The organism is Streptomyces marokkonensis (assembly GCF_039539045.1).
GTDB lineage: Bacteria > Actinomycetota > Actinomycetes > Streptomycetales > Streptomycetaceae > Streptomyces > Streptomyces marokkonensis.
This window is the reverse complement of sequence record NZ_BAABCQ010000019.1, coordinates 1-55,112: the sequence shown is the minus strand read 5'-3', so window position 1 is coordinate 55,112 and position 55,112 is coordinate 1. Positions and strand designations below refer to the sequence as shown.

At 71.2% G+C, this 55,112-nt stretch carries 52 protein-coding genes and 2 pseudogenes; 13 read left to right on the top strand and 41 right to left on the bottom strand.

Translation table 11 applies throughout. The features are described from left to right. Positions 1 to 206 precede the first annotated feature (206 nt). Together ABEA26_RS07330 and ABEA26_RS07325 are read left to right on the top strand one after the other, a co-directional pair. A complete protein-coding gene (locus tag ABEA26_RS07330) occupies positions 207 to 1,532 on the top strand; it encodes an RNA-guided endonuclease InsQ/TnpB family protein (RefSeq protein WP_345590312.1) in 1,326 nt (441 codons plus the stop codon). Further along, positions 1,523 to 1,912, top strand: a pseudogene (locus ABEA26_RS07325) (NAD-dependent epimerase/dehydratase family protein); the annotation flags it as partial. The gene ABEA26_RS07330 and the pseudogene ABEA26_RS07325, both read left to right, overlap by 10 nt. 9 nt (positions 1,913 to 1,921) lie before the next feature. Here the strand turns inward: ABEA26_RS07325 and ABEA26_RS07320 are convergent. Further along, positions 1,922 to 2,941 carry an aldo/keto reductase gene (locus ABEA26_RS07320; RefSeq protein ID WP_345590311.1) on the bottom strand — a complete coding sequence of 340 codons (1,020 nt, stop codon included), beginning with the start codon at positions 2,939 to 2,941 and terminating at the stop codon, positions 1,922 to 1,924. A gap of 236 nt (positions 2,942 to 3,177) precedes the next feature. On the opposite strand from ABEA26_RS07320, the gene ABEA26_RS07315 reads away from it, so the two are divergent. From ABEA26_RS07315 to ABEA26_RS07305, 3 genes are read left to right on the top strand one after another with little or no spacing between them, the layout of a single operon-like run. Then, entirely contained in the window at positions 3,178 to 3,777 is a 600-nt protein-coding gene (locus ABEA26_RS07315; RefSeq protein ID WP_345590310.1) for a TetR/AcrR family transcriptional regulator, read from the top strand. A 52-nt stretch (positions 3,778 to 3,829) separates the two neighbouring features. Further along, positions 3,830 to 4,387, top strand: a complete 558-nt coding sequence (locus tag ABEA26_RS07310; RefSeq protein WP_345590308.1) for a hypothetical protein — start codon at positions 3,830 to 3,832, stop codon at positions 4,385 to 4,387. Further along, on the top strand, positions 4,384 to 4,920 hold the full coding sequence (locus tag ABEA26_RS07305; RefSeq protein ID WP_345590306.1) for a hypothetical protein: 537 nt from the start codon (positions 4,384 to 4,386) through the stop codon (positions 4,918 to 4,920). Before ABEA26_RS07310 ends, ABEA26_RS07305 begins: the two co-directional genes overlap by 4 nt. Positions 4,921 to 4,928: 8 nt before the next feature. Here ABEA26_RS07305 and ABEA26_RS07300 read toward each other — a convergent pair. Continuing rightward, positions 4,929 to 5,126: pseudogene (locus ABEA26_RS07300) on the bottom strand (2-phosphosulfolactate phosphatase); the annotation flags it as partial. Between the two features lie 162 nt (positions 5,127 to 5,288). On the opposite strand from ABEA26_RS07300, the gene ABEA26_RS07295 reads away from it, so the two are divergent. Then, entirely contained in the window at positions 5,289 to 5,951 is a 663-nt protein-coding gene (locus tag ABEA26_RS07295) for a hypothetical protein (protein WP_345590304.1), read from the top strand. Positions 5,952 to 6,319: 368 nt separating this feature from the next. Further along, positions 6,320 to 6,832: a peptide-methionine (S)-S-oxide reductase MsrA gene (gene msrA, locus ABEA26_RS07290; RefSeq protein ID WP_345590302.1), complete on the top strand. Its 513-nt coding sequence runs from the start codon at positions 6,320 to 6,322 to the stop codon at positions 6,830 to 6,832. 75 nt (positions 6,833 to 6,907) lie between these two features. On the opposite strand, the gene ABEA26_RS07285 is transcribed toward msrA, so the two are convergent. After that, complete coding sequence (locus ABEA26_RS07285; protein WP_345590300.1) at positions 6,908 to 8,026, bottom strand: hypothetical protein; 1,119 nt, start codon at positions 8,024 to 8,026, stop codon at positions 6,908 to 6,910. A 97-nt stretch (positions 8,027 to 8,123) separates the two neighbouring features. On the opposite strand from ABEA26_RS07285, the gene ABEA26_RS07280 reads away from it, so the two are divergent. Beyond that, a complete protein-coding gene (locus ABEA26_RS07280; RefSeq protein WP_345590298.1) occupies positions 8,124 to 9,278 on the top strand; it encodes a cystathionine gamma-synthase in 1,155 nt (384 codons plus the stop codon). 16 nt (positions 9,279 to 9,294) lie between these two features. Here ABEA26_RS07280 and ABEA26_RS07275 read toward each other — a convergent pair whose 3' ends face one another. The 3 genes from ABEA26_RS07275 to ABEA26_RS07265 all read right to left on the bottom strand — a co-directional run bounded on the left by ABEA26_RS07275 (position 9,295) and on the right by ABEA26_RS07265 (position 10,829). Continuing rightward, positions 9,295 to 9,552 (bottom strand): hypothetical protein, encoded by a 258-nt coding sequence (locus tag ABEA26_RS07275; protein ID WP_345590296.1) that lies wholly within the window; start codon positions 9,550 to 9,552, stop codon positions 9,295 to 9,297. Positions 9,553 to 9,634: 82 nt separating this feature from the next. Continuing rightward, complete coding sequence (locus ABEA26_RS07270; RefSeq protein ID WP_345590294.1) at positions 9,635 to 10,210, bottom strand: sigma factor-like helix-turn-helix DNA-binding protein; 576 nt, start codon at positions 10,208 to 10,210, stop codon at positions 9,635 to 9,637. A gap of 109 nt (positions 10,211 to 10,319) precedes the next feature. Continuing rightward, positions 10,320 to 10,829 carry a MarR family winged helix-turn-helix transcriptional regulator gene (locus ABEA26_RS07265; RefSeq protein ID WP_345590292.1) on the bottom strand — a complete coding sequence of 170 codons (510 nt, stop codon included), beginning with the start codon at positions 10,827 to 10,829 and terminating at the stop codon, positions 10,320 to 10,322. A gap of 162 nt (positions 10,830 to 10,991) precedes the next feature. On the opposite strand from ABEA26_RS07265, the gene ilvA reads away from it, so the two are divergent. From ilvA to ABEA26_RS07250, 3 genes are all read left to right on the top strand, one after another. After that, positions 10,992 to 12,221, top strand: a complete 1,230-nt coding sequence (gene ilvA, locus ABEA26_RS07260) for a threonine ammonia-lyase (protein WP_345590290.1) — start codon at positions 10,992 to 10,994, stop codon at positions 12,219 to 12,221. Positions 12,222 to 12,396: 175 nt separating this feature from the next. After that, positions 12,397 to 13,419 (top strand): ATP-binding cassette domain-containing protein, encoded by a 1,023-nt coding sequence (locus ABEA26_RS07255; protein ID WP_345590288.1) that lies wholly within the window; start codon positions 12,397 to 12,399, stop codon positions 13,417 to 13,419. Then, entirely contained in the window at positions 13,416 to 14,273 is an 858-nt protein-coding gene (locus tag ABEA26_RS07250) for an ABC transporter permease (RefSeq protein WP_345590286.1), read from the top strand. The genes ABEA26_RS07255 and ABEA26_RS07250 overlap by 4 nt, the downstream gene beginning before the upstream one ends. Before the next feature lie 156 nt (positions 14,274 to 14,429). Here ABEA26_RS07250 and greA read toward each other — a convergent pair whose 3' ends face one another. Both greA and ABEA26_RS07240 read right to left on the bottom strand, forming a co-directional pair. Continuing rightward, on the bottom strand, positions 14,430 to 14,927 hold the full coding sequence (gene greA, locus ABEA26_RS07245; RefSeq protein WP_055418146.1) for a transcription elongation factor GreA: 498 nt from the start codon (positions 14,925 to 14,927) through the stop codon (positions 14,430 to 14,432). Between the two features lie 180 nt (positions 14,928 to 15,107). Next, on the bottom strand, positions 15,108 to 15,506 hold the full coding sequence (locus ABEA26_RS07240) for a DUF4307 domain-containing protein (RefSeq protein ID WP_345590285.1): 399 nt from the start codon (positions 15,504 to 15,506) through the stop codon (positions 15,108 to 15,110). Positions 15,507 to 15,684: 178 nt separating this feature from the next. On the opposite strand from ABEA26_RS07240, the gene mca reads away from it, so the two are divergent. Beyond that, entirely contained in the window at positions 15,685 to 16,566 is an 882-nt protein-coding gene (gene mca / locus ABEA26_RS07235) for a mycothiol conjugate amidase Mca (protein WP_345590284.1), read from the top strand. Continuing rightward, on the top strand, positions 16,559 to 16,804 hold the full coding sequence (locus ABEA26_RS07230; protein ID WP_345590282.1) for a hypothetical protein: 246 nt from the start codon (positions 16,559 to 16,561) through the stop codon (positions 16,802 to 16,804). The genes mca and ABEA26_RS07230 overlap by 8 nt, the downstream gene beginning before the upstream one ends. Before the next feature lie 141 nt (positions 16,805 to 16,945). On the opposite strand, the gene ABEA26_RS07225 is transcribed toward ABEA26_RS07230, so the two are convergent. The 33 genes from ABEA26_RS07225 to ABEA26_RS07065 all read right to left on the bottom strand — a co-directional run bounded on the left by ABEA26_RS07225 (position 16,946) and on the right by ABEA26_RS07065 (position 54,666). Further along, positions 16,946 to 20,176, bottom strand: coding sequence for a tetratricopeptide repeat protein (locus tag ABEA26_RS07225; RefSeq protein ID WP_345590280.1), 3,231 nt, complete (start codon positions 20,174 to 20,176; stop codon positions 16,946 to 16,948). A gap of 218 nt (positions 20,177 to 20,394) precedes the next feature. After that, positions 20,395 to 21,144: a hypothetical protein gene (locus ABEA26_RS07220; RefSeq protein ID WP_345590278.1), complete on the bottom strand. Its 750-nt coding sequence runs from the start codon at positions 21,142 to 21,144 to the stop codon at positions 20,395 to 20,397. Between the two features lie 186 nt (positions 21,145 to 21,330). Continuing rightward, complete coding sequence (locus ABEA26_RS07215; RefSeq protein WP_345590276.1) at positions 21,331 to 21,918, bottom strand: hypothetical protein; 588 nt, start codon at positions 21,916 to 21,918, stop codon at positions 21,331 to 21,333. A 46-nt stretch (positions 21,919 to 21,964) separates the two neighbouring features. Continuing rightward, complete coding sequence (locus ABEA26_RS07210) at positions 21,965 to 22,549, bottom strand: hypothetical protein (RefSeq protein WP_345590275.1); 585 nt, start codon at positions 22,547 to 22,549, stop codon at positions 21,965 to 21,967. A gap of 107 nt (positions 22,550 to 22,656) precedes the next feature. Further along, the gene (locus tag ABEA26_RS07205) at positions 22,657 to 23,247 is read right to left on the bottom strand and encodes a hypothetical protein (RefSeq protein ID WP_345590274.1); all 591 of its coding nucleotides are present in this window, start codon (positions 23,245 to 23,247) and stop codon (positions 22,657 to 22,659) included. Further along, entirely contained in the window at positions 23,240 to 23,758 is a 519-nt protein-coding gene (locus tag ABEA26_RS07200) for a SigE family RNA polymerase sigma factor (RefSeq protein ID WP_345590272.1), read from the bottom strand. The genes ABEA26_RS07205 and ABEA26_RS07200 overlap by 8 nt, the downstream gene beginning before the upstream one ends. 180 nt (positions 23,759 to 23,938) lie before the next feature. Further along, complete coding sequence (locus ABEA26_RS07195; RefSeq protein ID WP_345590271.1) at positions 23,939 to 24,562, bottom strand: GyrI-like domain-containing protein; 624 nt, start codon at positions 24,560 to 24,562, stop codon at positions 23,939 to 23,941. A gap of 220 nt (positions 24,563 to 24,782) precedes the next feature. Beyond that, the gene (locus tag ABEA26_RS07190) at positions 24,783 to 26,570 is read right to left on the bottom strand and encodes a carbamoyltransferase family protein (protein ID WP_345590269.1); all 1,788 of its coding nucleotides are present in this window, start codon (positions 26,568 to 26,570) and stop codon (positions 24,783 to 24,785) included. Between the two features lie 79 nt (positions 26,571 to 26,649). After that, entirely contained in the window at positions 26,650 to 27,039 is a 390-nt protein-coding gene (locus ABEA26_RS07185; protein WP_345590267.1) for a pentapeptide repeat-containing protein, read from the bottom strand. Then, positions 27,039 to 28,088 carry a BtrH N-terminal domain-containing protein gene (locus ABEA26_RS07180; protein WP_345590266.1) on the bottom strand — a complete coding sequence of 350 codons (1,050 nt, stop codon included), beginning with the start codon at positions 28,086 to 28,088 and terminating at the stop codon, positions 27,039 to 27,041. The genes ABEA26_RS07185 and ABEA26_RS07180 overlap by 1 nt, the downstream gene beginning before the upstream one ends. Then, complete coding sequence (locus ABEA26_RS07175) at positions 28,085 to 28,840, bottom strand: DNA alkylation repair protein (protein ID WP_345590265.1); 756 nt, start codon at positions 28,838 to 28,840, stop codon at positions 28,085 to 28,087. Before ABEA26_RS07175 ends, ABEA26_RS07180 begins: the two co-directional genes overlap by 4 nt. Continuing rightward, complete coding sequence (locus ABEA26_RS07170) at positions 28,837 to 30,333, bottom strand: B12-binding domain-containing radical SAM protein (protein ID WP_345590263.1); 1,497 nt, start codon at positions 30,331 to 30,333, stop codon at positions 28,837 to 28,839. The genes ABEA26_RS07175 and ABEA26_RS07170 overlap by 4 nt, the downstream gene beginning before the upstream one ends. 9 nt (positions 30,334 to 30,342) lie before the next feature. Continuing rightward, entirely contained in the window at positions 30,343 to 31,233 is an 891-nt protein-coding gene (locus ABEA26_RS07165; protein ID WP_345590261.1) for a carbon-nitrogen hydrolase family protein, read from the bottom strand. Beyond that, positions 31,233 to 31,937: a class I SAM-dependent methyltransferase gene (locus tag ABEA26_RS07160; protein WP_345590259.1), complete on the bottom strand. Its 705-nt coding sequence runs from the start codon at positions 31,935 to 31,937 to the stop codon at positions 31,233 to 31,235. Before ABEA26_RS07160 ends, ABEA26_RS07165 begins: the two co-directional genes overlap by 1 nt. Then, entirely contained in the window at positions 31,927 to 33,300 is a 1,374-nt protein-coding gene (locus ABEA26_RS07155) for a coproporphyrinogen-III oxidase family protein (RefSeq protein WP_345590258.1), read from the bottom strand. The genes ABEA26_RS07160 and ABEA26_RS07155 overlap by 11 nt, the downstream gene beginning before the upstream one ends. Next, on the bottom strand, positions 33,297 to 34,271 hold the full coding sequence (locus tag ABEA26_RS07150; RefSeq protein WP_345590256.1) for an ABC transporter ATP-binding protein: 975 nt from the start codon (positions 34,269 to 34,271) through the stop codon (positions 33,297 to 33,299). Before ABEA26_RS07150 ends, ABEA26_RS07155 begins: the two co-directional genes overlap by 4 nt. Next, the gene (locus tag ABEA26_RS07145; protein WP_345590254.1) at positions 34,264 to 35,082 is read right to left on the bottom strand and encodes an ABC transporter permease; all 819 of its coding nucleotides are present in this window, start codon (positions 35,080 to 35,082) and stop codon (positions 34,264 to 34,266) included. Before ABEA26_RS07145 ends, ABEA26_RS07150 begins: the two co-directional genes overlap by 8 nt. Next, positions 35,079 to 35,930: a carbon-nitrogen hydrolase family protein gene (locus ABEA26_RS07140; RefSeq protein WP_345590252.1), complete on the bottom strand. Its 852-nt coding sequence runs from the start codon at positions 35,928 to 35,930 to the stop codon at positions 35,079 to 35,081. The genes ABEA26_RS07145 and ABEA26_RS07140 overlap by 4 nt, the downstream gene beginning before the upstream one ends. Continuing rightward, a complete protein-coding gene (gene mfnA / locus ABEA26_RS07135; protein WP_345590250.1) occupies positions 35,927 to 37,099 on the bottom strand; it encodes a tyrosine decarboxylase MfnA in 1,173 nt (390 codons plus the stop codon). Before mfnA ends, ABEA26_RS07140 begins: the two co-directional genes overlap by 4 nt. 1 nt (position 37,100) lies before the next feature. Then, a complete protein-coding gene (locus ABEA26_RS07130) occupies positions 37,101 to 37,922 on the bottom strand; it encodes a carbon-nitrogen hydrolase family protein (RefSeq protein WP_345590248.1) in 822 nt (273 codons plus the stop codon). 2 nt (positions 37,923 to 37,924) lie between these two features. Continuing rightward, complete coding sequence (locus tag ABEA26_RS07125; RefSeq protein ID WP_345590247.1) at positions 37,925 to 38,860, bottom strand: carbon-nitrogen hydrolase family protein; 936 nt, start codon at positions 38,858 to 38,860, stop codon at positions 37,925 to 37,927. Then, on the bottom strand, positions 38,860 to 40,044 hold the full coding sequence (locus ABEA26_RS07120) for a phenylacetate--CoA ligase family protein (RefSeq protein WP_345590245.1): 1,185 nt from the start codon (positions 40,042 to 40,044) through the stop codon (positions 38,860 to 38,862). Before ABEA26_RS07120 ends, ABEA26_RS07125 begins: the two co-directional genes overlap by 1 nt. Beyond that, positions 40,041 to 43,082: a flavin reductase gene (locus tag ABEA26_RS07115; RefSeq protein ID WP_345590243.1), complete on the bottom strand. Its 3,042-nt coding sequence runs from the start codon at positions 43,080 to 43,082 to the stop codon at positions 40,041 to 40,043. Before ABEA26_RS07115 ends, ABEA26_RS07120 begins: the two co-directional genes overlap by 4 nt. Then, positions 43,079 to 44,602, bottom strand: a complete 1,524-nt coding sequence (locus ABEA26_RS07110) for a 4-hydroxyphenylacetate 3-hydroxylase N-terminal domain-containing protein (protein WP_345590241.1) — start codon at positions 44,600 to 44,602, stop codon at positions 43,079 to 43,081. The genes ABEA26_RS07115 and ABEA26_RS07110 overlap by 4 nt, the downstream gene beginning before the upstream one ends. Positions 44,603 to 44,613: 11 nt before the next feature. Next, on the bottom strand, positions 44,614 to 46,119 hold the full coding sequence (locus tag ABEA26_RS07105; RefSeq protein WP_345590240.1) for a hypothetical protein: 1,506 nt from the start codon (positions 46,117 to 46,119) through the stop codon (positions 44,614 to 44,616). A 5-nt stretch (positions 46,120 to 46,124) separates the two neighbouring features. Continuing rightward, positions 46,125 to 46,370, bottom strand: a complete 246-nt coding sequence (locus ABEA26_RS07100) for a ferredoxin (RefSeq protein WP_345590238.1) — start codon at positions 46,368 to 46,370, stop codon at positions 46,125 to 46,127. Next, a complete protein-coding gene (locus tag ABEA26_RS07095; protein WP_345590236.1) occupies positions 46,367 to 47,737 on the bottom strand; it encodes a phenylacetate--CoA ligase family protein in 1,371 nt (456 codons plus the stop codon). The genes ABEA26_RS07100 and ABEA26_RS07095 overlap by 4 nt, the downstream gene beginning before the upstream one ends. Next, positions 47,734 to 48,708, bottom strand: coding sequence for a BtrH N-terminal domain-containing protein (locus ABEA26_RS07090; RefSeq protein WP_345590235.1), 975 nt, complete (start codon positions 48,706 to 48,708; stop codon positions 47,734 to 47,736). The genes ABEA26_RS07095 and ABEA26_RS07090 overlap by 4 nt, the downstream gene beginning before the upstream one ends. Further along, positions 48,708 to 49,427: a hypothetical protein gene (locus tag ABEA26_RS07085; RefSeq protein WP_345590233.1), complete on the bottom strand. Its 720-nt coding sequence runs from the start codon at positions 49,425 to 49,427 to the stop codon at positions 48,708 to 48,710. Before ABEA26_RS07085 ends, ABEA26_RS07090 begins: the two co-directional genes overlap by 1 nt. Beyond that, positions 49,424 to 50,110 carry a class I SAM-dependent methyltransferase gene (locus tag ABEA26_RS07080; protein ID WP_345590232.1) on the bottom strand — a complete coding sequence of 229 codons (687 nt, stop codon included), beginning with the start codon at positions 50,108 to 50,110 and terminating at the stop codon, positions 49,424 to 49,426. The genes ABEA26_RS07085 and ABEA26_RS07080 overlap by 4 nt, the downstream gene beginning before the upstream one ends. Further along, the gene (locus tag ABEA26_RS07075; protein ID WP_345590230.1) at positions 50,088 to 52,274 is read right to left on the bottom strand and encodes a molybdopterin-containing oxidoreductase family protein; all 2,187 of its coding nucleotides are present in this window, start codon (positions 52,272 to 52,274) and stop codon (positions 50,088 to 50,090) included. The genes ABEA26_RS07080 and ABEA26_RS07075 overlap by 23 nt, the downstream gene beginning before the upstream one ends. 5 nt (positions 52,275 to 52,279) lie before the next feature. Then, positions 52,280 to 53,347 (bottom strand): BtrH N-terminal domain-containing protein, encoded by a 1,068-nt coding sequence (locus ABEA26_RS07070; RefSeq protein WP_345590228.1) that lies wholly within the window; start codon positions 53,345 to 53,347, stop codon positions 52,280 to 52,282. Next, positions 53,344 to 54,666: a TrpB-like pyridoxal phosphate-dependent enzyme gene (locus ABEA26_RS07065; RefSeq protein WP_345590226.1), complete on the bottom strand. Its 1,323-nt coding sequence runs from the start codon at positions 54,664 to 54,666 to the stop codon at positions 53,344 to 53,346. The genes ABEA26_RS07070 and ABEA26_RS07065 overlap by 4 nt, the downstream gene beginning before the upstream one ends. Positions 54,667 to 55,112: the final 446 nt, after the last annotated feature.

Sequence of the window (55,112 nt, the reverse complement as noted above, 5' to 3'; positions counted from 1 at the left end):
GAAGCCGAATCGCCGCCAGGGCGATTCGGTGTCTCGGCAGGCGTGGCGGTGAGGCCGGTCTCGAGCAGGGACAGCAGCTCGGAGTTGATCAACCGGCGGCCCGTGGCGGCCTGAGTACTCAGCCGCTCGTCAGGTCTTCGGGCACGCAGACGTGCATTTCATTGATTTTCGTCATGTTGGCCTGTTTGCGCCATTATGGTGATGGCATGTCACGTTTCCGGATGTACCCGACGGCCGCGCAGGCTGAGCAGATGCTCACGCACTGCGCGCACGCCCGGTACGTCTGGAACCTGGCCGTGGAGCAGCATGCGCACTGGCGCAGGTGGCGCAGGTCCGCGCCTGGTTTCGCGGAGCAGTGCCGTCAGCTCACCGAGGCCCGGCGGGAGTGCGAGTGGCTGGCGGCGGGGAACGCGGATGTGCAGCAGCAGGCGCTCAGGGACTTCGCGAAGGCCAGGAGCGCCCGTTTCACCTCGGGGTTCGGTGAGCCGACCTGGCGCAGGAAGTTCCAGCATGAGGGCTTCCGCGTCATCGGTACCGACCGTGTCCCCGAGTGCCATGAGGACGGCACGCCGAAGCTGAACGCGAAGACCGGCAGGCAGGTCATGGGCCGCTGTGTGGTCGTGCGGAAGCTGAACCGGCGGTGGGCGCGGGTGAAGGTCCCCGGCTGCGGATGGGTCCGCTTCCGCCTCAGCGTCAAGGGCAAAGGTGCGGTCCTGCCCGACGCGAAGACGTTCCGGGTCACGCTGAGGAACGGCCAGTGGCATGTGGCGTTCGCCGTCGTCCCCGAGCCGGTCGAGGCTCCGGACACGGGCGAGGTCATCGGCATCGACCGGGGCGTTACCATCACCGCCGCCCTCTCGGACGGGCGCAAGCTGAACTGCCCGCAGCTCACCGTCAGGGAACGAGCCCGGATCCGCAAACACGAACGACGCGCCGCCAGGGCGAAGAAGGGCAGTCCGAAGAAGGCGGCCGAGTACGCGAAGGCCGCCAAACTCAAGGCCGGAGACGCCAACCGGCGCAAGGACTGGTGCGAGAAGACCAGCACCATGCTCGCCCGCACCTACCGGCTGGTGCGGTTCGAGAAGCTGAACATCAAGAACATGACCCGCTCTGCGAAAGGGACCGTGGAGCAGCCGGGCAGGCAGGTCCGGCAGAAGGCCGGACTGAACCGGGGCGTACTCGCCCAGGGCTGGGGCCTGCTGCGGCAGCGCACCGGGCACAAGGCCCCCGGCCGGGTCGAGGACGTTCCCGCCCCCTACACCTCCCTGCGGTGCAGCGCCTGCGGATGGATCGAGAAGAAGTCACGCAAGAGCCAAGCTGACTTCGAGTGCGTATCCTGCGGCTTCACCTGCAACGCGGACACCAACGCAGCAGCCAACGTCGCGGTAGGACAGGGCGGGATCCCCCGCCCCCGGCGCCCAGCCGGTACCGGAGGGGCGACAACGGCCACCAGCCGTTCGAACGCCCGTGAACCTCAACCCACCTGGGTTGGAATCCCCCTCTTTCAAGAGGGGGAGGATGTCAAGAGCTGACCCTGACGATGATCGAGAAGATGGCCAAACTGCCGGTCCTCCCCGTCCCGGGCGGACTGCGCCTCCAGCCGGTCGACTCCCGCGAGGTCGCCGCCCGCCTGGCCGAACTGACCCTCGCGGCTCCCGCCGGCCGGGTCCCCGACATGACCGGTCCCGAGGTCCACGACCTGGCCGCCCTGGCCCGCCCGTATCTCACCCTGCACGCCCGGCACCGGCGCCCGCACCTGCCGGTCCGTATCCCGGGCAAGGCGGGCCGCGCCTACCGCGCGGCGGCGAACCTCACACTGGAGGGGGCGCGGACGGGCCGGCGGACGTGGGAGGAGTTCCTGACGGAGCGGACCGAACGGCGGACGGTGACGGCTGCCGCGCCCCGCGCGTGAGCCCGGCGTTCAGCGGCGCCGCAGCGACGCGTCCAGCAGCGCGGGCGGGGTGTCGAACTTCTCGTGCGCGGCCAGGTCGGTCCCGGGAGCGACGATCGCGTCGATCGCGTCCAGGACATCGGCGGACAGCACGGTGTCGGCGGCGGCGAGCTGCGAGCGCAGGTGGTCCAGGGTGCGAGGGCCGATGAGCGCGCTGGTCACGGCGGGGTGCGCGGTCACGAAGCCGAGCGCCAGCTGGATCATGGTCAGGCCGGCCCCGTCGGCGACCTCGGCCAGCCGCTCGACGGCGTCCAGCCTGGCCCGGTTGGCGGGCAGGGAGGTGTCGAAGCGCTCCGGCATGAACGCCGAGCGGTGCGTGGCGATCTCCCGGCCCGCGCGGACCGCTCCGGACAGCCAGCCCGAGGCCAGCGGGCTCCACGCCAGCACACCGAGCCCGTACCGCTCGGTCACGGGCAGTACGTCGGTCTCGATGCCCCGCTGCAGGATCGAGTAGCTGGGCTGCTCGGTGACGTATCGGCCCAGGTGATGCTCGCGGGCGGCCCACTGGGCCTCCACGATGCGGTACGCGGGGAAGGTGGAGGAGCCGAAGTAGCGGATCTTTCCGGCGCGTTGCAGGTCGGTCAGCGCCGCGAGCGTCTCCTCGTCGCTGGTGGCAGGGTCCCAGCGGTGGATCTGGTAGAGGTCGACGTGGTCGACACCGAGGCGGCGCAGGCTGTTGTCCAGTTCGGTGACCAGCCAGCGGCGCGAGGCGCCCCGGTGGTTGCGCTCCTCGCCCATGGGCATGCCCGCCTTGGTGGCCAGCACGATGTCGTTGCGGCGGCCGGCGATGGCCTTGCCGACCATCTCCTCCGACTCGCCGGCGCCGTACATGTCGGCCGTGTCGATGAGGTTGACCCCGGCCTCCAGGGCCGCGTCGACGAGGGCGGTGGCCTCGTCCTGGGTGGTGCGTCCGATGCTGCCGAAGTTCATGGCGCCGAGCGCGAGGGAGCTGACCTGTACGCCGGTGCGGCCGAGGGTGCGGTACTGCATGTCGGTGTTCCTCCGGTGTGGTGAGGCGGGGTGCTGCCGCGACGAACGGCATGGCGAGGGGATACGGCGCGGTGCGACCCGTGTTCTGGCAGGGCCATGCCAATGCCGTCCGGCAGGGCTTGGTGACCGGCTCCGCGCTCTGGCATCATGACCAAGCGGGACCCTGTCCCGTTTGATGGTGACGACGATACGGAACAGTGTCCCGTCTAGCAAGCCCGGGTGGCGGAGGAAACGACGTGGTGCAGGAACAGGACGGCGACGAGAGCGCGGAGCACGCGGCCCGGCCCAAGCGGGCGGACGCCCGGCGCAACCAGAAGACCCTGCTCGACGCGGCCGCCGCGGCCTTCGTCGCGTCCGGCGTGGAAGCGCCGGTACGGGACATCGCGGCCCGGGCCGGCGTCGGAACGGCCACCATCTACCGCCACTTCCCGACGCGGGCGGACCTCATCATCGGCGTCTACCGGCACCAGGTGGAGTCCTGCGCCGAGGCCGGCCCGGCGCTCCTGGTGAGCAGCCCGACCCCGTACGCCGCACTGGGCGGGTGGATCGACCTCTTCGTCGACTTCCTGGTCACCAAGCACGGACTCGCCGCCGTCCTGCAGTCCGACAACGCCGGCTTCGAGACGCTGCACGCGTACTTCCTCGACCGCCTCGTGCCCGTGTGCGCCCAGCTCCTCGACGCCGCGACCGCCTCCGGCGAGATCCGGTCCGACCTGTCCGCCCTCGAACTCATGCGCGGCGTCGGCAACCTCTGCATCGGCGCGGAGAACGACCCCCGCTACGACGTGCGCCGCCTGGTCGAACTCCTCGTCGCGGGGCTGCGCCGGCAGGACTGACCGGGCGGGCCGGCGCCCCTCGACTGTCAGTGGTGGCGGCTAGATTCCGGGCATGAAGAGTTGGATCGACAGTCGGCTCGGGAACGCGTATCCGGGCCATGAGGTGAACCTCGTCTTCGTCCGCGGACTGACCGCCGACGCCGTCGCCGAAGGGCTCGCCGGGCTGCGCCGTCAGGTGCTGGAGACGGGTTCGGCCGGCGGGTGGACCTGGGCGATGCACGACTCCTTCGCCCCGGAGGCCAACGACTTCGACACGGCGGACTACCGGCCGCTGTGCGAGGGTGACGGCGAGGCGGTGGTGTTCATGGTGGAGCCGTGCAGCGCCAAGGCCCACTCGCCCGACTTCACCTACTACCGGGACGGTCGGTGCGTTCTGCACTTCAGCTTCGAGGATGTGGGCCAGCGGGTGGGGGACAACCCCGACCACCTGTCCGCCGAGCTGCTGGAAGCCGGCCTGATAGGCCCGGACGCGTACTGCGAGCTGGAGGACGAGGACGACGGGCACGACTGCTCCGAACATCTCGCTGACCAGGACGACCGCTTGGTGCGGGCGATAGCGGCCGCCTTCGGCCTGCCGTCGCCGCCGCTGGCCGCGGAGGTGGTGGGATGAACCGGCTGCCTCCGGACACGTTCGCCACCTTCTGCCGGGGCATGGACACCGGCCTGCTCCAGCGGATCCTGACGGATTCGAGGCGACCGGCACGGGCAGTGGGCGAGGGCGCCGGCTGGGGGTGGGTGCTGCAGGACGCCGGAGCGGCGCCGTACGGGCAGGGAGCGGAGGAGCTGGCCAGGGACATCACCGGCTACCGCTTCGTGGAGCTGGTGGGAGACCGGGCGGAGACCGTGTTCCTGGCGTCCACCCCGGCGTGTGAGTGCCCGCACGGCCAGAACTACATGGTCCCGCACTGCCCCGAGCACCCGTTCCAGTTCGCCTACCACCGCGGCGGCTTCGAGCAGTTGTACTTCAACCTGGGCGCCCGCAGGGAGTCGCGCCGGGGAGGCGCGATGCCGGACCTCCTGCTCCGGGAGTTCCTGGAGGCGGGCGTGGTGGGCAGGGAACCCCCGGAGCCGGGCTTCAACGAGGACGGAGCGGTCACGATGCGGCTCATCAGCCGCCACTTCGGCCTTCCCGCGCTGCCGTGACAGGGAGTTCACGAAGGCGCGGCGCACGGCCGTAGGACCATGAGCGAGCCTTCCGGGGTCGCCGCCATGGCGAAGGGGAACCGGACGACCTCCAGGCAGAGCGCGACGTCGTCAGGGTGTACCCCTTGGCGCACGCCCTCGGTCAACTCGGCGGCGGCGCGCGACCCGGCGGCGCGGCGGAGGAACCCGGCGGCATCCGTCCCGGCCTCGATGGTTTTCCGGGTGGCGTCGGTCCAGCCGGTGGGCCTCGCGCAGGCGTGCAACACCCGTTGCCCCTGGAGCTGCCCCCGTGGGCCTTCCCTTCTGCTCCGGTGATTCAGAGCCTGGAACGTCGGGACGGGTGGGTGCAGGGAGACGGGGGAGCGGGCATGAGGGACAGGCGCGATGGTTCCGCGCGGGCTCCGGAGGCGGCGACACGCACCAGCCCACTGGTCCGGGGCGGCGAAGCCCGTCCCGATGACGCCCACGGACACCGGTACTCCGGTTCCGCCGACCGGTTCTCTCCCGCGGCGGTCCAGAGGCTGCAGGGCACCGCCGGGAACGCGGCCGTTTCCATGGCGATGGCACACCACCCGCGCACCTCGGTCGTGCAGCGGAAACCCGCGAAGTCCCAGCGAGAGGAAAAGAAGCGGGCGAGGAAGGCCGAGAACCAGCGGAACCAGCTGAACGAACCGCGCGACGCCAACCAGAAGCTCGCGATCGCCACCTCGAACGGGCACGCGGTGGAGGCAAGGAGCGGGCTGGGCAACGCTCCGCAGGACGTCCAGGACATGTACGCCAGACTTCCCGAGGACAAAAGGCCTTGGAGCGGACTGCAGCGGGCCGAGAACCGGGCGTTCGAGAACTGCGCGGAAGCCCAGCTCTACGTCACGCTGCTGGCCCGGAACAAGAACCCCAGATCTTTCGACCTCGCCACCTACGGCGCGGATGAGAAGGTCGCCCCGCCGTGCAGGAACTGCGCGCAGTGGGTGCACAAGGAATTCCGCTCCGTGGCGAAGGGAAACAGGCCCTACAAGCGGAGACGCGACTAGCTGGTCCAGTAGGCGGGCCAAGGCAGTGGCCCGGGCGCCGGACGGCGTGCTCCGTCGGCGTGCGGAGGCCTCTTGGCGCCATGAGCCAGGCGCCTGAGCTCCAGAGGCATCCCCACCGGCGCGATCCGTGGACGCCGCGCCTGACGAGCCGAAGGGGAACGTCTTATCGGGCGACTCGTCGAGCAGGCTTCGAACGGCCGCGGGGGAACGAGGAACCCGACACTCTCCTGCCGACGGCCACGAGGCTCGTCCTGGAGCGCCGGAATGGCCAGGGACCCGCGCACGTTGGAGGGAACGGGCAGCAAACGTCGGCGGAGTGCGCGCCGAGCAGCCCGAAAGACCTGGCTGAGAGATATTGGAGGGCCGCGATGGCTGCGCAGACGCAGAGGGCCGTGCTTGCGGGCGGATGCTTCTGGGGGATGGAGGAGCTGATCCGCCGGCTTCCGGGCGTGACGGGGACCCGGGTCGGTTACACCGGGGGAGACGTGCCGAACGCGACGTACCGCGACCACGGCACGCACGCGGAGGCCATCGAGATCCTCTTCGACCCCGAGAAGACCGATTTCCGGGCGCTCCTGGAGTTCTTCTTCCAGATCCACGACCCGAGCACCAAGAACCGCCAGGGCAACGACATCGGCCTCAGCTACCGCTCGGCGATCTACTACGTGGACGACGAGCAGAAGCGGATCGCCGAGGACACGATCGCGGACGTGGACGCCTCCGGCCTGTGGCCGGGCAAGGTCGTCACCGAGGTGGAGCCGGTCGGCCCCTTCTGGGAGGCCGAGCCCGAGCACCAGGACTACCTGCAGCGCTACCCGGACGGCTACACCTGCCACTTCCCGCGCCCGGGATGGCGGCTGCCCACCCGCGCCGACAGCTGACCGGCAGGCGGCCCGCGAGAGCCGGCCGGTAGGCGGCCCGGTCGGAATTCCACCGGGCCGCCCGCCGGGAGGCCGTCAGTGCGGCAGGGTCGCCGGGCTGCCGCCGTTCGCCTCGTAGCCCGCCACCGCCATGGCGCGGTGGACGGCGAACTCGGCCGCCGGGTCGGGGGACATGGTCCACGGCAGGGCGCCTACGTGGCCGTCGATGAGTATCAGCTGGTTCATGGCCTCGGCCCAGCGCTCGCCCCTGACCAGGAAGAAGACCAGCAGGTGGCGGACGTGTGCCTGCATCGGGTCGTCGGGGCGGGCGGAGTGCACCGCGTGCAGGGCGCCGTGGACCGCCTTGGTGACGACCTCGCTCCGGTGAAAGCCCCTGACCAGGTTGACCTCGGGCAGGTGCTCGAAGACGGCGAAGAGCGGCATCGCCGCGAGCAGGGAACCCTGCGGGGCACGCGCCGCCGCCGCCTCCGCGAAGGAGTACGCCAGATCCCGGGAGCCGTGCCACTTCTCGCACCAGTAGTGCAGGGCGGCCAGGTGGGCGCCCATGTGGTTCGGAGCGCGGTCCAGGATCTTCAGCCAGAGCTGCTCGAAGTCCTCGCGCGGGTAGGCGAGCCCGCGCGCGACCGAGAGCTCGATGATGTACGGGATCGGGTCGCCGGGGGCGAGCAGCGCCGCCTCCCCGCACGCCGCCTTCGCCTCTTCCATGATGATCCGGAAGTCGTCCGTGCCCGGCGTCGCCGTCCGCCACGCCTGCTGCACCAGGAACTCCGCGTGCACGGCCGCGCCGCCCGCGTCCTTGGGGGCCTCGGCCCGCCACACCCGCAGCCACTGCCCGCCCGGCGCCTCCCCGACACCGCCGGGCCGCTGCCGCAGCTCCAGCGACGCGGCACCCGCGAAGGCCTGCACGCGCTGCCAGCGCCGCTCGCCCCGCGCCTCCGTGCCGGCGACGAGCTGCTGGGCCCCCCGGTAGTCCTGTGTGCGCTGCACCAGGTCCAGGACGTCCAGCAGGTCCTGGTCGGGGCCGGGCATGCGGATGTCCAGCTCCTCCTCGCGGGCGAAGCCGTAGTTCGCGGGGTCCGCCGCGTCCGGGTGGCCGGCGGGTACCAGACCGACCGCGCTCCGCCGGCGCCGCAGCACGGGGAGCAGCACGAAGCTCAGCATGACCAGCGCTATCAGGACCCACAGAATCTCCATGTCTCAAGCGAACCAGACGCCGCCGACAATTGGCCAACCTGTCCCCCGCTCCTGTGGAAAACGCGCGGAGTCGTCCGCGCGGCTACCCTCGGTGCCCATGAGCGACAGGCACATCAGTCAGCACTTCGAGACGCTCGCGATTCACGCGGGCAACACCGCCGACCCCCGGACCGGCGCGGTGGTCCCGCCGATCTACCAGGTGTCGACGTACAAGCAGGACGGCGTCGGTGGGCTGCGCGGCGGTTACGAGTACAGCCGCAGCGCCAACCCGACCCGTACCGCCCTGGAGGAGAACCTCGCCGCCCTGGAGGGCGGCCGTCGCGGCCTCGCGTTCGCGTCCGGACTGGCGGCCGAGGACTGCCTGTTGCGTACGCTGCTGCGCCCCGGTGATCACGTGGTGATCCCCAACGACGCGTACGGCGGTACCTTCCGGCTCTTCGCCAAGGTCGCCGCCCGGTGGGGCGTGGAGTGGTCCGTGGCCGACTCGAGCGACCCCGCCGCCGTGCGGGCCGCGCTGACGCCGAAGACCAAGGCCGTCTGGGTGGAGACGCCCTCCAACCCGCTGCTGGGCATCACCGACATCGCCGCGGTGGCCCAGGTCGCCCGGGACGCCGGTGCCCGGCTCGTCGTCGACAACACCTTCGCCACGCCGTATCTCCAGCAGCCGCTGGCGCTCGGCGCGGACGTCGTCGTGCACTCCCTGACCAAGTACATGGGCGGCCACTCCGACGTCGTCGGCGGCGGGCTGATCGTGGGCGACCAGGAGCTGGGGGAGGAGCTCGCGTTCCACCAGAACGCGATGGGCGCGGTCGCCGGGCCCTTCGACTCCTGGCTGGTGCTGCGCGGCACCAAGACGCTCGCCGTGCGCATGGACCGGCACAGCGAGAACGCCACCAAGGTCGCCGAGATGCTCTCCCGGCACCCGCGCGTGACGAGCGTGCTGTACCCGGGGCTGCCGGAGCACCCCGGGCACGAGGTCGCCGCCAAGCAGATGAAGGCCTTCGGCGGCATGGTGTCCTTCCGCGTCGAGGGCGGCGAGGAGGCGGCCGTCGAGGTCTGCAACCGCGCGAAGGTATTCACGCTCGGTGAGTCCCTCGGTGGCGTCGAGTCACTGATCGAGCACCCCGGCCGGATGACGCACGCCTCGACCGCCGGTTCGGCCCTGGAGGTGCCCGCCGACCTGGTGCGCCTGTCGGTCGGCATCGAGAACGTCGACGACCTGCTCACGGACCTCCAGCAGGCCCTGGGCTGAGGGCGGGTTCGGGGGCTCACCAGCCTTCCCAGCCGGTCACGGGTGGGGTCGTCTCCGACGGCGGCTCCACCCGGGGCTGGACGGTCAGCGCCCACACCGTGAACGCCACGGCCGCCGCGCACAGCACCAGCCACATCAGGCGGCGGGCGGCGGTCCTGCGCCGCAGCATGCGGCCGCCCCGGCGCACGGCGTCCGCGTACAGCTCGGGCGGCACCCGCGGCGGCGACTGCTCCATGATCCGCCGTACGGCAGCCTCTCGCTGGGGGCGGTTCACCGGCGCCTGCCCGTGCGCCACGCGCGCGTGCCGGACGCGGTGCCGGATGCCGTACCGGTCCTCGTACCGGCCGCCTTGCCCGTCATGGCGTCGCCGCCGCCTTCGGATCCGCCGCTGCCTTCGTTTCCGTTTCCGCCGCTGTCCTCGTGTCCGCCGCCGTCGCCTTCGTTTCCGCCGTCGGCGGGCGGACCGATGTCGAGGGCGGGTGGAGCAGGGTGGCCGTCGCCCGGTCGCAGATCGTCCGTACGCGCTCCACGGGCAGGCCCAGCAGGGCGGCGGCCTGTTCCTCGGCGACTCCCTCGTACATCCTGAGCACCAGGATCAGCCGTTCCTGCGGGGCGAGCCCGCCCAGGGGCCCGAAGCGGCGCCGGCGGGCCCGGCCGATGCCGCCGCCGTACCGGTGCCGGACCTCGCGGGCGAAGCGGGTGGCCAGGTGCTGGCGGGCCCGGTCGTACGGGTCCTCCCCGTGCAGCCGGTCCCAGTACGCGTACGTGTGCGCCAGGGAGAGGGCGAGCAGCCGCCGCGCGCGTGGATTGGTGCCCGGGGGCTCGGCCGTGAGCAGGGTGGCGGCATGCAGCAGCCGCCCTGCCGCGCCCGCGACGAACGCCTCGAACTCCCGGGCCCGGCGGGCACGCTGGGACGCTTGCCGTTCTCGCACCGCGCCTCCCGCCCAGACGGCGACGACCCCTGAGGTCTCATATCAGGCCAGGGGCGGCCCACGGGTCAAGGGTCCGGCGCGAACCGCCCGCAAAGCCCGTGAGGCCGGCTCAGGAGCCCGACGGCGACTCCGGGCCCGGCGACACGCCCGGCGGGGCCATACGGGCGGACAGGGCGCCGTTGAAGCGCGTGAGGAGCGAGCAGAACGCCTCGCGCTCCTCCGGTGCCCAGTCCTGGGTCAGTTCGGCCATGAGCTGACGTCGGGAGGACCGGACCTCCTCCAGCCGCGACACGCCGCGCGGGGACAGCTGGAGCACGACAGCGCGGCCGTCCTCCGGGTGCGAGGTCCGCTTGACGAGTCCGGTGTCGACCAGCGGGGCCACCTGCCGGGTGACCGTCGAGGAGTCGATGCCCATGCTCGCGGCGAGCGCCTTCACGCCCATCGGGCCCTCTTTGTCGAGGCGGTTGAGGAGCAGGTAGGCGGCGCGGTCCATGGAGTTGCGCACCTGCCCGACCCCGCCGAGCCGGGTCTGTTCGGCACGACGGGCGAAGAGCGCCACCTCGTGCTGGAGCGTCTCGAGAAGACCGGTGTCACCGGCGGTCGTCATGTCCATCGACATTTCAGGCGTTGTGGGCATGGCCGGGAGCTCACTTCGTGGAAGGCTGCTGATTGGGGGACAGGGTACGCGGCCGGGCGGCGAGCCGTACCGGCGCTGCGCAAAGCGGGTCTCGGAGGTTGGTCACAGCGGCCCTGAGCGCTCGTGAACTGCGATGCTGGAGACATGAGCTACAGCACGGCCGCCCTTGTCGGACCCGTCACCCTCGACGACGTGCGCGGAGCCCAGAAGATGCTCTCGGGCGTGGCGCGGGTGACGGCGATGGAGGGCAGCAGGCATCTGTCCCAGCTGGTCGGCGCGCCGGTGCACCTCAAATGCGAGAACCTCCAGCGGACGGGTTCGTTCAAGCTCCGCGGCGCCTACGTCCGCATCGCCGGGCTGCTGCCCGAGCAGCGGGCCGCGGGCGTGGTCGCGGCGAGCGCGGGCAACCACGCGCAGGGCGTGGCCCTGGCGTCCTCGCTGCTCGGTGTGCGGTCGACCGTGTTCATGCCGAAGGGCGCGCCGCTGCCGAAGATCAGCGCGACCCGGGACTACGGCGCCGAGGTGCGGCTGCACGGGCAGGTGGTCGACGAGACGCTGGCCGCCGCGCAGGAGTACGCCGAGCGGACGGGCGCGGTGTTCATCCACCCCTTCGACCACCCCGACGTCATCGCGGGCCAGGGCACGGTCGGGCTGGAGATCCTGGAGCAGTGCCCCGAGGTGCGGACCATCGTGGTCGGTATCGGCGGGGGAGGGCTGGTGGCCGGAACAGCGGTCGCGGTGAAGGCGCTGCGGCCGGACGTGCGGATCGTGGGCGTGCAGGCGGAGGGGGCGGCGGCGTATCCGCCGTCGCTGGCGGCGGGGCGGCCGGTGGCCGTCGAGAATCCCGTGACGATGGCCGACGGCATCAAGGTGGGGAGGCCCGGTGACGTGCCGTTCGGGATCGTCGGCGAGCTGGTGGACGAGGTCCGTACGGTCTCCGAGGACGAGCTGTCCACGGCTCTGCTGCTGTGCCTGGAACGGGCGAAGCTGGTCGTGGAGCCGGCCGGAGCGAGCCCGGTGGCGGCGCTGCTGAGCGAGCCGGACGCCTTCGAGGGGCCGGTGGTGGCCGTGCTGTCCGGCGGCAACGTGGACCCGGTGCTGATGCAGGGGGTGCTCCGGCACGGCATGGCCGCGCAGGGCCGCTACCTGGCGGTGCGGCTGCGTCTGACGGACCGGCCCGGCGCCCTGGCCACGCTCCTCGGGGTGTTGTCGGCGGTCGACGCCAACGTCCTGGACGTGAGCCACGTCCGGACCGATCCGCGGCTCGGACTCACGGAGGCGGAGGTCGAGCTGCACCTGGAGACGAAGGGCCCGGAGCACTGCGTCGAGGTCGGCCGGGCGCTGCGGGAGGCCGGGTACCCCGTCATCGGCTGACGTGCCACCGACCGGCCGGCACCGACTGGGTTGTCACGGACGGGTCACTCGTTCGGGAAATCGCATTGTGAGACGCGATACATCGCGTTACGGTGGGTCGTGAATCGCTCGCTGCGCGGAGCGAAACGCACAAACCTAGGCTTTCCGAAGAATTCCCGACGACGTGGAGACTCATATGCCAGGCGCCATCTATGCCGAAGGCCTGGTGAAGACCTTCGGTGACGTAAGGGCTCTGGACGGCGTCGACCTCGACGTTCCCGAGGGCACGGTCCTCGGCCTGCTCGGGCCGAACGGCGCGGGCAAGACGACTGCTGTCCGCTGCCTCACGACCCTGTTGCGCCCGGACAGCGGCCGGGCGGTCGTCGCAGGCATCGACGTGCTCAAGCAGCCCAACGAGGTGCGGCGGTCGATCGGCCTCTCCGGCCAGTTCGCCGCGGTCGACGAATACCTGACCGGCCGGGAGAACCTCCAGATGGTCGGCCAGCTCTACCAGATGAGGGCCAGGGCGGCGAAGGCCCGGGCCGGCGAGCTGCTCGAGCAGTTCCACCTCGCGGGCGCCGCCGACCGCCCGACGAAGACCTACTCGGGAGGCATGCGCCGCCGGCTCGACCTGGCGGCCGCCCTGGTCGTCTCCCCGCCCGTCATGTTCATGGACGAACCGACGACCGGCCTCGACCCACGCAACCGGCAGGAGCTGTGGGAGGTCATCAAACAGCTCGTCGCCGGCGGTACGACCCTCCTGCTGACCACGCAGTACCTGGAGGAGGCCGACCACCTCGCGCACGACATAGCGGTCGTCGACCACGGCCGTGTCATCGCCCGCGGCACTTCCGACCAGCTCAAGGCTCGCACCGGCGGAGAGCGCGTCGAGGTCGTGGTCCACGAGCGGGAGCACGTGAGGACGGCCGCCGAGGTGCTCGGCGGGTTCGGCAAGGGCCCGACCACCGTCGAGGAGCACACCCGCAAGCTCACCGTCCCCGTCACCGGTGGCGCGAAGCTGCTCGCCGAGGTCATCCGCGAACTGGACACCCGAGGTATCGAGATCGACGACATCGGCCTGCGCCGCCCCACCCTCGACGATGTCTTCCTCTCCCTCACCGGCCACGTGGCCGAGGTCAAGAAGAACGGCCCGGCGACCGACGCCGGCCGCGACGACGAGAGCACCGGCCACAAGGACGAGAAGGAGTCCGCCAAGTGAGTGCCGCCACCGACACCGCGCGGGTCGCGGCGCCCGCCAACGCCTTCGGCCAGTCCGTCCGGGACTCCCTGGTCATCGCCCGCAGGAACATGATCCGCATGCGCAGGATTCCCGAGATGTTGCTGTTCGGGGTCATCCAGCCGGTCATGTTCGTAGTGCTGTTCACGTACGTCTTCGGCGGCTCCATCAGTATCGGCGGGTCCACCGACGCGCAGCTGTACAAAGAGTTCCTGATGGCTGGGATCTTCGCGCAGACCGTCACCTTCGCGACGGCCGGCGCGGGCGCGGGCATCGCGGACGACATGCACAAGGGGCTGATCGACCGCTTCCGGTCGCTTCCGATGGCGCGGGGCGCCGTCCTTACCGGACGTACGCTCGCCGACCTTGTGCAGACCACCCTCACGATCGTCGTGCTCGCGGGAGTAGCCCTGATCGTGGGCTGGCGTACCCACGAGAACATCGGCAAGGTGCTCTGCGGCTTCCTGCTTCTGCTCCTACTCGGCTACGCGTTCTCCTGGATCGGCGCCCTGATCGGGCTGTCGGTCCGGACTCCGGAGGCGGCCACCTCCGGCGGGCTGATCTGGCTGTTCCCCCTGACATTCATCTCGAACGCCTTCGTGCCGGTCACCGGCATGCCGACGTTCCTCCAGCACGTCGCCGAGTGGAACCCCTTCAGCGCAACGGTGGCGGGTGCCCGTGAACTCTTCGGGAACGAGATGCCGGGCGTCCCGAATACGGTCACCGGTGCGTGGCCGATGGAGCACCCGATCTGGGCCTCGCTGATCTGGTCCGTCCTGATCATCGTGGTCTTCCGGACGTTGGCGGTCCGCAAGTACCGCTCGGCCGCCTCATGACGACGGTGCCGTGTGGCGACGCCGCCTCATGACGACGGTGCCGGACGACCATCGTGCAGCATGACGGCGAGCCCCCGGTGTCACCGGGATTCACCGGGACGCCGGGGGCTCGTCGACGACAGGCGGCCGGGTACAGCACCGGCCGGGTGTGTCGGGTCAGCCGTTGTAGGGCTCGGCCTTGAGGATCTTCACAGATGCCGGCTTGCCGTTGGGCAGCTCGTACTGCGCGTCCTCGCCGACCTTGTGACCCATGACGCCCGAGCCCAGCGGGGACTGGGGCGAGTAGGTCTCGATGTCCGAGCTCGCGTACTCGCGTGAGGCGAGCAGGAAGGTCAGCGTGTCGTCCTCGTCACCATCGAAGGCGATCGTGACGACCATGCCGGGTGCCACCGCGCCGTCCGCGGCCGGAGCCTCACCGACCTTGGCGCTCTCGAGCAGCTGGGTCAGCTGGCGCACGCGGAGCTCCTGCTTGCCCTGCTCCTCCTTCGCCGCGTGGTACCCGCCGTTCTCGCGCAGGTCACCCTCCTCACGGGCCGCGGCGATCTTGGCAGAGATCTCGGTGCGCGCAGGACCAGTAAGGTATTCAAGCTCCTCCTTGAGCTTGTTGTACGCCTCCTGGGTCAGCCAGGTGACGTTCTCGCTGGTCTGGGTCACGGGTGCTCCTCGTTGGTACTGGGAATACAAATCAACGCCCTACCCAGAAGGATGTTCCTTCACGGAAGGGCGAAACCACGAGCCTAACAATTCGGTGGCCAAAGGGGGAGGACATAAGCCACCAGATACATGTCCCCGCAGGTCAGCGCGTACGGATTCGCGCCGACGGGGCTGCGCGGGTCAGCTTGTGTGGCAGCCGAGCAGCTCGGCCGTCGTGCCCGCGGCCTTCGTCCTCAGGGTGACGACCCTGTCGATGCGGGTGGAGTCCCCGTCGAAGCGGAAGTCGGCCCGGCCGACCTCGTCGCCGTCCTCCGCCTGGGAGCGCACCGTGCAGTAGCCGACGGCACCGGCGTCCTTGCGGACCTCGAGGTGTACCTGCACCGAGTCCTCGGCGAGCTCGAAACCGATCAGCTCACCGCTGATCTCGTTCTGGGCGACGTAGTGGTAGCCGAACCAGCCGATCACCGCGAGCAGGACGGCACCGAGCACGGCGCCGACGACCTTGAGCGTGCGGTCGGCCTGCTCGTCCGAGGAGCGGCCGTACCGGCTCTCGGGAGTCTGCGTGCTCGCCGTACTCATCGTCGTCCTCTCGGCAGGAGCCGGTCTTCCCGGGCTCCGGAATTATTCGGCTCCCGATTCGGTCACTATAGAAGCCTCCCACCCGCCACCCGACCGCCGCCCCTCAACGACGCCTGCCGGGCGGCACCTATTGGATCGCGCCGACGCACACGGGCGCCGACTGACCGAGGAATGAGTCTTGACTGACCAGCTGCGACTGATGGCCGTCCACGCCCACCCCGACGACGAGTCGAGCAAGGGCGCGGCCACCATGGCGAAGTACGTGTCCGAGGGGGTGGACGTGCTGGTCGTGACCTGCACGGGCGGGGAGCGCGGCTCCATCCTCAACCCCAAGCTCCAGGGGGACGCGTACATCGAGGAGAACATCCACGACGTACGCAGGAAGGAGATGGACGAGGCCCGGGAGATCCTGGGCGTGGGGCAGGAATGGCTCGGTTTCGTCGACTCCGGCCTGCCCGAGGGCGACCCGCTGCCGCCGCTGCCGGAGGGCTGCTTCGCCCTGGAGGACGTCGACAAGGCGGCCGGTGAGCTGGTGCGGAAGATCCGTTCCTTCCGTCCCCAGGTGATCACCACCTACGACGAGAACGGCGGCTACCCGCACCCCGACCACATCATGACCCACAAGATCACGATGGTGGCCTTCGAGGGCGCGGCCGACACCGAGAAGTACCCGGAGGCCGAGTACGGGGCGGCGTACCAGCCGATGAAGGTCTACTACAACCAGGGCTTCAACCGCCCCCGCACCGAGGCGCTGCACGACGCACTGCTGGAGCGCGGCCTGGAGTCGCCCTACGGGGACTGGCTCAAGCGCTGGTCGGAGTTCGAGCGCAAGGAGCGCACGCTCACCACGCACATCCCCTGCGCCGACTTCTTCGAGATTCGCGACAAGGCGCTGATCGCGCACGCCACGCAGATCGACCCCGACGGCGGCTGGTTCCGGGTGCCGATGGACGTCCAGAGGGAGGTCTGGCCCACCGAGGAGTACGAGCTCGCCAAGTCCCTCGTCGACACCTCCCTCCCCGAGGACGACCTCTTCGCGGGCATCCGGGACAATGCCTGACATGAGTGCAAGCGCAAGCCTGGCAATGACGCACCTCGTCACTCTCGCCGAACTCGACGAGGACAAGGTCACCCCCGGTGTCCTCGGTTTCATCGTTTTCGCGGTGATGGCCCTGGCGGTGTGGGGTCTGATGCGGTCCATGAGCCGGCACATGGGCAAGGTCGACTTCAAGGAGACGCCGTCGGAGCGGGGGGCCGAGGCGGAGGCCTCCGGCCGGGTGGAGCCGCAGAAGGGGTGACCAGCGGGGCGGCCGCCTCCCTCGTGGCCCGGTGCCGGTGTGGGCCGGGGGTGGCGGCCGACCGCGTCGTCGCGCGGGTACAGCGGCACGACCGCCCGCGGCTCCTGCGGCTGGGGCTCTCGGCTCTCCCGGCTCCCGCGGCTACGCCGTCGCCACCGCCACCCCCATGACCTCCCGGGCCTGGCGGTTCGGGACCATGCCCAGGTGCCAGGCCTGCCAGCCGGACTCCAGCTGGACGCCACGCTCCAGGAGCAGCTGGTAGGCCTCCACGTAGTCGTCCAGCTTGGCGTCCCGTGCCGAGTGGCGGGCGCGGGACAACTGGGCCAGGTCCTCCTGCGCCACGGCCGTACCGACCTCCACGCCCCCGGGGGCGGCGTACGGCAGCAGCGTGCAGCGCAGGAAGCGGGCCCAGTCCTCCCCCCGCAGGTCGCCGTAGGCCGCGAAGAGCGCCGCCGCCTCGTCGCACAGCGCGAGCGCCTGCACCGTACGGGCGTTGCCCGCGTCCACGACCGCCAGCTCCAGGCAGGTCCACGCCTCGCCGTCGCCGACACCGATGCGCTGGAAGTCGGCGCGGGCGTCGACCAGGATCTGCCGGGCGAAGCCGGAGTTCCGCAGCGAGCCGGTCTGGGCGGCCCGCTGGTCGCGGGTCACCCGCCCCGAATGGTGCCGGGCGCAGGCCAGGCCGTACGCGTCCCGCATACGCGAGAACATCGTGCGGGAGCGTTCCAGCGCACGCACCGACTGGTCCAGGGCACCCGTCTCCTCCAGCGCCTGGCCCAGGTAGTAGATGCTCCACGCCTTGCCGCGCGCGTCCTCGTTCTCCCGGTGCCGGGTCGCCGCCTGCCGCAGTTCCTCGACCGCCACGGGCACGTCCCCGGCCACCAGTCGGGCCCGCGCCAGCTGGGTCAGCGCCCAGGCCTCGCCGCGGGCGTCCTGGGTGCGGCCGTACAGCTCCAGGGCCGTGCGCAGGTCCGTCTCGGCCCGCGGTACGTCCCCTAGGCGCAGGTGCAGCTGGCCGAGCTGGAAGTGGGCCCACGCCTGGCCGTGCACCGACTCGCCCGCGCGGTGCAGCACCAGTGACTCGGTGAGCAGGTCCAGGGCCTCCGCCGGCCGGGCCCGGTCCCGTTGCACCGCCGCCAGCGCGTGCAGCGTCCACGCACGGTCGGTGTCCAGCTCGGGCGTGGCCTGGAGGTCCAGCGCCTCCCGCAGCTTCGCCGCCGCCTCGGTCAGATTGCCCTGGTGGTGCAGGGTGATGCCCAGCGAGCACAGGGCGCGGGCCGCCCCCGCGTCGTGGTGGGCCTCCCGGTACAGGTCGACCACGGAGGTGAGCGTCGTCCGCGCCTTGTCCAGTTCGCCGAGCTGCCGGGCCGCGATACCGGTACGCCACTGCACCGACCGCACCAGCAGCCCCTGGTCCACGGACTGCGCCAGCTCGCTGATCTCCCCCAGCCGGTACAGGTCGCCGCGCAGCAGGCAGTAGTCGCACAGCGCGCCCAGCAGGTTCAGCACCGCGCCCTGGTCGACGCCCTCCGCGTGTCTGAGCGCCGCCGTGATGAAGCTCGACTCGTCGTCCAGCCAGCGCAGCGCCTCGTCCAGGGAGGTGAAGCCGTAGCTCCCGAACCGGTCCGAGCGGGTCGACATGTTGCCGTCGACCAGGCGCAGCACCGAGTCGGCCAGCTCGGCGTAGTTCGCGATCAGGCGTTCCTGCGCCGCCGCCCGCTCGCCCGGCTCCTCCTCGTCGGCGAGTCGGGCCTGTGCGAAGGCCCGCACCACGTCGTGCAGCCGGTAGCGGCTGCCCCGGACGTGGTCGAGCAGGCCCGCCCGCGACAGCGCCGCCAACTGCCGTGTCGCCTCCGTCTCGTCCGTGGCCAGCACCGCGGCGGCGGCAGCGGCGCCCAGTGAGGTGCGCCCGGCCAGCGCCAGCCGGCGCAGCAGCCGCCGGGCCGGTTCCGGCTGGTCGGTGTAGCGCAGCCACAGCGCCCGCTCGACCGGTTCCACCGGCCCGTACGCGGCCAGGTCGGTCGCCAGGGCGCGCGGCGAGCGCGGGCCCAGCGACGACCCCGCGATCCGCAGCGCCAGCGGCAGGCCGCCGCACAGCTGCCGGATCCGATCGGTGGACTCGGCGTCGTACGGTCCCGACGCGTCATCGGCGGCGGCGCCCAGCAGTTCCTCCGCGCCCGCCGCGTCCAGCGCCTCGACCGGGAGGTGGTGCACCCGTGCGGGCAGGTCGGCGGGCAGTTCGAGCGCCTCCCGCGTGGTGACCAGCACCAGGCTGTCCGACCGCTCCGGCAGCAGCGTGCGCACCTGCTCGGCGCTGAAGGCGTCGTCCAGTACGACGGTGACGGGCACGCCCGTCAGATGCTGGTGGTACAGCTCGCTGAGCCGCTTGACCTGCTGGGCCGCCGACGACCGCTCACGGAACAGCAACTGCTCGCGGGGTGCCCCGAGCCGGTTCAGCAGATGCAACAGGGCGTCCCGGGTCCCCAGCGGCGACTCCCCGCCCACGGCGGAGCCGTCCCCTGCCCCGTTTCCGTCCCCGCGCAGGTCGACCAGGCACGCCCCGCGGAAGTAGTCGCGCAGCTCGTGCGTGGCCCGCACCGCGAGAGTCGTGCGGCCGCTGCCGGGCGGCCCGTGCAGCACCACCACCGTCGGCTTCGTCTCCGTACTCGCGCGGGCCGCCTGCACCCACTGCCGCAACCGCGCCATCTCCTGCCGCCGGCCCGCGAAGGTGCCCTCCGGCTCCGGGAGCTGGGCGAACGACTGCTCCAGCGCGCTGCGTCCCCGGGCCGCGGCACTCTTGTCGGCACCCCGCAGCCGGGGCCCGGCCGCCGCCTTCTTCGGCCCGGTGGACGCGGCGAGCATCCGCTGCTGGTCCAGGAACGGCCGGATGCCGCGCACCTCCAGCGCCGTCAGCCACTGCAACCGCAGCTGCTCGGGCCCGCCGGGCTGACTGACGGCGCCGGCGCGGTGGTGGGCGGCCGGCACGTGGGACCCGACCACCTTCACCACGGTGGCCGCGGCGCCGGCGACCCCGACGGTCACTCCCGCGCCCACCGCCGTGCCCGTGCCGGTGCCGAGCGCCATGTCGGCCACCACCGCGGCCACCGCCGCCACGGCGGCCACCAGCAGGGGAGTGCCGGCGCCCTCCCGGGCGTACCGCTGCCGGAAGGTGAGCTGTCCGGCCGCCGCCTCGTCGAGGGCGTGGGTGTAGGCCGCGTACTCCTCGGCGGCCGCCCCCGCCATCGCGTCCAGCGATCCGCGGGCCCGGGACAGCAGCACGTTGCCGTCCGTGCGCCCGCCCGAGCGCCGTACCTCCTCCTCCACGGCCCGCCTCAGTAGCCGCTCGGCCTCCGACCGATGACTGTCCCGCATGTCGCGCCCCCTCCGGCGGCATCGGTGTCACCCGGGCGTCCCCAGACCTCGCTGGGACTCTCCCGGCCCGTCCCCGGGTCCTTCCCCACTTGTGCGTCGGTCAAGTGTCCTGCGAGAGGGAGGCTGTTGGGGAGAGGTCCGCACGAGGTGCGACGGTGTGCCGTGCGGGCAGGCGCGGGTACCGGCAGGACGGACACCATGACGGCGGTGTGGTTCCGTCAGGGCCTGAACAGCGTCTTCACGCTGGTCACCTGCCCGGCTCCGTCGAAGACCAGGTCGTAGCCGATGCCGTCGTAGAGGCTGGAGTCCAGCCGGTTCACCAGGGTGACGAACCGGGCCGGGGAGTACGGCAGCAGCTCGGCGTCCTTGGCCTCAGTGGTCTCGGGGCGAACCGGGACGGTCAGCAGAGTCCGGGCGCCCCCGGCCATGGGCACCGTGGTGAACGGGCCGGTACCCGCGTTGACCTCCCAGGTGTCGAACTGGGTGTTGATCTTCTTCTGGGCGGGCCGCACCGACAGATAACTGCGTCCGTCGCTGGTCCAGGCCTTGCCGATCGTCACGAACTGCTCGGTGCCGGCGAAGGGGGCCCGGCCGGTCGAGGCCGGCGCGTCCTTCGCCGCCTCGCCGCTGCTGTCGGACGGGGTACCCGTCTGCTCGGAAGGCGGCTGTGTCTTCGCGGCGGTGGTGGGTTGCGCGGAATTCCGAACGTCGTCGGTCCGGGGGGAGGAATTACCGGCGGGTGCGGAAGGCGACGCCTTCTTCGCGGCCTCGGCAGGGTCCGCCGGCTTCTTGTCGCCATTCGGCCGGGCGTCCGTCTTGTCGGCCGACAGGGAAGGCGACGCCGCCTTTGTGTCAGCGGCGGAGTCCATTCGGTCCGCGGGCTCCTGGGTGCATCCGGTCAGGGCAATGGCCGCGAGGGCGGTAATGGCGACCCAGTGCTTGGTGGTCCGGCGGTGTGAGGCATTCATCGTCAACTGCTCCTGAGGACCGGTGTGGTTGGGGTACATGGTCTCTACGCCTCACACCGGTCACCGGGTTGCGTCCCGATCAGATTGTTTTTACGGATCTTCATGAGCGCCCCGAACTGTGATGTCGTCGAATTCCCCGCGCAACGACAAATCAGAAGCAGTCGTCGGCGGAAGTGTCAGCGAAGCTCATTCGGCGGTCAGCCAGAAGGCCTCTCTCAGCGATTGAATTCTGCCCTCGCCGTCGTAGTCGACGGCGAACACCCACTGCGGTCCGGCCCGCAACTGGCCCACCAGTTCGCCCAGCCGCATGTCTCCCGGCGTGCCGCCGGCCAGGTGCTTCACTTCCACCGGAATCCACGTCGGCACGGTCACCTGATGCACCACGCCGGTACGAAGCTGCTCCACGGTGACCTGGACCGTAGCCCCTTCCGACCCCTCCGCCTCCTCCAGCAGCACCGCGCCGTACACGTAGCCGAGTTCACCGGCGTACTCCTCACCCGGAGCCGGCACCGGCGGCACGAACCGCGGAGTGCTCGACGCCGTCGGCTTCACGGCGACCGGTGCCGGCCCCGGACCGAGCCGGACCGGAGACAGGACTCCCACGGCCAGGGCGGCGGTCAATACCACGCCGCCCGATGCCACAGCCGTCTGCTTGCGGCGCCGCAGCCGATCGCCGCGTGCCCGGATCCGCTCCGCGGCCGGCGGTACGGCGAACCGCTGCCCCGAGGCGGCGAGCTCGGCGAGGTGACGCCCCAAGCCGGTCTCGTCAGCCATGCTCCGACCTCCTCCGTGGTCTCCATGGGACCCGGGCGTGCGTGACTCACGGCCTGAACAGGGACTGCAACTTGACCACCTGCCCCGCTCCGTCGAAGCTCAGGTCGTACCCGACGCCCGCGGAGAGCGTGGAGTCCATCTGCTTCAGCAGGGTGACGAACTCGGCCTGGGAGAACGGCAGCGGCTCGGCTCGGCCGCCGCCGGACGTGTCTTCACCGCGGACCGGGGTCGTCAGCATGACCCGGGCGTCCTCGGCCATGGTCACCGTGGTGAAGGATCCGGTGCCGGGGGTGATCTCCCAGGTGTCGAACCGGGTGTTGACCTTCTTCTGGGCGGGCCGCACCGACAGACGGGTCAGTCCGTCCTCGGACCAGGCCCTGTCGATCGTGACGAACTGCTTGGTGCCGGCCCACGGGGTCCTGCTGGTCGACGCCCGCGCGTTCTGCGAACCTTCGCCGCCGCCCGACGGGGCGGCCGCCCCGCCACCGCCGGCCGGCGCGGTGTCCGTCACCGCCGCGGTGGGAGCAGCCGTGGGCTCCTCGCCCTTCTCACCGCATCCGGTCAGGACGAGGGCGCCGAGGGTGACAACGGTGAGCAGGCGCGGGGCGGCCCGGCGGTGCGAGACAGACATGGTCAGCGTTCTCCTGGGAACCGGTGCGGTCGGGTTACACGGTCTCTACGCCGCGCACCGGCCCCCGGGTTGCATCCCGGCCGGACTTCTTCGGCTTCCGCCGAAGTTCACCCGACGGTCAGCCAGGACGCCTCACGCAGTGACCGGACCCGGCCCTCACCGTCGTAGTCGACGGCGAACACCCACCGGGGCCCGCCACGCAACCGGTCCGTCAGCTCTTCCAGCCGCACGTCCCCCGGCTTCCCGCCGGCCAACCGCTCCACCTCGACCGGGGTCTGCGGCGACAGGGTCACCTGGTGCACCACTCCCGTGGGTACGGCCGTTCCCCCCTCGGTGCGAAGCTGCTCCACGGTGACCCGGACCGCGTCCTCCACCACCTTCGCGTCGTACACGTAGCCGATCTCGCTGGCGTACTCCTCACCCGGAGCCGGCGTCGGAGGTACGAACCGCGGCGTGCCCGACGCAGTCGGACTCGTGGCGGCCGGTGCCTGCTCCTGGCCCGGCCGGACCAGCGACAGGCCTCCCACGGCGACAGCGGCGGCCAGCAGCACACCGCCCGACAGCTGGGCCGCCCGCTTACGGCGCCGGCGCCGGTCCCCGCGCACCCGGATCTGCTCCGCGGCCAGCGGCACGACGGACCGCCGGCCCTCGGCGGCAAGGCCGGCGAGGTGATCGTCCAAGCTGGTCTCGTCAACCACGTTCCACCTCCGAAACTCGGCCCGCCCGCGGATCCAGCTCGGTATCGGCCAGAATCCTCGCCAGCGCGGCCCGCCCCCGGCTCAGCTGTGCCTTGACCGTACCGACGGGGCAGTTGGTCTCGGCGGCCACCTGCTTCACCTCCAGATCGCACAGGTGGTGGAGCACGATGGCCCGCCGCTGCGCCGCGGGGATCTGCCGAAGCGCCTGCACCAGCAGCACATGGTGGGTGTCCGGTGGCGGTACGTTCGCGGGCGGGCCCTGGCGCCGTGCGAAGGACAGCGCGGTACGCACCCGCCGCCACCGGCTGACCGCCAGCCGCCAGGCCACGGTACGCACCCATGCCTCGGGCGCTCCGTCCTGGTCCAGCCGGGCCCGGTTTTCCCAGGCGCGGACGAAGGCTTCCTGGACCACGTCCTGCGCCTCGGCACGGTCGCCGGTCATGGCGTACAGCTGGCCGATGAGCCGCCCCACGCTCCCGGCATAAAAGGCGTCGAACGCCTGCTCGTCCATCCCCCGCCCGCGGTTCCTGGTGGCCGTACATGTGTTCAATCGAGCGAACAGTGTCACCTGGCAGCCCGTGGCGCAAGGAGCCCGTCATGTCACCACCGAGTGACGGGGGAGAGGCGTTGAGAAGGCAGGGCCGCCTTCCCGCAGAGCAACTCCACGACGGCAGGAGGCCCGTGGTCCGGTTCAGGCGTCCGTCGGTTCGACCGGCTGGCGGAGGATGGTGCGCAGGCGGGCCGGGTCGGTGCGACGGGCGTCGGAGAGGTAGATCTCGTGGTGGGTGCCGCGAGGCCTGAGGTCGTGCTCGGGCATGTACTCGTCGTGCATGCGGGCGATGGTGGGGGCTTCTTCGTCGTACCGGCCGATGTGGAGGACCTGGACGGAGCGGCCCTCGTGGAACGCGTCGAAACGGACCCGGTGGGCGGCGGCGGGGTCCTTCTTGTCGATCGCGCGCTTGAGCCCCTCCTCGAAGAGCTCGCCGGTGATCCACTCGGGCTGGACGATCATGAGGCGCCACCGCCAGGAGTCCTCGTCGCGGGAGGTGGTGAAGGCGCTCAGGTCGTCGGACCACCAGAGCCCTTCGAGTGGCCCGACGGTGTGCTTCCTGCCGAGCTGGTCGATGGCGAGGGCGCGGACCGCGTAGGAGGTGGCGTACAGCGCCTGGACGACGTCCTTGTAGAGCTGTGACGTGTTCGGGCTGCCCTCGCCGTCCGCCATGAGGAAGTTCATGGCGGGCACGTCGATGACCTCGAAGTCCTTCTTCGCGGTGAAGAGGCTCCGCAGATCCTTCTTGACGTCGTAGTTCTGCATGGGATGAGGACTCCGCTCCCGGAGGGACGACAAGGCGGCGGCGGGCACGGGTCCGAGCCGACGACCGCACCGGTGAAGTGATGCGGCCACCACCGTAGGGGGAATCCTCAGGATGTCACGCGCCCCGCCCCGGGCGGCGGAGCCGTGCGCGGGCGCGCCCCGAAGGGGGTGCGCCCGAAATGATGTACGGACGCACCGCGCCGGCCGGCCGAGCGGGCCCTCAGGAGTCCGTCGTCCTCCGCACGAGGAAGGAGCCGAGGACCAGATGGTCCATGTCCGTGTTCAGGAAGCAGGCCAGCGCGTCCACCGGCGAGCAGACGATCGGCTCTCCGGCCACGTTGAACGAGGTGTTGATCAGACACGGCACCCCGGTCAGACCGTGAAACGCGCGCAGCAGTTGTGCCAGCCGGGGGTTGCCCTCGTCGGTCACCGTCTGGATGCGGGCCGTGGCGTCCACGTGGCAGGCGCCCTGGATGAGCTCCTGGTACGCGGGGCGCACCGGGAACACGAAGGTCATGTAGGGCGAGTCCTCCTTCTTGCCGGTCTCGAAGACCTGGGGGGCGAGTTCCTCCAGGACGACGGGTGCGAAGGGCCGGAACGGCTCGCGCTGTTTGATCCGCTGGTTGATCAGGTCCTTCATGCCGGGGAAGCGCGGGTTGGCGAGGATGCTGCGGTTGCCGAGGGCGCGCGGCCCGTACTCCATCCGGCCCTGGAACCAGCCGACGACGCTCTCGTCCTGAAGCAGCGCGGCGGTCTCGGCGGGCACCTGGCCCGGCTGCACCTCCCGCCACTCGACCTGCTGGGAGAACTTGACGAGGGCCGCGAGGATGTCCTCGCGGTCGAACTCGGGCCCCAGATAGGGGTTCTTGTCCGTACGAGGGGCGTCACCGGCCTCTCGGGACGCGTACAGGGCGGCACCGAGCGCCACCCCGACGTCGGACGCGCCGAAGCTGACGTCCATGGCGGTGAAGCGGGACCCCTCGAGGAGCTTGGTGTTGTTCACGCAGTTCAGGGCGAGCCCGCCTTCGAAGATCAGCCGGGACTCGTCGCTGCGGCGCTGCACCGCGCCCAGTTGCGCGGCGGTCAGGACCTCGATCATCTGCTGTGCGGCACCGGCGACGCGCACGCGGAACGCGAAGTCCTCGCGTCGGTCGGGGGCGCCGTCGAAGACGCGGTCGAACAGCGCGTAGTAGGCGGGCACGGCGCTCGCGGGGTAGGGGATCTCGTAGGTGCCGTCGGGCCGCACGGTGACCACGTGGTCGAGCAGGGGGTTCGTCTCCGGGGGAGGCGCGTAGCCGGCCAGCGCCATGACCTTGTACTCGTCGTTGTTCGGTACGAACCCGAGGTAGCGGGTCACCACCGAGAAGAGCATCGCGAGGGAGTGCCGCGAGTCGATGCTCAGCTCGTCGAAGATCCGTATCTCGCCGCCCCGGATCTCACCCGCGATCGCCGACAGCCACTCCGCGCGGCCGTCGCTGACCAGGAAGGCGGCGTCATGGCCGCCGGCCAGGTGGTAGCCGGTCATGAGGTGGGCGAGGTGGTGGGGCACCCGGGTCAGTCTGTCCGGGTCGAGGCGATGACCGGTGTGCTCGTGGAAGTCGGCCAGGATCGCCTCCTGGCTGAACAGGGCCGCGTGGGTCTCGGCGAGCCGGCCGAGCCGAGAGAACTTCTCCGCCGGGCTCGCCGAGGCGTCCTCGGTGATCTCGGTGATCATCCGGTCCATGACGTGGTCGGAGAACTGCCAGGAGAACGCGAACACATCGACGTCGTCGAGCGTGAGGCCCCCCGATTCCAGACACCAGCTCACGGCGTTCGAGGGGAACTTCGACGTCTTCTTCTCCCGGTTGAGGCGTTCCTCCTCCACCGCCGCCACCAGTGAGCCGTCGACGATCAGGGCCGCGGCGGAGTCATGGCCGAACAGCAGGTGGCGGTCGATGCCGGTGGCCCGGTAGAGCCGGGCGAAGAGTTCCGCGGCCTTACCGAATCCGTTGTAGCCCAGGACGATCATGGGAACTCCTTGTCTGTGGACGGGCCGGGGTGGCGGGCCGAGGAGGAAGGGTGTGGGCGCGGGCGGCCGCGCGGGCCACTCAGTCCGGCCAGATGGTGAGGATGTCCGAGATGACCCGCGACCGTGCGAACGACGGATCGAGACACGCCCCCGTGAGGTCGGCCCCGCTGAGGTCCGCGCCCTCCAGGACCGCGCCGACCAGCCGGGAGTTCGCCAGATCCGCTTGGATCAGGTAGGCCTCGCTCAGATCGGCGCCGTCCAGGACCGCCCCGCGCAGATCGGCGGACATCAGGTACGACCCCGTGAGCACTGCCCCCCGCAGATCGGCGTGTGCGAGGTCCGCCCCGCTCAGGTCCGCGCCCGACAGGCTCGCGTCGCGGAGATCCGCGTGCGCGCCCTCGGGGCGGAGCCGTACGTACGCGTTCCACTCCGCGGGGCCCTTCCGCAGGACCGCTTCGTCCGTCTCCATCAGCCCCTCCCCTGGATGACGGTCAGTCCGGCCAGGGCCCGCTTCTCCAGCTCCATGGACGCGCGTACCGAGGTGACGACCGCGTCGACGAGCCCCGCCAGCTCGGAGTCGTCGGCGCAGGCGCTTCGGGCGAGGAGCTCCTTCCCGAGCCCGGTCCAGTGCTCCGCGCTCTGTTCGAAGAGGTCGGCGGCCGCGGCGTACCCGGGGTTGTCGCCGTGTTCGGAGAGGGTGGTGAGGAAGCGCGCGATCATGGGGCGGAACATTCCGCCCCCGGTGCCGAAGGACTCGATCTGCCGCCCCAGGTGCAGGAGCTGGCGGCCCAGTGCGCTCGTGGTGATGACGTTGCCCTGGAGGTCGACGTCCTCCACCTCGCCGCGCTTGGTGGTCGCCCAGGACGGGGCGGTGGCCGTGAGTACCTTCATGGCGGGGATGCCGAGGCTCCGGCTGCCCGGTTTGAGGACCTCGCGGCTCAGCGTGCGCACCGCGACCGGCGCGACCAGATCGAGCCGTGGTGAGTTGTGCGGCGGACCGAAGGTGTAGACGCGCCAGTTGGGGTTCAGGGGTGGTGAGTTGCGGCTGCCCCGGGCGGCTGTGAGGTCGTCGGCACGGACCAGAACCGTGCTGTCGTACGCCGGGTCGGAGACCTCGAACTCGCCGTGCCCGGTGGCGCGGACGACGTTGACGAAGTACCCGCCGAAGGAGGCCCGGCCCGCCAGACCCCAGTACGGCAGGAGTCCGATGTCGACCCGCGTGGTGGCGGCCGGTACGGTGCCGAGGAGCTCGGCCAGCCCCGCGGCCGACCGGGGGTTGTGCGCGTGGACCGCGACACCGAGGAGCCGGGCCGCCCTGAGCGGCATGACCACCTGTTTCCCCACGATGATGTCGGGCGTGTTGCCTCGGGTCGGGAAGTACGAGAAGCCGAAGCCGCCGTCCAGGCCGAACACGACGTGCTCGTCGATGTCGTGCCCGAGGGCGGCCAGGACATTGCGCTGGCAGGCGCTCTCGCTGTGGATGCCGGCCCGGTGTACATAGCCGTAGCCGTCGCTCATGCGCGCCCACCTCCGTCGAGAGCCATGAGGGCGCGCCGGTCGTCGGGGCCCATTCCTTCGAGGGCGTACCGGAAGGTGTCGCGCCGCAGCCGCGGGTGCCAGGCCCTCAGGTACTCTCCGACGGCCCGCGGGTGTTCCCGTGCGGTGACCTTGAGCAGCCAGCCGACGCCCTTCTGGACGTAGTGCTCGTCGTCCGACATCAGCGCCGTGCAGTTGTCGAACACATGCGTGAGCGGTAGTTCGTAGACCTCCTTGCCCACCCGGCGGCGCACCAGCTTGACCAGCGCCACGTTCGCCGCCCGCCTCGCCCACGGTCCGCCGTCGAGCCACTCGCGGGTGCGGGGGATCTCGTCGAGATGACCGAGGAGATGGTGGTGGAGCAGCTTGAGGCACAGGTCGTCGCACTGGGCCCAGTTCGTCACATGGAGGTCGAGCCAGCCGCGGGCGTGGTCGAGGAGCTCCCCGCCCAGACGGCGTCTCGCGATCCCGTGCAGGAGGGCGAAACCGGCGAGGGTCTCCTCGTGGTGCTTCGACTGCTCGACGAGGGTGTGGGCGATCGCCAGCCGGTCCGCCGGCGACAGGTCCGGCCGATCGGCCAGCCAGCGCCGGGCCAGGTCGGTGACCGCGCCGTTGGTCACCCCGAGCGCCGGCACCGGGGTGCGGAAGTAGCGCTGCATCGAGACGGCGAACCCGGGGTCCGCCCGGTCGGCCAGCAGTTCCCGCAGCTCGACCGCGGCGGCCGCGTGGTTCATACGGACGTCTCCAGGGTGAGGGTCACCGGCTTGGCCTTCGGCCGGGCGGGCCGCAGCCGGGGCTTGTCGGCCATCACGTACTCGTACTCGCGCTTCATCTCGGCGACGGTGTCGGCCGAGTGCTGGGCCCGGCCCTGCAGGTTCTGGCCGCGCAGGCCCCACCACAGGTACCAGTTGCGGTGGCTGAGGTAGGAGTTGCGGACGTGGTCGAGGGTGCTCTCGTCCCGCAGGATCTCCGGTTCGACGTAGTAGGCGGGGACGAAGGTGCCCTGGCCCTGCTCCATGATCCCGGCCTTGACCGCCTGCTTGAGGAGCTTGGTGCCGCTGAGGATGCGGATGCCGAGGTTGGCGTAGATCTGGGCGGGGTTGAGATACCGCTCGGTGAAGGTGATGGACTCGCGCAGCGCCGCGGAGGTCTCGCCCGGACCGCCGAGAAAGACACAGTGGGTGTGTTCGATGCTGCTCCGCGTGAACAGCCGGTCGACCTCGACGACACGGGCGAGGTCGAAGCCTTTCATCAGGTCGGAGAGCGCCTCGTCGGTGAACGCGTCGGTGCCGAGGTCGACGCGGATGCAGCCGGCCGCGGCGAGGAGTTCGACGAACTCCGGGGTCACCGCGTTGGGTGTCAGCTGGCAGTACCAGGGGACGTCGAGTCTGGCCTTCACCATCTCGTTGCAGACGTCCGCCGCGTAGTCGAGCGGGAAGTTGAAGGTGGCGTCGACGATCTCGAATTCCCTGACCTCGGGATTCTCGAACATCGCCCGTTTGATCTCGTCGACCACCGCCACCGGGTCCTTGAAGCGGTTCCCCTTGCCTTCGGTCTTGCGGATGATGCAGTACGAGCAGTAGAGCTTGCAGCCCCGCTTGGTCTGGAGCGTCTCGATGGCGGGCTGGGTGTCCCGGGTGAGGTCGGACGCGGCCGACACGCCCTCCTCGAAGTACCGGGGGTCGTACAGTGACCGGTCGGGCTCCAGGGCGCCCAGGTCGAAGCCGGTGTTGGGCGGGTTGTGGACGAACTCCCCCTCGTCGTTGACGTAGCAGAGCCCGGAGATGTCGTCGCGCGATCCGCCGATGTCCAGGTACTGCAGCAGCTGCGCCATGCCGACCTCGCCCTCGCCGGCGATGCCGTAGTCGGGCTGGGCGTACTCGAAGAACGCCAGCGGTTCGACGGAGAAGCCGGAGCCGCCGAGGACGACGGTGGCGCTGGTGTACTTGCGGACGCACCGCACGATCTTCTCGGTGAGGGGGCCGAAGAAGATCGGGTCGACGAAGGTGAGATTGTCGAGGTTGCGGACCGCGACGCCCACCACGTCGTAGGTGGTGGAGGTGAGTTTCTCGCGGACGGCCTTGAGCTCGCGTGACTCCCACAGCAGGTCCAGGACGTCGACCTCGTGCCCCGCCTTCTTGACGGCGGCGCCGATGTAGGCCATCCCGATCGGCAGGGCGGGCCGGGGTACCCGGATCTTGTTCGTGGAGATCAGCAGGACACGCATCGGATGCTCCTACGTCTGGCTGGACGCCGTGGCTGGTCCAGGTGCTGGGGTGGTGGCGTCGGGAAAGGACTGCCAGTAGGTGCCGGGCTCCAGGTCGCGGCGGAGCGTGGCCTTCTCCCGGTAGCGGCGCATCCGGTCGAGGTCGACCTCCACGACGCCCACGCCCTCGCCCTCGGTGAGGACCAGCATCCGCTCGTCGCCGTCCTCGAAGTCGAAGCGCTCGGACTCCAGGAAGAGCGGGTCGGCCAGGATCTGGCTGCGTCCCATGTAACCGAAGCCCGCGTAGAGGTTGTTGCCGATGCCGGAGGCGAACGCGAGCACGCACTCCCCGTCGACGGCCCGCACCGGCAGCCGCATGTCGGCGACGTACGTGAACATGTCCGGCACCAGCGCGGAGCAGACGACGACGTCCACCCCGCGGCGCAGGTACTCCCGGGTGACCTCGGGGAAGTTCACGTCGTAGCCCTGCATGAGGCCGATCCGGCCGATGTCGAGATCGAACGTCGGGTAGGCGGTGCCGCCCGCGAGGTAGCGGCTCTCCAGCTCGTGGCGGTGGACCCGGCGGTAGGTGCCGCGCAGTGCACCGGTGCGGTCGACGAGGACCGAGGTGCTGTAGTACGCACCGTCCTCGCCGCGCTCCAGGAGGCCGGCGACGATGTGGACGCCCTCCTCGGCCGCGAGGGCGCACAGCCGGTCGGTGGCGTCGCCCGGGATGGGTACCGCGACGTCGGCCACCTCCAGGATGTTGCCCGAGGTGAGGAACGCCTCCGGCAGGCACACCAGGTGCGCACCCTCGGCGGCCGCCTGCCGGACCAGACGTTCGGCGCGCCGCAGGTTGGCCGGCTCCCGGCCCAACTTGGACTCCATCTGGACCACCGCGATCCTGGCAGGGCGGCCCATCACATGCTCACCGGGGTGACGGGGCGGTTGGAGATCACCAGGCCCAGGTCCTCCTCGGCCACGTGCCAGTCGTCGAGTCCGGCCTCGCGCAGCAGGTCACGGGCCTGGTCGGGGGAGTAGGCGGCCTTGAGCGAGCGCATGAACTGCTCACCGCCTTCCTTGACGAACTGAAGGATGAACGTGATGTGGCCCTCCTCGGCCAGCCGGTTCACGTCCTCGATGAGGACCGTCCCGTCGGGCTTGCAGACGCGCGCGGCCTCCCGGAGGGTCTCCACGGGCCGGCGCCAGCGGTGCAGCGAAGAGAACGAGTAGACGATGTCGGCGGAGTCGTCGGGGAACGGCAGCCTGCTGAGTTTGGACTGCTCGAACTCGACGTCGCCGGCCATGTTCGCCCACACGCCCAGGGTCAGGTTGTCCTCGGCGACGTCCACCAGATTGGCGAACTCCTCGACCCCCGACACGGCGACGTCGGGCAGTCGGCCGGCGACGTGCAGGGAGAGCAGCCCGGTGTTGAACCCGATGTCGACGAAGTCGCTCATGCCCTCCCGGTAGGCGGCCAGGATGCGCTCGGTGGGTCGCTTGTACGCCATCAGCGCGGAGCGGCGCATACCGAGGTCGTAGGCCCGTACGGCTTCGATGTCGTCGTGCGGCCGGTCCAGCGGGACCCGTTCGGCGAGGTCGAGCAGTGGCGCCTCAGTGGTCATGGCAGCCTCCCTGGGGTCCGGCGTTGACGATTTCGAGCGGCAGTGACCGCTGCGGGGAGATGAACCCGGTGATGTCGGCCCCGAGGTGCTGCGGATAGCGACGGAACTCGGGCGAGTAGAACGCCTTGGAGATGTTGTCCAGGTAGTACCAGCCCTTGGGGCCGGTCACCTCGATGCCGTCGGCGTCCGCCGTGACGAGCCCCTTCTCGACCAGGTCGGCGATCTCGTCGGCGAACATCTCCAGGAAGTTGACGCCGTGCAGCCGCATGAAGCGTTCACGGTTGAGCCGGCCCGCCTTGATGCCGAGCACCATCGACCTGCGGATGGCCTCGTCCTTGGGGATGTGCCGTCCCATCGAGATGGGCAGGCGGCCCTCGCGGACGGCCTGGACGTACTTCCCGAGGTCGGGTTCGTTGAAGTACCAGTGGTCGCGCAGGTGACCGGTGGCGGTGGGCCCGAGCGGGATGATCGGGACGTCGTCGCTCCACGATGTCTCGCCGTATTTGGGCTGGAAGCCGGGCTTGGCGAAGCAGTCGCCGTAGTAGCCGAGGAAGCCGTTCCGCGTGAGCTTCTCGGCGGCGAAGAAGAACATCTCGTCGACCAGCTCGCGGCCCGGTACGGGCGGCAGCTTCCGGCGCTTGGTGGAGACCTGGGCGAACTCCATGTACGTGTAGAACGACACGCACGTGACGCCGAGTTCGATGGCCACGTCCAGGCTGTGCTCCCAGCCCTCCATCGTCTGCCCGTTGATGCCGTGCATGAGGTCGATGTTGATGTTCTCGAAGCCGGCGGACTGGAGCAGGCGGATGCTGGCCTTGAGCATCTCCGGGTCGCTGGGCCGGCCGATGTTCTTCAGCTCCTCCTCGACGAACGTCTGCACACCCAGGCTGATGCGGCGTACCCCGCGGTCGAGCAGCACCTTCGCCTTGCGTTCGGTGATGTCGATCGGGGTGGTCTCGATGGAGAAGTCCGCGTCGGGGGCGAAGGTGAAGCTGGAGTGCAGGTGCCCCAGCAGGTCGTCGAGCTGCTGCGCGGTCAGCGAGGTGGGGGTGCCGCCGCCGATGTACCCGAGCGTGATGACGTGGTCCTGGATGTACGGCCGGCTCGCGTAGTTGGTGATCTCCGCCTTCAACGCGTCGAGGTAGGCCAGGGTCAGGTCGCGCTCGGTCTGGAACTTGATGTACGGGCAGCTGAAGCAGAGCCGGTTGCAGAACGGGATGTGCATGTAGACCCCCATCTGCCGGGGGGTGAACACCTCGTCCTCGGTGACCGCGACATGCTTGGTCGGGTACTGGCGTACCCACTCGCTGTCCCGTTCCGGGTATTCCTTCCAGAACGGCATGCTGGTGGTGGTGATGCTCATGGGCGGTTCTCCAATCCGGTGTGTCGGGCGATGACGTGGACGATGTCCGCGAGCGTCGCCTGGTGGTAGGAGGCGGCGCGGAGCGCGATGCCGTCCGCGTGGGCGAGGGTGACGATCTCTCCGAGCGCCCGGGGGTGCTCGCCCGCGTCCAGTTCGACGTCCGCGCCGGAGCGTGCGGGGTGGACGGCCCGGACCGCGCCGTGGCGTGCGGCCAGAGTCCGGGACCACTCCTGGAGCGGCCCGGGATCGTCGTCCGGGTGGGTTTCGAGGACGAGCCGGGGGTTGCCGGCGGTCCGGGCGATGTCGGCCAGGGAGGCGCCCGGAGCCTGCCGTCCGCCGTGCAGGACGACCACCGAATCGGCCAGGGCGTCGAGCTCGTGCCGGTGGTGGCTGGCGAAGAGCACACCGACGCCGTCCTTCTTCAGGTCGGCCACCAGCCGCAGCAGCGTCTGCTGCGCGCCGGGGTCGAGGCCCGCGGTGGGTTCGTCCAGGATCAGCAGGTCGGGGCGGTGCGCGACCGCGGTGATGATGTGGAGCTTGCGCTGGCTGCCGCCCGACAGGGTCCGGACGTACTGGCCCGAGCTGCTCTCCAGGTCCGCCAGGGCGAGGAGTTCGGTCAGCCGACCGGGGTCGGCCCGGCGCAGCCGGAGCTGGTAGCGGACGTAGGCCTCGACGGTCACGCCGTCGGGGAGCTCCTTCGCCTGCTGGACGTACCCGATGTGATGACTGACCCGGCCCCAGCGGCGGGCGTCGGTGCCGCACACCGCCACCGTTCCGGAACGGGGTTTGAGCAGCCCGGCGACGAGCCGGATGACGGTGGTCTTCCCCGCCCCGTTCGAGCCGATGATCGCGACGCCCTCGCCGGCCGCGACCTCGAAGGAGATGCCCCGCAGGGAGAACTCCGGACTCACGCGGTACTCCAGGCCGGAGACCTGGAGTACGGGGGGCCTGTCCCCGGTGCTGTCAGCCACGGCCGATCCTCCGTTTGAAGGCGTACGCCGCCACGACGACCGCCACCACCGCGTAGCCGACGGCCAGGGCCAGGGCCTCACCCGACGCGGAGGGGCCCTGCCCGGTGGCGGCCCGGAACAGCTCCACGTTGACCGAGAGCGGGAGGCGCTCCATGACCTCGCCCACCCACCCGAGGTTCCCGAGCGGGAAGAAGACGCCGGCGAAGTACATCAGCGGGATGACGATGATGTTGACCACCGCCGGGAAGGAGATCTCCGTCGAGAAGGTGGCGACGACGACCCCGAGCCCGGCGAACACCAGGCACCCGGTGACGAAGGCGAGCACCGCGAGGGGCACCGACTTCACGGCGGCGTCGAAGACGGCGATGCCGAGCACCAGGACCGCGGCGAACTGGAACAGGCACTTGCACACCACCCCGGCGAACCGCGCCACCAGGAATCCCGAGTACGACAGCGGCGAGAGGATCAGGTCCTCGATCGTGCGCCGATTGCGGTCCACGATGATCGTGTATCCGACGGTGTAGGTGCAGCTGAACATGACTCCCGAGGCGAGGATGCCGGGGAAGACGAAGTCGAAGAAGGTGGCCGCCTCCCGGATGGGGCTCGCCATCTCGTCCGTGGCCGCGCCGAACGCCAGCACCATCGACACCGAGGTGAGGAAGGTGGAGACGGAGTACAGCTTGTTGTCGAAGAACTGCCGGAGGTCCAGGGCCACCAGCCGGAAGACGTCGACCAGCCACTCCGAGAGCGCGAACCGCCGCCCCGACGGGGGCGTGGCCGCGTGGTCACGCCGGGAGGCCGGCGCCGTCATCGTCCCTCCCAGATGTAGGAGGTGTGCCAGGTGGCCTCGGCGTCCGCGCGGAACGGGAGCCGGTCGGCGGCCTTGCGACGCTTGCGCGGGTACACGGTGGCGGTCGCGACTCCCTCCCGGACGCGCGCCGGGATCTCCGCGAGCACGTCGGCGTCGTCCGCCCCGCCCCCCTGGGCCAGCCCGTCGACGACACAGCTGCGGCCCAGGTACGACATTCCGACGAACCGGTTCTCCCCGGAGCAGCTGCTCAGGACCAGGGCGGTCTGGTTGTCGGCGGCGCGGGCCCGCGCCAGCGACCTGACGTGGTGGGAGAACTCGGTGAAGAGGCTCGCCACGCACACGATCACATCGGTGCCCTGGCCGAGGAAGCGCCTGCTCGCCTCGGGGAAGCGCAGGTCGTAACTGACCTGCAGGCCGATACGGCCGAGCGGGGTGTCGATGGCGTCGAGCGGCTCACCCGCCGCCAGGTACTCCCGTTCCCCCTCCCACAAAGATGCCCTGCGGTAGACGCCGAGCAGATCCCCCGCCGGGCCGACGAGGACGGCGGCGTCGTGGATGTCCCGGCCCTCCGCCAGCAGCACGCCGGCGGCGATGTGCAGCCCGTGGGCACTTGCCTGCTCGGCGAGGAAGGTCATGACGGGACCGTCGAGGGGGGTGGCGTCCTTGCGGATCGAGGGGAAGTTCAGCCCGGTGGCGAATGCCGCCGGCAGGCATGCCAGGCCGGCCCCCCGACCCGCCGCGTCGGCCAGCAGCTCCGCCGCGCGGGCCTGGTTCTCCTCGCGCCGCCCGGCGTCGGTCCGCAGCTGAAGGGCGGCGAGGGTGAGCCCTTCTCCCCTGAACAGGCTCAACGTTCGGCCACCCCCGCCCGGATGTCGTGGTCGGCCCGGATCAGGGCGGGGACGAACTCCTCGATCACGTCCCGGGTGACGTGCCGGGTCACGACGATGCGGACGGCGTCCTCGAAACGCTTCGAGGTGGACACGATCCAGCCCCTGGTGTCGAGGAGGTCCGACACCTCCACGGCGTTCGGCACCCGGACGACCACGATGTTCAGCTCGGGCCGGATGATCAGGCCGTATCCGGCTTCGGCGAGCCGGTCGGTGAGGTGGCGGGTGTTCTCGTAGTTGGTACGGGTGATCGCGACGAACCCCTCCCGGCCCAGGTGCTCCAGGACGGCGTAGACCGCCACCGCCGCGCTGCCGGGCCGGGTGCCGAGGAAGGTGGTGTGCGCGGGAGTGCCGTGGAAGAACGAGTCGGCCTGACGGGCCTCCTGGTCCCGGAACAGGACGGCCCCGGCGGGGACGTTCGCCAGGCCGTACTTGTGCGGATCGATGGTGATCGACCGGACACCGTCGACGCTGAAGTCGAACCGCGGGAGCGGCAGGCCCAGTTCTCGGGCGAACGGAATGACGAATCCGCCGGTGGCCGCGTCCACGTGGAGCCAGACCCCGTGCGGTTCCAGGACGGCGGCGATGTCGTCCACCCGGTCCACCACACCCAGTTCGCTGCTCCCGGCGGTGGCGACGACCGCGAGGGTGTGCTCGGTCAGAGCCTTCTCGACGGACTCGGGTGCCAGGCGCAGACCGTCGTCCACGGGGACCCGGACGGGGGTGACGCCCAGGGCGGCGAAGATCTTGTCGAAGGAGAAGTGGACGGTGCTGCCGACGACGACCTCCGGCCGGTCGCTCAGTCGGCCCGTCCTCAGCGCGTCCCCGCGGGCGGCGAGCACGGCGAGCAGATTGGCCTCGGTGCCGCCGGAGACCAGGCTGCCCGCCCCCTGCGGGCGGCCGAGCAGCTCCAGGAGCAGACTCACCACCTTGCGCTCGACCCGCTTGGTGCCGCGGAAGATCCGTACATCGCCGAGGTTCGTGTGCGCGGCGGCGCGGGCGGCCTCGACGGCCACCGGATGCGGCTCGGTGCAGATGGAGTTGAGTACCCGGGACCAGGGGACGTCCTCGGCCAGGGCCGCGGCGATCTCTTCGCGCACGGCGGTCACGGGCAGCCCGGTGGGGCGCATGTCAGCCTCCCGTTCCGGTGGTGGGGTCGGCGGGCCGCTGCCCGCCGGTGAGACTCCCGTACAGCTCCGGCCGCCGGGCCCACAGCCCGAACCAGAGGGTCTCCTGGAAACGCAGGTCCGGCTCGCGCAGATGACGGATGTGGTCCGGGTCCCAGGCCGCGCCGGGCACCGACTCCCGGGTACCGGCCCACGCGAGGAACCCGTCGGGGACCGCGATGCCCGAGCCGCCCGCCGAGGGCGCGTCGAGCCCGGAGGCCATCGCCACGCCCACGGTGTTGAGCGTGGCGATGCCCCAGACGGCCGCGTGCTGGCTGTCGGTGGTCGCTCCGCTGGTGGAGCCGGCCACGAGCAGCAGCTCGGCCCCCGCGAGGCACTGGATACGGGGCGGCTCGACCAGCCAGAAGTCCGGGCCGAGCAGTACGCCGACCCGCCCGTGCTCGGTGTCCACCACGGGGAAGTCGTCGCCGGTGGCCGTGATGCCCCGGTCGTCCACGGCCCGCCGGACGACGGCCCGGATCCCGCCCGTCGGGTCCAGCAGCCGGGCCACCTGGTCGAGCCCCGTCCCGGACGCGCCCTCCTCCGCCCAGGAGCCGGTGAGGACGTACGTACCGTGCCGCCGGGCCAGCTCGGCCAGCCGGGTCAGCGCCTCGTCCCGCAGTGCGGGCGGCAGCGGACCGGCGTCGGGGGCGGCGAACGCGTTCTCGGGCAGCACCACGAACCCGGCGTGCCGCCCGACCCGGTCGCCGAGCAGACCGACGACCGCCTCCAGCGTGCTCCGGGCGTCGGCGCGGCGGCGGTACTGGGCCACGAAGACCTGGCTCATCCTCACGCCCCCGTCGGTGCCGTCGCGGTGGGCGCGCCCGTGGGCCGCCCGTCGGCCCCGCTCGCGGCGAGGTTGGTGCGCAGCTCGGCCGCGAGGTCGCGGTGCATGCCCACGTAGGAGCCGAGCAGCGGCGCGTACGCGTCGGGGCGGCGCATCCCGATCCAGCGTGCGCCGTCGCCGCGCGGCTCGGGCGGATCGACGTCGGCGTGCACGATCTGCGGCCGGGCGCTGCCGGCCTGTGCGGTCACCCCCTCGGGCGAGACGACCAGACTGGTGCCCGCGAAGTGGATCTGGACCACCCGGCCGTCCCGGTGCCCCTCCACCAGCCCGACGGAGCTGGCGTACACGACGTTGACGTCGTTGAGGTACGCGGTGGTGCGCAGGGCGTTGACCATGAGCGCCTGGTTCTGACGCAAAGTCCCACCCGGTACGAAGACGGTGTGCACCCCGGCCAGCGCCATGACGCGGATCGCCTCGGGCACCCAGAAGTCGGAGCAGACGGCGAGTCCGACCCGGCCGAAGTCCGTCTCGACGATGCCCAGCGAGTCGGCCGGGCGGCAGACCACCATCTCGTTGCCGAACACATGCGCCTTGGCGGCCCGGCCGGTGATCTCGCCGTCCCGGTCGAGGAAGAGCGAGGTGTTGCTGTACTTGCCGTCGTCGAGTTCCTCGACGATCGAGCCGAGCACGATGTTGGTCCGGGTGCCCCGGGCCAGCTCCTGGAAGGTGTCGACGACGGGTCCGGGTATGCGCGTGTCGGTGAGACCCCGCAGATGGGTCTGGCCCGGCATGTACCAGGGCGGGCCGAGGAAGAACTCCGGGAAACAGATCACGTCGGGGTCCCCGGACGCGGTGGCCTCCTCGATGGCCCGGTGGGCGTTCTTCAGCCCGTCGGCCGGGTCGTCGGCCCAGCGTGTCTGCACGACCGCTACCTTCATCAGCTGCTCCTCGTACGGGTGTCGCCTTCGGCCGGTTCTTGCTCGGGCACCGGAGGGCCCACGGACGCCGGGTGCTGCTCGGACGGCGGGTCGTTCGCGGACGCCGGGTCGTTCTCGAAGGGCCGGAGTTCGACCGCGGGGCCGAACCGGCCGCGTACCAGCTCGCGGAGGTGTGGCAGGTGGCTGCCCGCGGTGCCCACCAGGGCGCAGGCGACCGTGAGCCGGCCGCCCGAGGGACGGCTCGTGACCCGCCCGTCGAGGTGCGGAGACGCGAACAGGCAGTGCTCGACGTCCACCTGGGTGAGCGGCCCCCGCTCGGTGAGGACGGCGTCGGCGACCCGTCCGAGCGGGACGACGAGCTGTCGGTCCGATCCGCAGGGGCAGGAGATGTCCGGTGCGGGCAGCTCCACGAGTTCCCCGGTCGGCTGCGCCACCGGAGCGGGTCCCCCCGGCAGGTGGACGTCGAGCACGAGTTCGCCCCGGGTGGAGCCGGGGGCGAGCAGGCCCGGTGCCGTCGAGCGCAGGCGCGCTGTGAAGCGGCCCGCCACCAGGTGGAGCCGGCCGGCCCGGCAGGGGGTGGCGGTGGCGGGCCGGGTGGGCGTGCCGAACAGCTCGGTCGCCGACGCGCCCCAGGCGTCCGCGATCCGGTGCAGCCGCTCAGGCGCGGCCGGGCGGGTCGTGACGAGCGTGGTGAGACTCGACGCGGCGGGGTGCCCGCCGCCCGCCCCGTCGAGCGCGGCGAGGTCGGCGGCCAGTTGGGGCGAGCACACCAGCGTCGTCACCCGGTAGCGGTGGACCAGGCCGAGCAGCCGGGGAAGCGGACAGATCGTGTTGCTGGTCCCGATGCTGATGAGCGAGGCGCCCAGCCACTCGAGGGCCCGCTCGACGGACGCGCCCTCCAGGGACAGCTCGTAGGGGGCGGCGACGATCACGACGTCGTCGGGGGTGACGCGGTCGCCCAGGGCGAGGGCGATGTCGATCTGGTTCAGCATCCACTCCGGCCGGCTCATCCGGACCGGGTGGGTGGTGCCGTCGGGCCCCTCCCATTCCCCGTACCGCACCGGCGCCGAGGGACGCGTGGGCGCGTCGGTGCCACCGGCGGTGCCGCGGTGCGCGTCGGCCTCCAGGATGTCCAGCCAGTGGTCGAAGTACGCCTCGAACCGGGCAGTCGTCGACGAGGTCATGAGGTGGCTCCCGTCTCGGCCGGTTCCCCGGCCGCTGTCCACCCGTACGCGGAGGCACCGCCGAGTTCTTCGCGGTCCAGCGGCCCGCGGTCGCCGTCGGTATCGGTCCGCAGGACCTTGCCCAGGACGAGGAGGTGGTCGCCCAGCCGGTAGGTGGCCGCCGTGCGGCACTCGATGAATCCGAAGGCTCCCTCGATACGGGGACAGCCGTCGGCGGTCGAGGCCCAGGCGATGTCGTCGAAGCGCTGGTCCGGCCGGGCCCGGGCGAAGGTCCTTGCCAGTTCCGCCTGTTCGTCGCTGAGGATGTTGACGCAGAAGTGCGGCCGGGGGGCGATGCTCGCCCAGCTGGAACTCGCCGCCTTCACCAGGAAGCCGATGAGGGCGGGCTCCTCGGAGACCGTCGTCAGAGAGGCGACGGTGAGACCGCGCGGCGCCACCCCGCCGTCCGTCGCGTCGCCGCCACAGCCGGTCACTACGGCGACCGCGCTCGGCAGCGGGTCGAACGCCCCGGCCCGCAGGAGCGCGGGAGGCTCCGGGCGGGCCGGGCGCCCGGCCGTGGGCGCGGGCGGGGCGCCGCCCGCGGTGGGTCCCTCCAGGGCCCGGCGCAGGTGCAGCGCGGTGGGCGACGTCCCGGAGGCGCGCAGCGTTTTCGGGGTCCCGCAGTGGCCTACCGTTCCTCCGGCGCGGCCCGCCCCGGGGCCGACGTCGACCACCCAGTCGGCCACGGCGACGACCCGCAGGTTGTGCTCGATGGCGACGATCGTGTTGCCGGAGGCGATGAGGCGTTCGAAGAGGGCCAGGAGGTGACGGGTGTCCGCCGGGTGCAGGCCCCGCGTGGGCTCGTCGAAGAGGAACAGGGTGCCGCCGCGGCGCTGCTTGTTCAGCTCGCCGGCCAGGTTGAGGCGCTGGGCCTCCCCGCCGGAGAGGGTGGCGGTGGAGGAGCCGAGCGGCAGGTATCCGAGGCCGAACTCGTCGAGGACCCGCAGCGCCTTGACGACCTTGGTGTGGCCGAGCCGGTCGAACCAGGCCAGGGCGTCCTCGACCGTCATCGACAGCACGTCGTGGATGCTGCTGCCGTCGAGCCGCACCTCGAGGACGTGGGACTGGAAGCGCCGTCCGTCGCACTCCGGGCAGACCACGTGCTCGCTGCGGAAGAGCGTCGTGTCGACCTCGGAGAGGCCGAGCCCCTTGCACGCCTCGCAGCGGCCCCCGACCACGTTGGTGCTGAACTCGGAGCGGCCCAGGCTCTGTTCGAGGGCCTCCTCGCTGCCCGCGAAGGCGTCCCGGATGTGGTCGCCGATCCCGATGTAGGTGGCGAGCGTGGAACGGCTGGAGCGGCCGATGGGGCGCTTCTCGACGTACGTCACATGGTCGAGGTACTTGATCCCCTCGACATCGCCGGACGCGCCCTTGAGGGCGGCCGTGAGCTTGTCGTGGAGGCTCGCGACGAGGGAGCTCTTGCCGGCTCCGGAGACTCCGGTGACGCAGGTCAGGCCGCGCAGCGGCAGCCGTACGGACTGGTCCTCGACGTTGTTGCGCGTGAGGGACCGGACGTCGAGCCACTCGGTGCCGTCCGGTCCGGCCGTCTCCCGTGCGGCGGGCGGGGAGTGCAGGGCTTTCGCCGTCGGGGAGCCGGGGTGGTCGAGCAGCTCGGCGACGGGACCCTCGAAGACGACCTCCCCGCCGCGGGAGCCGGCGCCGGGGCCGAGCTCCACCACCCAGTCGGCCGCGGAGATCACGGCCTCGTCGTGCTCGATGGCGATGACGGTGTTGCCCAGGTCCCGCAGCCGCCGCAGCGAGGCGATGATGTCGTCCGTCTCCGCGTCGTGCAGTCCGGCGGTGGGCTCGTCCAGGACGTACATGACACCGGTGAGGTCGCTCGCCAGGTGCTGGGCGAGCAGCAGCCGTTGCAGCTCGCCGCCCGAGAGGGTGACGACCGGGCGCCGCAGCTGCAGGTGGCCGAGACCGACCTGCGCGATGTTGGCGCACTGCTTGACGATCTCCTTGGCCAGTTCGCGGACCTGGCCGGGCAGCCGGCCCTCGGCCAGGGCGTCCCGCAGCCGCGCGGTGGAGTCGGTGAGCTCGTCCCGCTGGAAGTCCGGGAAGGTCCGGCCGTCGACGGTGGCCCTCAGCGACTCGGTGCGCAGCCGGCCGCCTTCGCAGGCCGGACAGTCTTCCCTGGCCAGGTAGTTGGCGAACGCGTTGCGCCGCGCGGGGCTGCTGGCGGTGCGGTAGGCCCGTTCGAGGAAGCCGAGGATGCCTTCGAACCGGAAGTCGTTGGTGACCTTGCTGAGCTTGATCGAGTAGACCGTGTCGCTGCCGTGCAGGACCCGATCGCGCTGCTCGTCGGTGAGGAGCGCGAAGGGGCGGTCGAGCGGGATGCCGGTGTCCTCGGCCATGGCCTCGAACACCTTGCGACAGTTGGGCACGGCGAAGGTGCCGGAGTCGGCCCCGTCCCAGATCTCCTTCAGGGTCCGCGACGGGTCGGGGACGATCCGGTCGAGCGAGAAGCCGACCAGCTCGCCGACCCCGTCGCACCGCAGGCACTTGCCCTCGCGCCGGTTCGGGCTGAAGTGCTGGGCGGAGTGCGGCTCGGCGTAGACGCCGCAGTCGGGGCAGAGCAGGTGGGTTCCGGCCGGGGCGAAGCAGACCGGGCACACCGGACGGGCCGCGGCGCCGAACAGCATGCGGTAGAGCCCGTCGATCCCGGTGAGCGTGCCCACCGTCGAGCGCGGGTTGCTGTATCCGCCGTCGCGCTGGCGCAGCGCCACGGGCGGCTGGATCCCGGCGATCCGGTCGAACTGGTAGTCGCCGTCCCCCAGATCGAGGGATTTGCTGGAGAGCGCGCCGAGATAGATGGACTTGGAGTGCTCGAACAGCGTGTCGATGATCAGCGACGACTTCCCCGACCCGGAGACCCCGGCCGCGACGATGAACTTCCCCTTGGGCAGCGTCACATCGACCGACCTGAGGTTGTGGGTCGTCACGCCCTCCAGGACGATGGAGTCGTGGCCCTTCGCGGAGCTGTCGTCGTTCACGGGTGCTCCAGCAGGTCGGCCAGGACGCGTGCCGCGGCTTCGCATCCCGGAAGATCGGGGAACGTGGTGTAGAGCGCGGAGCGGACCCGCGCGGGGTCACCGCGGTTCCACGCCTCGTACAGCTCCTGCCGCATGCCGAACCGGTCGATCACCAGGTCGCCGGCGAGCCGGAACATCCGCGACTTGTCCTCGACCGAGGTGTCGCGTCCGCCCATGTACAGGTCGAGTGCCGTACGCAGGTCCGGAGCGCGCAGGTCGCCCTCGGCGGGCTGCATGATCAGCCCGGAGGCGCCGATCCGGCGGACGATCGCCGACGCCCGCTCCGAGAAGTGGCCGGCGACGGAGTCCAGGGCCGCGGTCGTCCCCGGGGCGAGCAGGCCGCTCTTGGTCCGGGTGGCGTCCCGGGTGATCGACTTGAGGGCGAGGTCGACCACCGACACGTAGGAGGCCAGCTCCCCGAGCAGGGCGCCGACCTCGCGGAACCGGTCGACCCCGATCGACTTGGCGAGCAGGGACGCGACGCCGAGCATCACCCGCAGCCGGTGGTGGAGCCGGATCTGCCCGGTGTACAGGGACCAGCGGTTCAGCGCGTGGAACCCTTTGACCGCGGTGCCGGCGTCGGCCAGCAGGAAGACGCGGTCGCGAGGGATGAAGGCGTCGTCGAAGACGAGCATGGCGTCCTGCTCGTCGAACCGGGACCCGAGCGTGTGCGGCTGCCCGTGGTACGAGCGGCGGCAGAGGATCCGCAGTCCGGGGGTGTCCAGCCGGGCGCCGAACCAGCACACGTACGCCGGGTCCTCGCGCAGGTAGTTGGCGGGTGACAGGTAGATGAGGACGTCGTGCGCGTACGGCGCGAGGGTGGCGATCTGCTTGGCCCCGCGGACGACGATGCCGCTGTCGTCCCGGTGCACGACCCGCAGGCCGAGTTCGGGCCGCTGGACGGGCGTGACCGAGCGGTCGACCTGCGGATCGCCGAGGCCGTGGGTCAGCGCGAGGTCGTTCTCGCGGCAGTGCAGGTAGTACCGCCCCGCGTTCTCCGCGAACTCCGGGTCGACCTCGCCGAGAGCGTGCCGGAAGTCGTGGAGCCCGACCGCCACGTTGGCCATGAAGTCCGGGATCCGGGAGATCTGACCGTGCGAACCCTCGACCCAGTGCCGTGAGTTGAGCCACTTGCGGTCCAGCTCTTCGGGTGTCCTGGGCGGCAGGTACGAGAGGCTGACCGGATGCCCGCTGGTCTCGGACCGGTACGTCATCTCCCGCCCCAGCTCGGGTGAGCGCTGACGGTCGTACAGGCCCGCCAGCGTGCGCAGCATCGGCTGGAAGTCGGGATGCGTGGTCACGTCGACCCGCTCGCCCTCCATCCACACTTCCCGGTCGTCGGCCAGGCTGGCCGTGAAGGAGGCACCGTCGTGGGCCCCAAGGCCCGGCCTGCCGCCGTTCGTCCCCGCCACGGGCGGGGGACGGGTGTCACCCGCCGGGGTGGCGGTCGGCGCGGCGGTCTCGAAATCTGATGTCGGCATTCCCGGCCTTCCTACGGCGTCCGTTCGGGTGCGCCCGTCGTGAACTGCTGGTAGCCCTGCTCCTGGACCTCGGGGAAGTACTCGCGCGTCGCCTCGCCGACGATGCGCATCAGCTCCGAGTCGACGGACGCGGGGTCGGTGAGCAGGGCGGCGAGCGGGGAGCCGTCGACGCGGCTGGTCAGCTTGGTGCCCCGGGCCCGGTGCACCGCGCTGAGCGCGTGCTGGGCGTTGGCGGCGTCACGCATCTTGTAGACCGCCGCCGGTCCGTCGGAGACGCCGATCATCGACTTGGTGCCGCCGCTGCCCAGGCAGTTGCGCGGCATGTGCAGATGTTCGTGCCGCCACTCCTGGTACGTGTGGTGGAGCCGGAACGCCTGGTGCACCACCTGATGGCGCAGCCAGGACTCCGGGTCCGCGTGCCGGTCGGCGTCGAGCGCCAGCATGGCGCCCTCGAGGGAGCCCTCGCCCTCGTCGGTCAGCCACTTCTCGACGTCGTTCCAGAAGTGCTTGAAGAGGTCCTTGAACATGTGCTGCTTGATGGCCAGCGAGTGGGTGCCGCTGGCGGGGCCCAGGTTCTCCCGGAAACCGTGGTAGTCGCCGGTGGAGAGCAGCTCGGCCATGACGCGCTGCGCCTCGACCATCGGGCCGAGAACGGCGTTGCAGACCGCCAGATGCGCCGCGGCACGACTGAACGCCCCCGAGCGCAGGTCGCGTACGGCCTGTTCCAGATGATCGTTGGATTCCGCGGTCAGGATCTCCGGGATCTGGTGCAGGGCGACGAACTCGCCGTGCAGGGTGGTCGGGGCGAGCTCGGTGGCGGTGACCGCGTCGGCGAGCAGCTCCGTGCAGAGGATCTCGTTCAGGTCGCCTTCGAGCGGCAGCGGCACCCCGGAGAGGTCGCTCTCCCACTTGGTGGCGTCGTGGCTGCAGATCCGGATGGAGTGCAGCAGCCGGTACAGCGCGTCGTCGATGCCCGCCGTCGCGATCGTCGTCCGGATGGTGAGCGGGTCGCTGACGAGCAGTGAGCAGCGGACCTCGTCGTCGAAGGCGCGCAGCTCGTCGACGTAGCTCTCGCAGCCGGCCGTCTCGGCCAGGTCCACCAGACGCATGCCGGGGCGGGCCGTGCTGCCGTGGAGGCTCTGGGCCTCCTGGCACACCGAGCCGAGACCCCGCAGCAGCCGGTGGAAGCCCATGCTCCAGTGGAGGAAGCGGGCGGCGGTGGCGAGGTCGCGTTGCTCGACGGCCTCCCTGGCCCGGCCGGTGAGCCGGGCCAGGTTGAGCAGGCTCACCTCGGACGCCTGGAGCACCGCGCGGACGGTGGAGGCGTACGAGCCGGGTTCGGCGGGGGACTTCTCCTTCGCCGCCGCGAGCAGGTCGATCCGGTGGAGGTGGTCGTAGCTGGGCGCGATGGCCCCCAGCTCGTTGCGGGACGGTCCGGCCTCGGGGCAGCCGGCCGGCGTTCCGGCGCTCGCCCCGAGGGCGGGCAGCGGGCACGCGTGAGTCTCCTGCGTGGTCATCGCGGTCACTCCTCGGTGGAGATGCGCAGGTAACGGATGGAATGGCTGGGGCACGACTCGTAGGCGTCGAGGACTTGGTCGAGCTCGTCGGCGTCCTCGGGCTGTTTGTGGACGTAGTGGGTCTCGGTGTCGGGGTCGCTCTCGAAGTTGTCGGGGGCCAGGTCGCGGCAGAGCTGGCAGTCGATGCAGGTGTCGTCGATGTGGAAGCGGCCGGTCAGCGGCAGCCGGCTGGGGAGCGGGGCCTCGGTCACGGTGTCCGCCTCCCCGGGGGGCGCAGGAAGTTCCGCATGGTCGGCTTGGCCGAGGTGCGCAGCGCGTGCTCGAAGGCCGGCACGTCGAGTACCCCGAACCGGGTTCCGGCTTCGAACCGCCGCTCGGCCTCCGCGGCGATCGCGTCGCGGATCCGCCCGTCGGCCGCGCTCTCGGGCGGCAGCGCGATGTCGAGGTCCGGTCCGTCGACGTCGAAGGCGAAGAAGTAGGGCGGACGGGTCAGCGCACCGAGGACGACGTCCTCGATCTCCAGCTGGGAGGCCCAGCCGCGGCCGACGGCGATACGGTCCCCGAGCCGCCCCCGGTGGCGGAGCCGGCGCAACGGGGAGCCGCAGGGGCAGGGCTCGGGCTCGATGCGGCAGGTGTCGCCGGTGCGGTAGCGCAGCAGTGGCATGGCGCGGCCGGCGAGTGTGGTGACGGCGAGCTCACCGGTCTGTCCGTCGGGCAGCCGTTCCCCGGTGGCGGGGTCGACGATCTCGAAGTAGGTCCGTGTCTCGACCAGATGGAGGTCCTGCCGGGGACAGAACATGGCGAGCGTGTTGGTCTCGGTCATGCCGAACATCGAGTACACCGAGGCGCCCCACTCACGGGCCAGCAGCGCCTTCTTGGCGGGCGAGGCCCCTTCGCCGGCGGTGAGGATCTTGTCGACGGCGAGATCCCGGGCCGGGTCGAGGCCACCGCGCCGGGCCACCTCGCCGAGCAGCAGGGCCCGGGTGCCGGAACAGATCAGGGTGGTGGCCCCGGAGCGCCGCAGCGCCCGCACCATGCGTTCCGGAGGGCAGTCGGGGGATGCCGCGCCGAGCGGCACGATCGTGCAGCCGAGCAGTTCCAGGGCGCGGTCCAGGTCCTGGCCGACCCCCGCGAGCTCGTACGGTACGGCGACGGCGACCACATCGCCGCCGTCGAGCACCGCGGAGAGCAGGTGGGCCACGATGAGGTTGTTCTCGATCCAGTCGTCGGCGGTGAAGAACGCGGCGATCGAGCTGCCGTCACCCGTTCCGGAGCTTTCGTCGAACCGGGTCACCTCGCGCAGGGGGACCGCGAGCAGCCCGAGCGGGTAGGCCGCGGCCAGATCCCGCCGGGTGGTGAAGGGCACCGACCGGAAGGCCTCGGGGTCCGTGGCCACGGCCTTGGCCAGGTTTTCGGGGACTCGGGCGGAGTAGAGGGGCGAGTTGCGCTGGGCGTGGGCCACGGTGCGCGCCAGGGCCGACTCCGCCCACCGGCCGAGCCCCTCGCGGTCCAGAGACGCCACCTCCGCGACCCGGTGGGCCACTCGGCGACGGGCCGCCAGCACGTCGTGCAGCCGCTTCGTCCGGGTCGCCCGGTGCTCCGTCGGTGTCGTCGTCATGGGGTGCCCGCCAGCTTCGCCATGGCGTCGCGTTCGGCCGGCCCGAGCTCCGTCAGGATGGCCGAGATCTCCCCGGCGACCTTCCGGAGCACCGCCGGGTCGGTCTCGTCGGCCGCCAGCCGGGCGATGCGGGTCCAGCGTGCGGAGAGCGTCCGATAGGTCTCGGCGGCGGCCGCGTAGGAGGTCTCGCCGGTCAGCCCGGCGGCCTCGTCGAGGAAGTCGGCCCACAGGCCGCGGAAGAAACCGCCGCCGGTGCCGCCGTCCTCGATGCTGTGGGAGAGGAAGCTGAACGCGGCAGCCGGGTCGTCGAGGGTGTCGCACCAGCCGCGTACGGCCGTGGCCGCCTTTCCGAGGCCCTTGTGCCCCATGTTGGTGATCGGCGGGTTCAGGAAGGCGTGCGCGGTCTCGGCGACCGCCTCCCGGCACGCCGCGGGCAGCGCCGCCGGGTCGTAGGCGCTGTCGCCGAGGCGGAACGCCAGGCTGCGGGAGCTCATCGGCCCCTTCGCCGCCCGGGCGCGGGCGAGGCTCTCCCGGCCGGTCGTACGGACCCCCAGGCCCTGGGTCTCGACGACGGTGTAGGTCTCGGAGCCGTACCCCACGCACGACACGTAGTGCGCCGCGAAGTGGTAGCTGTCCTCGGCGTAGTCGAGGTGGTAGCGGTCGAGCTTGAGGCCGACCACCTCGCCCTCCTCCAGCGCGGCGATGAGTTCCCGTTCGGCCTTGACCTGGGAGGTGGTCTGGGTCTCGCGCAATTCGATGCCCAGGGCGCGGGTGGCGTTGCGGATCAGGTGGTCGGGCTTGACGCGACCGCCGAGGAACGGGGCCGGCATCTGCTTGGAGCGCCAGTAGAGGAACGACAGGCCGCGTCCCAGGCCGAAGACCAGCGGTTCGCTGACGTGGACGTCGCGGGACCGCAACATGTTGACCAGGGCGCTCGATTCGCAGTGCTCGCCGGACAGCCAGGTCGCCATCAGGCCTCCCTCGGGAGCGATACGCCTTCGCCGTCCGCGCCCGGGGCGCTCCCCGAGGCCGCCGGGCCGTCCTTGGCGCCGGCGTCGTGGACGATCTCCAGCACCGACTGCGTGGCGTTGTTGCGCAGGTGCCCGTAGGTGTGTCCCACCTCGTCCGCCTCGGTGTAGGCGATCGCCTCGACGTGCGCGATGGCGCCTTCCAGCCCGCCGAGCACCTCACGGACGTCCTCGGCGGTGGACACCTCCAGGGCGACGTGCGACATCAGCCGTCGGCGTTCGGGGACGGGCCTGCCGGTCCAGGCGCCGAAGTGCCGGCAGGTGAAGGTCTCGATCACCCGGCCGTCGGGCAGGGACATGGACAGCCACCAGCCCGGGGTGCCGTACTGTCGGGGGGAGATGTACGACGGGCCCATCTCGACCCCGGTCAGCTCCCCGTCGCGCCGGAGGCCCTCCAGGTGGGAGAGCCAGCGGAACACCTCCTCGTCGGAGGCGTAGTCGCCGAGGTAGACGCCGATGTGGTTGACGCCCGTGAACCGCGCGGCGACGTCCGCGGGCGACTCCCCGCACCAGGTGCGCAGGTACGTGGCGATGTCGACCTCGGTCCACGCGGCGGACTCGGCGAGCAGTTCACGCCAGACGTCGGGGAACTCGGGGCCGGTCGGGAACGTGCCCGCCTCGATGCTGTGGGCGGAGGGGTGGCTGTGGGCGGCGATGCTCATGACTTCTTCTCCTTCCGTCCCGCGATCACCAGTCCCATCTGCACCGCCGTCACCTTGTCGGCTCGGATTCCGGCTTGCCGGAGCAGATCGGCGGCCTCGGGGACCGTGTAGGCGGATCGGACCGAGGTGAGGAACCCGGGTCGCATGTCGACGGCGATGTTGGCCTTCATGAACTGGAGCGTGGTCCGGTCGATGTCCCGGCGCAGATCGGAGACGCAGAACGCGCCGCCGGGGCGCACCACGCGATGGATCTCGCGCAGCGCCCTGACCGGGTCCGCCCACTCGTGCAGGGAAGCCGAGCTGAAGGCGTGGTCGAACGACCCGTCCGGAAAGGGCAGTTCGAGAATGTTCCCGACGGTGTAGCCGGTGCGGGACGCCACCCCGTAGACGCGGGCGTTGCACCGCGCCCGGTCGAGCATCGCCGGGGAGATGTCGACGCCGGCCAGGGTGGTGTCGCCGGTCGCCTGGACCAGCCACTCCAGGCCGAGGTAGCCGGGCCCGCAGCCGGCTTCCAGGACCCGCCCGGAGCTGATACCGGCGTCCCGGACGCTGTCGACCTTCTCCCGCAGCCAGCCGCGGTCGCGGATGTGGCGTTGCATCTCGTCGTATTTGAGAGCCAGTTCGGGTCCCTGCAGTCCGTCCTCGGTCTCGTGGATCCGGTCAGTGCCCCGGATGCGCGCCATGAGGCCCTCCCTCCGGCTGTGGCTGCGACGGCTGCGGATCGGACGGCCGTGGGTCCGGCCGCTGTGGATCCGCCCGACCGGCCGCCTCCGCGGGTTGCGCGGCCCGGCGCATACCGACGGGCAACCCGCGCAGCATTGAGCTGCCCATGTACGGGTCGCGGCGATCGCCGCCCGTGATCCGGTTGACCGACGATCTGGTGGCCGCGTCGACGTCGTCCTCGTCCGGGTACCACCAGCCCGCGTCCGCGACGATGACGTCCGGGGCCACCGTGTCGGACACCTGGGCCCGCATCACGACGCCGGGGCGGCCGGGGTTCCGGTAGATCTCCACGGGGTCCCCGTCCACGACCGACAGACGTCCGGCGGCGCGCGGGTGCAGCGTCACGCGCGGTTCGCGGTAGCGGTGCGAGGTGGTGGGGAGCTGCCGGAACTCGGTGTTGAAGAACTGGAGGTTGTGCGCGCTGGTCATGACGTACGGCAGCTCGTCCGTGGTGGCGGGCGGGGGAGAGAAGCCCGGGAGCGCGTCGTACCCCATCGCCTCGAGGCCCCTGTGGGCGAGTTCCACCCGGCCGGAGCGGGTACGGAAGCCGCCCTGCTCGTACTTGCGGTACCGCTTGGTGTTGGGGAGATGGCCGACCTCCTGGAACTGCTTCCAGGTCAGGCCGATGCCGCTCAGCTTCGCGTCCAGCGCGTCCTCGACGCTCGGGGCGAAGTGCTGCCCGACACCGAGGCGCTGCGCCAGGCCGATGATCATTTCCTCGTCCGACCTGGCGCCCTCCACGGTCGTCACCCGCCGCCGGGCCGCGAGGTAGGAGTTGAACTCCACGATCTGGTCGCGCTCCAGCCAGGAGGAGGCCGGGAGCACGACGTCGGCCAGCCGCGCCGAGGGGGTCATGAACATGTCGGCGACGGCGAGGAAGTCGAGCCTGCCGAGGGCCGCCCTGGTGGCCGTCGCGTTCTCGTGCGACACCATCGGGTTGGAGCCGAAGACCAGCATCGAGCTGACGCGGTAGGGGCGTTCGTGCAGGAGCGCCTCCTGAAGATCCACCGGCGCCACCCAGCCGGTCATGGAGAGCACCTTGTGCACGGCGCCGCCGATGCGTTTGGCCGCCTGTTCCTCGGGGAGCAGATCGGTCCGGGGGAATCCCCGTCGGCCCTCGATCGGCATGGGGTCCCAGATGACGTCCCCACCGGGCGCGTCGAGGTTTCCGGTCAGGGCGGTCAGCACGGCGATCGTCCGGTGGGTGTCGAAGGCGTTGTCGGACTGCGACAGGCCCGTACCGGCCTCGACGCAGGCACGGGAAGCCCGCGCGTACATCCGGGCCGCGGTCTCGATGTCGTCCGGTGCGAGCCCGGTGACCGCTGCCACCGTCCTGGGGTCGTACGGGCGGACGTGCCGCTCCAGTGCGTCGAAGCCGGAGGTGTGCCGGTCGACGAACTCCGCGTCGTACCACTTGTTGGCGATCACCAGATGGACGAGGCCCAGCGCCAGCGCCGCGTCGGTGCCCGGCCGCAGTCGCAGGTGGAGGTCGGCGCGCCGGGCGGTACGGGTGCGGCGGGGGTCGACGACGACGAGTCGGGTGCCGCGTTCCAGGGCGCGCAGGAGGCCGACGCCTATGACACCGTCGGAGTGCGTGTTGAGCTTGTTGCTGCCCCAGAGCAGGGCCACCTCCGGGTCTCCCGCGTAGTCGCAGAACGTGAAGCCTCCGTAGGTGAGGATCGACGCCATGACGCGCGGGTAGAAGCACACATGCGCCGGTCCCACGACGTTGGGCGTGCCGAGGGCGTTCGCCAGCCGGAAGACCCACTCCTGGTAGTTCCGGTCGGTGCCCTGACCGAGGACCACCGACTCGGGGCCGTGACGCTCCGCGCTCCGCCGCAGTTCGTCCGCCACCCGGTCCAGCGCCTCGTCCCAGCCGGCCGGGCGGAACGTCCCGCTGCCGCGCGGGCCGGTCCTGATCAGGGGGGTCCGTAACCGGTCCGGGCTGCTGACCAGGTCCAGGGACGCCTTGCCCTTGACACAGAAGTAGCCCTCGCTCGTCGGGTTGTCCGGGTCGCCGGTGATCCCGGTGGGCACGCCGTCGGTCAGCTCCACGAGCGCGCCGCAACCCCCGTGGCACATGCGACATACCGTCCGCACCGTGGTGGTACGTCCTTCTCCCATCGTCCTCACACCGTCCCTTCCCGGTCACGGGACAGGTCCAGGAGCCGTGTGAACGCGGCCTCCTCGGCGTCCGCCAGGGCGTGGAGCCGGGCGGCGGCCTCCTTGAGGTGCGCGGAACGCTCCGGCGCGTCGGCGTGGCCGCCCAGATGGTCGATGAGGCCCGTCCAGGCAGCGACGATCTCCGTGAACGCGGTCACGGACGGCAGCAGGTCCGTGTCGCCGGTCAGCGTGTGGGCTTCGGCGAGAAACTCCGCGTACAGACCGCGGAAGTTGGTGCCGCCGGTCCCCGCGAACCGCCAGAACCGCGCGATCTCGGGGATCACGGCCTCGCCGTGGGGCAGCCGTCGCCAGCCCGGCAGCTCCCCGGCCGCCCGGCGCAGTGCGGCGATCCCCCGGTCGTCGCCCCGGCCGCGGTCCAGGAAGCGGGCCGCCGCGCCCTGGACGGCGGGCCAGATCCGGGGGGCGAGGTCCACCCCGGAGCCGACGGGCGGGGCGGGCCCGCCGTCGAGGTGCCAGTGCAGCCGCGGCGACGGCATGAACCCCTCGTCGGAGGCGCGAGCGCGGGCGAAGGAGGCCAGCGGCAGTTGCTGGGCGCCGCCCTGCTGCGTGGTGTCGACCACGTACGCCGTCGAGTCGTCGAGCCCGTGGAGGGCGAGGCAGTGCGCCGAGAAGTGGGTGCGGGAGGCGAAGTAGTCCAGGTGGAAGATGTCGACCGTCACCCCGACGACCCGGCCCACCGACAGCGCGGCGACCGCCTGGGCGTGGGCGCCGGCGTCGTCGCTCTCCCGCAGGGTGATCAGACCGATGCCCAGGGCCGCGCAGGCCTGCTCCGTGATGAGGCCGGGGCCGACTCGTCCCGTCAGCATCGGGGGGACCGGAGCGTGCGGCGGGGGTGGGAAGAACTGGGCGTCGATGCCCTGCCCCAGGCCGAACACCAGGGCCTCCGAGATCTCGACGCCCGCGTGCCGCAGCATGTTGCCGAGCATCGTCGTCTCGCAGTGCACGCCCGGCACCGCGCGGAAGCCGTCGAGCACCGTGTCCCCGGAACGGTCGGCCGGCCGCGGCGCGCTCACCGGACGCCCCCTGACAGCACCTTGTCGTAACTCTGCAGGTCGAGCAGGCCCGAACCGCTGGCGAGCACCACGATCACCGGGTCCGCCGCCTGGTCGGCCCGTTCCGCCACGCCGATGGCCGCCGCGAGCGCGTGGGTGGTCTCGGGCGCGAAGAGCAGCCCCTCGGTCCGCAGGACCAGCCGCCCCGCCTCCAAGGCACGCTTCTCCTCGACGGCCACCGCGTCCAGCAGGCCCTCGTGCCGGAGCAGGCTGACCACCGCGGAGCTGTGGTGGTTGCGCAGCCCGGCGGTGTGCACGGGCGGCGGGACGAAGTCGGGCCCCATGGAGTACCCGAGGACCTCGGGGGTGAGTCCCGCGAGGTCGGAGCGGCCGTACCGGTAGCTGCCGGCCGTCAGCCGGGGGGCGGCCGAGGACTCGGCGGCCAGGAGCCGCAGGTCGCGGCTCCCGTCGCCGAGCGAGCCGAGGAAGGGGCCGATGAGCCCGCACAGATTGCTGCCGCCGCCCGAGCAGGCGATGAGGTGGTCGCCCCGGCCCGGCACGCCGATCGGCTCGTCGAGCGCCGCGAGCTGGGCTTGGACCTCCAGGCCGAGCAGGGTCTGGTGCAGGTACACGTGGGGCACGCCGCTGCCGGACAGATAGGCGGCCTTGGGCCCGAGTCCGAGCGCGTGCCCGATGGCGTCGCTGATGGCCGTCCCCAGGCTTCCGGGGTGGTCGGGGGCCTGGGCGAGCAGCTCCCGGCCGAAGGGTGTGTCCGGGGAGGGCGAGGCGCGGACGGTGGCACCCAGCAGCTCCATGTAGTGGCGGCGGTAGGGCTTCTGGTCCAGCGAACAGCGGACCATGAAGATCTCGCTGTCGAGACCGGCCAGCGAGGCGGCCAGCGCCACGCTCATCCCCCACTGGCCCGCCCCGGTCTCGGTGACCAGCGTCGTCCGGCCCTCCCGCGCCGCGTAGTAGGCCTGGACGACGGCCGAGTTCAGCTTGAAGCTGCCGGTTGGCAGGACGTCCTCGCGCTTGAGGTAGATACGGGCCCGGGTGCCGAGTTCGGCCTCCAGCGCACGCGCCCGGTGCAGCGGGGTGGGGCGGCCGATCCGGCGCAGCAGGTCGGCGACCGGCTCGGGGATCGGCACCCAGCGCTCGGACGGCCGGTCCTGGTCGAGCAGTGCCCTCGGACGCACCTGCCGGGCGATGTCGGCGGCCGACGGAGTTCCCTCGTCCCGGACGGGCGGCAGCGGCGCCGGCAGGTCGGGCAGAAAGTGGTACCAGTGCGTGGGAAGTTCGACCGGAACGGGCCCGGACCGCACGGCGGACTGGGCAGCCAAACGCGGGCGCGAATTGCTCGACATGTTCCCCCCGTGATCCCCGTCGCTTGAATCCCGAGCATGATTACAGAGCGCCGGAACCACCGTAAAGAGGGGTGCGGGAGATTCCATTCGCGCGCCCCCCATCCGCCGGTGGGTGATCCAGCGGAATTCATCGCACGATCTTGTTGAATGCTCCTGGTCGACTGTGACGGGTGTGACGATTCGGCCGATTGCGATGGATGTGAATCACCGCGCTGGATCGCGGACAACGCATTGTGCGTGTTGGTCGAGCCGCTGCCGCCGCCGCCCTGGCCCGAGCGGGTGCCCGGGGTGGATTGCGAGCCCTTGGTAGTCGAACCAGCAGCTCAGGGTGGTCCGGCAGATCGAGGAAAGCGCTTTTGTGTGAAGAATCAATCAGTGCGACGGATTAGGGAATTCCGCTTTCGGGTAGGGAAAGGGAGATC

Excerpts from the sequence above, each read along its gene's own strand:
- ABEA26_RS07330 (WP_345590312.1), top strand. The coding sequence starts at position 207 with ATGTCACGTTTCCGGATGTACCCGACGGCCGCGCAGGCTGAGCAGATG.
- ABEA26_RS07320 (WP_345590311.1), bottom strand. The coding sequence starts at position 2,941 with ATGCAGTACCGCACCCTCGGCCGCACCGGCGTACAGGTCAGCTCCCTC.
- ABEA26_RS07310 (WP_345590308.1), top strand. The coding sequence starts at position 3,830 with ATGAAGAGTTGGATCGACAGTCGGCTCGGGAACGCGTATCCGGGCCAT.
- ABEA26_RS07305 (WP_345590306.1), top strand. The coding sequence starts at position 4,384 with ATGAACCGGCTGCCTCCGGACACGTTCGCCACCTTCTGCCGGGGCATG.
- ABEA26_RS07295 (WP_345590304.1), top strand. The coding sequence starts at position 5,289 with ATGAGGGACAGGCGCGATGGTTCCGCGCGGGCTCCGGAGGCGGCGACA.
- msrA (WP_345590302.1), top strand. The coding sequence starts at position 6,320 with ATGGCTGCGCAGACGCAGAGGGCCGTGCTTGCGGGCGGATGCTTCTGG.
- ABEA26_RS07285 (WP_345590300.1), bottom strand. The coding sequence starts at position 8,026 with ATGGAGATTCTGTGGGTCCTGATAGCGCTGGTCATGCTGAGCTTCGTG.
- ABEA26_RS07280 (WP_345590298.1), top strand. The coding sequence starts at position 8,124 with ATGAGCGACAGGCACATCAGTCAGCACTTCGAGACGCTCGCGATTCAC.
- ABEA26_RS07265 (WP_345590292.1), bottom strand. The coding sequence starts at position 10,829 with ATGTCGATGGACATGACGACCGCCGGTGACACCGGTCTTCTCGAGACG.
- ilvA (WP_345590290.1), top strand. The coding sequence starts at position 10,992 with ATGAGCTACAGCACGGCCGCCCTTGTCGGACCCGTCACCCTCGACGAC.
- ABEA26_RS07255 (WP_345590288.1), top strand. The coding sequence starts at position 12,397 with ATGCCAGGCGCCATCTATGCCGAAGGCCTGGTGAAGACCTTCGGTGAC.
- ABEA26_RS07240 (WP_345590285.1), bottom strand. The coding sequence starts at position 15,506 with ATGAGTACGGCGAGCACGCAGACTCCCGAGAGCCGGTACGGCCGCTCC.
- ABEA26_RS07230 (WP_345590282.1), top strand. The coding sequence starts at position 16,559 with ATGCCTGACATGAGTGCAAGCGCAAGCCTGGCAATGACGCACCTCGTC.
- ABEA26_RS07225 (WP_345590280.1), bottom strand. The coding sequence starts at position 20,176 with ATGCGGGACAGTCATCGGTCGGAGGCCGAGCGGCTACTGAGGCGGGCC.
- ABEA26_RS07220 (WP_345590278.1), bottom strand. The coding sequence starts at position 21,144 with ATGAATGCCTCACACCGCCGGACCACCAAGCACTGGGTCGCCATTACC.
- ABEA26_RS07215 (WP_345590276.1), bottom strand. The coding sequence starts at position 21,918 with ATGGCTGACGAGACCGGCTTGGGGCGTCACCTCGCCGAGCTCGCCGCC.
- ABEA26_RS07210 (WP_345590275.1), bottom strand. The coding sequence starts at position 22,549 with ATGTCTGTCTCGCACCGCCGGGCCGCCCCGCGCCTGCTCACCGTTGTC.
- ABEA26_RS07200 (WP_345590272.1), bottom strand. The coding sequence starts at position 23,758 with ATGGACGAGCAGGCGTTCGACGCCTTTTATGCCGGGAGCGTGGGGCGG.
- ABEA26_RS07195 (WP_345590271.1), bottom strand. The coding sequence starts at position 24,562 with ATGCAGAACTACGACGTCAAGAAGGATCTGCGGAGCCTCTTCACCGCG.
- ABEA26_RS07190 (WP_345590269.1), bottom strand. The coding sequence starts at position 26,570 with ATGATCGTCCTGGGCTACAACGGATTCGGTAAGGCCGCGGAACTCTTC.
- ABEA26_RS07185 (WP_345590267.1), bottom strand. The coding sequence starts at position 27,039 with ATGGAGACGGACGAAGCGGTCCTGCGGAAGGGCCCCGCGGAGTGGAAC.
- ABEA26_RS07180 (WP_345590266.1), bottom strand. The coding sequence starts at position 28,088 with ATGAGCGACGGCTACGGCTATGTACACCGGGCCGGCATCCACAGCGAG.
- ABEA26_RS07175 (WP_345590265.1), bottom strand. The coding sequence starts at position 28,840 with ATGAACCACGCGGCCGCCGCGGTCGAGCTGCGGGAACTGCTGGCCGAC.
- ABEA26_RS07170 (WP_345590263.1), bottom strand. The coding sequence starts at position 30,333 with ATGCGTGTCCTGCTGATCTCCACGAACAAGATCCGGGTACCCCGGCCC.
- ABEA26_RS07165 (WP_345590261.1), bottom strand. The coding sequence starts at position 31,233 with ATGGGCCGCCCTGCCAGGATCGCGGTGGTCCAGATGGAGTCCAAGTTG.
- ABEA26_RS07160 (WP_345590259.1), bottom strand. The coding sequence starts at position 31,937 with ATGACCACTGAGGCGCCACTGCTCGACCTCGCCGAACGGGTCCCGCTG.
- ABEA26_RS07155 (WP_345590258.1), bottom strand. The coding sequence starts at position 33,300 with ATGAGCATCACCACCACCAGCATGCCGTTCTGGAAGGAATACCCGGAA.
- ABEA26_RS07145 (WP_345590254.1), bottom strand. The coding sequence starts at position 35,082 with ATGACGGCGCCGGCCTCCCGGCGTGACCACGCGGCCACGCCCCCGTCG.
- mfnA (WP_345590250.1), bottom strand. The coding sequence starts at position 37,099 with ATGCGCCCCACCGGGCTGCCCGTGACCGCCGTGCGCGAAGAGATCGCC.
- ABEA26_RS07130 (WP_345590248.1), bottom strand. The coding sequence starts at position 37,922 with ATGAGCCAGGTCTTCGTGGCCCAGTACCGCCGCCGCGCCGACGCCCGG.
- ABEA26_RS07125 (WP_345590247.1), bottom strand. The coding sequence starts at position 38,860 with ATGAAGGTAGCGGTCGTGCAGACACGCTGGGCCGACGACCCGGCCGAC.
- ABEA26_RS07120 (WP_345590245.1), bottom strand. The coding sequence starts at position 40,044 with ATGACCTCGTCGACGACTGCCCGGTTCGAGGCGTACTTCGACCACTGG.
- ABEA26_RS07110 (WP_345590241.1), bottom strand. The coding sequence starts at position 44,602 with ATGCCGACATCAGATTTCGAGACCGCCGCGCCGACCGCCACCCCGGCG.
- ABEA26_RS07105 (WP_345590240.1), bottom strand. The coding sequence starts at position 46,119 with ATGACCACGCAGGAGACTCACGCGTGCCCGCTGCCCGCCCTCGGGGCG.
- ABEA26_RS07095 (WP_345590236.1), bottom strand. The coding sequence starts at position 47,737 with ATGACGACGACACCGACGGAGCACCGGGCGACCCGGACGAAGCGGCTG.
- ABEA26_RS07090 (WP_345590235.1), bottom strand. The coding sequence starts at position 48,708 with ATGGCGACCTGGCTGTCCGGCGAGCACTGCGAATCGAGCGCCCTGGTC.
- ABEA26_RS07085 (WP_345590233.1), bottom strand. The coding sequence starts at position 49,427 with ATGAGCATCGCCGCCCACAGCCACCCCTCCGCCCACAGCATCGAGGCG.
- ABEA26_RS07080 (WP_345590232.1), bottom strand. The coding sequence starts at position 50,110 with ATGGCGCGCATCCGGGGCACTGACCGGATCCACGAGACCGAGGACGGA.
- ABEA26_RS07075 (WP_345590230.1), bottom strand. The coding sequence starts at position 52,274 with ATGGGAGAAGGACGTACCACCACGGTGCGGACGGTATGTCGCATGTGC.